This window comes from Streptomyces sp. NPDC054872 (assembly GCF_053610705.1).
Genome location: NZ_JBSGYY010000001.1, coordinates 57,003 through 113,883 on the forward strand (window position 1 = coordinate 57,003; position 56,881 = coordinate 113,883).

Genomic DNA, 56,881 nt, shown 5'->3' on the forward strand with positions numbered 1-56,881 from the left:
CGGGAACAGCGGGTCGCCGACGCCGTCCGCGCCCGGGGACGGGTCGAAGGGCGCCGCGTGTGCGGGGAGGGCGAGCGCGAGAGTGGCGGCCGCTGCCGCGGTCGCCGTCGCGGCACGGAGGGTCCGGGTGGTACTGCGAGCACGTACGGTTCGGGTCCAGTTCTCAGCCATGGGGCCGCAACGTAGTAATCGCTTACTGTTGCCGTCAACACTCCAGAGCCCCTTCACTCTTGGACTTTTCGCCGTCCGCTCTGGCGCCACGCGCTGATCTCAGTACACGCTTACCATCTACGCCGGGTGAGGCGGGCTCCGTGGAAGGAGCGTGGGGAACCGCGCGACAGACCACGACGATCCGGCACGAGAAGAGGGGCGAGCACATGGCAGAGGCGGCAGCGGCAGCGCATGGCCCGGAGCGGCGACGGGCGACAGTCATCGACGTCGCGGCACGCGCCCAGGTCTCGTCGGCCACCGTCTCCCGTGTCCTGAACGGCAACTACCCGGTGGCGCGGGCCACCCGCGAGCGCGTCGAGCAGGCCGTACGAGAACTCGGCTATGTCGTCAACGCGCACGCGCGGGCGTTGGCCGGGACGTCGAGCCGGACGGTCGGCATCATCGTGCAGGACGTCGTCGACCCGTTCTTCGCCCATATAGCGCGGGGCGTCGAACGTGCGGCCTCGGCGGCCGGACGCCTCTGCATGGTCTGCTGCACGCACGGCGATCCGCGGCGCGAGCTGGCCTTCGTCGACCTGCTGCACGAACAGCGGGCGGACGCGGTGATCCTGGTGGGCGGGGCACACTCGGATCGCGCGTACGCCCGCGAAGTCGCCCGCAGGGCACGGGATCTGCACGCGGGCGGGGCTCGCCTCGTGCTGTGCGGAAGGCCTTCGGTGGGCCGTGACGTGCCGACCCTCTCGGTGGAGTACGACAACGAAGGGGGCGCCTTCGCCCTCACCGGCCATCTCATCGCCCAAGGCCACGACCGCATCCTCTACCTGGGCGGGCCACCCGACCTCTCCACCACCCGCGACCGCCTGGCGGGGCATCGCAGGGCCCTGGAGCTGCGCGGCGTCCCGTACGCGCCGGAGCTGGTCCACACCGGTGCGTTCAGCCCCGCGTTCGGACATCGGCGGCTGACCGAACTCCTCACGTCGGGGCTGACGTTCAGCGCGGTGTTCGCCGCCAACGACATGGTGGCGATCGGGGCGCTGCAGGCCCTGGAGGAGGCCGGGCTGCGGGTCCCCGACGACATCTCCCTGGTCGGCTACGACGACGTACCCATGGCCCAGGCGCTGCGGCCCCGCCTGACCACGGTGCACGTGCCGCTGGAGGAGATGGGCCGGCAGGCGGTGCGGCTCGCGGTCCCGGACACGGAGGCCGAAGCCGGGGCCGACGCGTGGCAGCAGTCGGCCGAGGGCGGCCTGACGCTGGGCACGCACATCGTGGTGCGGGACTCGGTCGCGCGGCGGCGCGCGCAGTAACCGGTTAACCCCCGGGCGGGTTGGACGCAGACCCGGGCCAGGACAGAAAGAACATAGAAAGATGCCGGGCCCTCTTGCCCTTCCATAGCAACCGCTTACATGCTGTCGCGGAATCGCTCACGCGCCCAGCTCCCCCATCCCCCAGCTCCCTCATCCCTCAGCTCCCCCATCTCTCACTCCCCCGCACTCCGATGCCCCCGACGCCTCACGGGAGTTCCCCATGCGCACGCCCAGCCCCGGCTCCACCGGTCCCAGCCGCCGTACGCTCCTCGCCGCGAGCGCCGCATCCGCCCTGGTGGCACCGTCGCTCGGCGGCACGGCGTGGGCCGCCGCCCCGGACGCCGATCCGTACGAGACCCTGCTCGCACGCGCCGCGGCGCAGCTCACCGGCGGCGCGTTCGACGCCGCCGACCCGGACTTCGCGGCGGCGCTGAAGGTCCTGGACACCCAGGCGTCCGGCTGGTGGCGTGACCTTGACCGGTCCGCGGGCCGCACCGCCCTGTGGGCCGACCTCTCCCCCGCGAAGGACGCGGGCAACTTCGGCCAGAGCTACACCCGCCTGCGCACGATCGCCACGGCCTGGGCCACGCCCGGCACGTCCCTCAGCGGCAGCGCCGAAGCGGCGGACGCCCTGCTCGCAGCCCTGCGGTTCCTGCACGACGACGCCTACAACACCACTCGCCCCGAGTCCGGCAACTGGTGGTTCTGGGAGATCGGCGCGCCCCGCGCCCTGATGGACACCTGCGTCCTGCTGCGGGAGAAGGTCGCAGCGGCCGACCTGACGGCGTACGTCTCCACGGTGGCCAAGTTCGTCCCGGACCCGGAACGCCGCACGAACATTCCGACGCTGTCCGAGACGGGCGCCAACCGCGCCGACAAGGCCGTCATCGTGGCACTGCGCGGGCTGCTCGCACGCGATCCGGACACGCTCGCCCTGGCTCGCGACGGTCTGTCCGACGTACGGGACAAGGGCAAGAACAGCCTGTTCACGTACGTCACTTCGGGCGACGGCTTCTACGAGGACGGGTCCTTCGTGCAGCACGGCTCCGTCGCCTACACGGGGACGTACGGCAGTGTCCTGCTCGGCAGCGCGGGGCAGCTGATCGCGCTGCTCGCGGACTCCGACTGGGCCGTCACCGATCCGAAGACCTCCGTGCTGTACGAGGCCGTGGACCGGACGTTCTCGCCGGTCGTCTTCGACGGGCTGATGATGGACGCGGTACGCGGCCGTGCTACATCCCGCGAGAAGGCCCCGGACCACAAGGACGGCGCGGCGGCCCTCACCAATATCCTGCAACTGGCGGACGGCGCCCCGGCCGCGTACGCCGCACGCTGGCGCGCGCTCGCCAAGGGGTGGATACGCCGCAACAAGACCCACCCCTATCTGAGCCTGGTCGGCGTCCCCGCGATCGCCCGCGCCAAGGCCGTCCTCGACGACGCCGCCATACCGGCCGCCGACCGGCTCACCGGCCACTTCGCGTTGGCTGACATGGACCGGGTGGTGCACCGGCGCCCCGGCTGGGCGCTCACTCTCTCGCTCTCCTCGAAGCGCATCGCCGCGTACGAGGCGGGCAACGGCGAGAACCTGCACGGCTGGTACACGGGCGACGGCATGACCTACCTGTACGACGGCGGCGACCTGGGGCAGTTCGGGGACGGCTTCTGGGCGACGGTCGATCCGTACCGCCTGCCGGGAACCACCGTGGACACCCGCGAGCGCGCCGACATCGGCTCGGGCGCGGGGACCGGGACCTACCGGCCGAAGAACGCCGTCGCGGGCGGCGCGGTGCTCGACGCGAGATTCGGCGCCGCCGCCATGGAACTCCTCGCCGACGGCAGCACGCTGCGTGCCAGGAAGGCGTGGTTCTTCCTGGACAACGCGGTCGTCGCCCTGGGCGCGGACATCACCGCGAGCGACGGCCGCGCCATCGAGACGGTCGTCGAGAACCGGAATCTGTACGAGGACGGGGCGCCACGGCTCACGGTCGACGGCCGGCGTCAGCCCTCGCGCACCGGCTGGTCGGCGCCCCTGCCCGACGCCCGCTGGGCCCACCTGGACGGCACCGGCGGCTATGTCTTCCCCGACGACCCAGGACAGCCTTCGCACGGCCGGGGCGGCGCCCGCCTGAACGCCCTGCGCGAGGAGCGGACCGGCACCTGGCGCGCGATCAACACCGGCGCGGACACCGGAGGCAGCACCACCCCGCTCACCCGCCGCTATCTGACCCTGTGGCTCGACCACGGCGTCTCCCCCACCTCGTCCTCGTACGCCTACGTCCTCCTCCCCGGCGCGAGCGCCGCCGCGACCGCTGTCTGGGCCCACTCACGGCCGGTCCGCGTCGTCGCCAACAACGCCACAGCCCAGGCCGTCGAGGCCCGCCGTCACGGACTGCTCGCCGCGCATTTCTGGGGTCCTGGCAGCGCGGCCGGGATCTCGGCGTCGGGCCCCTGCACCGTGATCGTCCGACGCGGCGCGGCCGGCCTGTCGCTGGCCGTTGCCGACCCGGGCCGCACCGGCACGACCGTCACCCTGGAACTGCCCTTCCCCGTACGGAAGGTGGTCAGCGCCGATGACACGGTCACCGTCACCCCTGGGCGCCGCCCCGTCGTCACCGTCCGCGTCGACGGTTCACGAGGCCACACGCACACCGCACACCTGAGGTGACCGGCACGCCCTCGCCCAGTCGACCCCACCGCCAGGAAGCACGGACCCGCCATGCCCGCACCGCACCTGACCCTGCCGCCCACCGACCGGGTCCTCTCCCCGCTCACCGGCTGGACCCGCGCTCACTGGGAGGCGCTCGCCGACCGACAGTTGGAGGCGCTCGTCCCGTACGCGACGCCCCACTTCGCGCAGTACCGACTGCCAGGCAGGGGCAGTTGGTCGGGGGTCGTGTCGGACGGCCTCGAAGGGTACGCGCGGTCGTTCCTCCTGGCCTCCTTCCGGATCGCGGGAGCGGGCGGCGAGGTGGACCCTCACCTGATCGAACGCTACGCGCAGGGTCTGACAACGGGCACGGACCGTGCCGCCGCGGGCGGTGAGGCCTGGCCTGAACTCAGCGACTGCTCACAGCAGATGGTCGAGGCGGCGTCGATCGCGATCGGTCTGTACGAGACCCGCCCCTGGATCTGGGACAAGCTCGACACCCGGGTCCAGGAGCGGGTCGTCGACTGGTTCTCCGGCTTCGTCGGCGGCAGGACGTGGGACAACAACTGGCGCCTCTTCCAGGTGGTGTCCGAGCAGTTCCTGGCGTCCGTCGGCGCCCCGTACAGCAAGGGGGACATCGACGGCGGGCTGGACCGCATCGAGGACTGGTACCGCGGGGACGGCTGGTACAGCGACGGGGACGGCCGCAACTTCGACTACTACATCGGCTGGGCGATGCATCTGTACCCACTGCTCTGGGCCCGCATGGCGGGTCCGGACGACGGTGGGCGCGCCGAGGTCTACCGGGAGCGGCTGGCCCAATTCCTCGGCACCTACCCGCACTTCTTCGGCGCCGACGGCGCCCCCGTCCACCAGGGCCGCTCCCTGACGTACCGCTTCGCGGCGACCGCCCCCGTATGGATGGGCGCTCTCGCGGATTGCACGCCTCTGGCCCCCGGCCTCACCCGGCGGCTCGCGTCCGGCACGGCACGGCACTTCGTGGAGCGCGGCGTCCCTGACGAGCGCGGGCTGCTTCCGCTCGGCTGGTACGGGACGTTCCTGCCGTCCACCCAGGCCTACTCGGGCCCGGCGTCCCCGTACTGGGCGAGCAAGGGGTTCCTCGGCCTGCTCCTGCCCGCCGGCCACCCGGTGTGGACGGAACGCGAACTCCCGCTCCCCGTCGAGGAGTCCGACCAGTACACGGCGCTCCCCCAACCGGGCTGGCTCCTGCACGGCACGCGCCACGACGGCATCGTCCGCCTGATCAACCATGGAAGCGACCACAACCCCCTCGAAGGCCCCGCGGTCGACGACCCGCACTACGCGAAGTTCGGCTACTCCACGGCCACCGCCCCCGAGAGCGCCCCGAGCGCGTGGGAACGCACCGTGGACAACCACCTCGCGCTCCTCGCGCCGGACGGCACCCCCTCACGCCGCCGCCGGATCCACCCGGTGCGCTGCGAGGGACGCATGGCCGCCTCCCGCCACGACGCCCAACTGCCGGGCTTCGAAGGCGAGTTCCCCGTCGAGACGACCAGCGTGCTGCACGGCCCCTGGGAGATCCGCGTCCACCGCGTACAGGCCCCGGCAGGCGTGAGCGTACGCGAGGGCGGATACGCGGTGGCCGACGCGGTCCAGCCGTACGCCGAGCGGGGGCCCGGCTGGGCCCTCACCCGCACGGAAGCCGGGCTGACCAGCGCCGTCGTCGCCCTCCACGGGTGGGACGAGGAGGCGGGCATCGCCCGCGAGGTGGCCGCCAACGCCTACGGCCCGCACTCGGCGACGCCCTACCTGACCTCCGCCGGGCACGCCGACGACACCGGGGTCCACGTGACGCTGGTCGCCCTGTCGCAAGATGCCGTGCAGCCCGCGGCGTTGCGGGAATCCATCGCATGCACCGTGGAGGACGACCTGGTCCGACTCCGCTTCCCCGACGGCACCAGCCTGGAGGTGTGAGCGTGCGGGGTGTGGACGTGTGAGGTGTGTGAGCGTCAGATCCCGCCGTCCTCCCGGCGGTGGATCTGCTCGATCAGCTCGGCCGCCATGGCCTTGATCGTCTCCAGCCCCGCCCTCCCCCAGGGGCGGGGCTCGACGTCCACGACGCAGATGGTGCCGAGCGCGATGCCCGTGCGGTCGATGAGCGGAGCGCCCAGATACGAGCGGATGCCGATCTCGTCGACCACCGGGTTGCCCGCGAACCGCGGATAGTCGCAGACGTCCTCCAGGACGAGGGCCTTGCGCCGCACGATGACATGCGGGCAGTACCCGTGATCGCGCGCCATGTAGCGGAACGCCGTGTTGTCCGCGGCCGCCGTGGACGTCAGCTCGCAGCCGTCCCCCGTGTCGTCGGGAGTGTGCAGCCCCGCGAAGAACTGCCGGTTCTCGTCGATGAAGTTGACCATGGAGTACGGCGCCCCCGTGATCTCCGCGAGCCGGTCCGCGAAGGCGTCGAAGGCGAGCTCCGGACGCAGGCCTATGCCGAGTCTGCGCAGCCTCCGCACCCGGCTGGGCGCCTCCTTGTCGACAGGAGTGAGCAGCAGGGGCGCGGTCGAGTCGTACATCAGGTGTGGGCTCCGTAGCTCGGGGCGGCCGGGGCGTGGGCGAGGAGGTGTTTGACGAGGGTGAGGAGGGTCGCGATGCCCGAGCTGGAGATCCGCGCGTCGCACCGCACGACGGGCACCTGCGGATCGAGGTCGATGGCGGACCGCACCTCTTCGGGTTCGTAGCGGTGGGCGCCGTCGAATTCGTTGATCGCGACGATGAAGCCCATGCCGCGCTGTTCGAAGAAGTCCACCGCCGCGAAGCAGTCCTCCAGGCGGCGGGTGTCGGCGAGGACCACGGCGCCGAGCGCGCCTTCGGAGAGTTCGTCCCACATGAACCAGAAGCGTTCCTGGCCGGGCGTGCCGAAGAGGTAGAGCACGTGCTCCGGGTCGAGGGTGATGCGCCCGAAGTCCATGGCCACGGTCGTCGTGGTCTTGTTCTCGACGCCGGAGAGATCGTCGGTGCCTTCACTGACCGTGGTGAGGAGCTCCTCGGTGCTGAGCGGCGCGATCTCGCTCACCGCGCCCGTGAAGGTCGTCTTGCCGACCCCGAAACCTCCCGCGACAAGGATCTTCAGTGCGGTGGGGAAGGGGTCAGAGCTGTCGTCGTAGTCCATCGAGCACTGCCTCCAACAGGGACCGGTCGGTGGGGTTGTGGTGGAAGTCCGGGGCTCTCAGGGTGAGCGCCCCGCAGTCGACGAGATCGGAGAGCAGCACCTTGGTGACGACCGCGGGCAGCTTCAGCTGCGCCGCGATCTCCGCGACCGATGTGGGTGCCGTGCAGAGCCCGAGTGCCTGGGTGTGTTCGGGCCCCAGGTAGGTGGTGACCAGGCCTCCGGTGGCCAGCACCTGGGTCAGGAGGTCCAGTTGGGCGGTCGGCCGGGTCCGCCCGCCGCTGACCGTGTACGGCCGGACGAGCCGTCCGGCGGATTCGTCGAGCCAGGGCCCGTCGTGCGGGGCCGCCACGCTCAATGCCTCATCGGGGCGGGTTCGCCGACGGGTTGCCGGGGTGCGGTGAGGAGGTAGGGGCGCACGCTCTTGACCAGCATCGTCATCTCGTAGCCGAGGACCGCCGCGTCCGCGTCGCGCCCGGCGAGCACCGCGAGGCAGGTGCCGGAGCCCGCCGTGGAGACGAACAGGAGGGTGGAGTCGAGTTCCACGACGACCTGGCGCACGTCGCCGCCGTCCCCGAACCGGATGCCCGCGCTGCGCCCCAGTGAGTAGAGCCCGGAGGCGAGGGCCGCCATGTGATCGGCACTGTCCGGGTCGAGGCCGTGGACCGACTTCACGAGTCCGTCGGAGGAGAGCAGGACCGCGCTGTGGGTGTGCGGCACGCGCTGCACGAGCCCGCTCATCAGCCAGTCGAGGTCGGATACCTGCCCGGTCGGCGCATCGCTCGCCATGGTGGATCGACTCCTTGGGGTACGAAGGTCTGCCGGGGCAGACATGGTGCTGGTGGGGAGGTGCGGTTCAGCCACCCTGGTCGCCCCCGTCGCGGGGGGCGTTGAGCTCGGGTCCGGGCACCGGGTCGCGCATCTCCTGGGCGGCGGCGAGTCCGATGCCGCGCTGGAAGGCGGCCATCAGGCCCGGGTCGTGGCCGATGTGGTGCTCGCTCTCCGGGCGGGGCGTGGGCGCGTCCCGCAGTTGGGGCGCGATGTGTTCCTGGGCGCGCCGCTTGGGCAGTTGGGGCTTTCCCACCCGGCCGCGTACGGCGCTGCCGTTGAGCGGGGTCGGCAGCGTCCCGGTGTTCTCGGCGGCGGCCTGCCGGTCCTCCGGCCGGATGCCCGGCACGGCATCGGCCGGCGTCGGCCTGCCCTCCCTGCCCCGCACGGGCAGCGGGGCGGGTCCGGAGCCGTGCGTGAGGGGCGCGGTCGGCGGGCTCTGCGGCACGTCCCGCTGCGGCTGCTGCGGGACGGCCACCGGCTCCGGGTGGTGGGCGGCGGCGGGTGCCTGCACCGGTTCGCGTACGGCGCCGGGGGCTGCCGGGGGCGCGGTCTCCGGGGCTCGCTGTGGGCGGCCGGCGGCGACGGGCTCGGCCTGGGGCTCGGTGCCGAGGAGGCCCTGCGGCAGGATCAGTACGGCCTGGACGCCTCCGTAGATGTTGGTCTGGAGGCGGACCGCGATGCCGTGGCGCCGGGCCAGCGCGGAGACCACGTAGAGGCCGATCCGCCCGTCCTGGAGGAGGCTCGCGACGTTGACCTGGTCCGGGTCGGCGAGCAGGTGGTTCATCTTGTTCTGCTCGGTCAGCGGCATGCCCAGGCCGCGGTCCTCGACCTCGACGGCGAGCCCGGCCGTCACCAGGTTGGCGCGCAGCAGGACCTGGGTGTGCGGGGCGGAGAACACGGTGGCGTTCTCGACGAGTTCGGCGAGGAGGTGGATGACGTCGGCGACGGCGTGGCCGCGCAGGGTGCCCGCGATCGGCGGCACCAGCTTGACCCGCGAGTACTGCTCGACCTCCGCGATGGCCGAGCGGAGCACCTCGGTCATCGAGACCGGGTTGCTCCACTGTCGGCGCGAGATGGCGCCGCCGAGCACGGCGAGGTTCTCGGCGTGCCGGCGGATGCGGGTGGCCAGGTGGTCGACGTGGAAGAGGCCCTTGAGCAGCTCCGGGTCCTCGACCTCGTTCTCCAGTTCGTCGAGGATCGAGATCTCGCGGTGCACGAGGGACTGCAGCCGCCGGGCCAGATTGACGAAGACCTCGACCTTCTGTTCGCTGCCCGCGTGGCTGGAGAGCTGGGAGGCCTGCACCACGGCGGTGACGGCGACGTCCTGGGCCCGGGACAGCTCGGCGGCGAGCAGCCCGAATTCGTCGCCGTCCGGCGCGGGTGTGGCGGGAGCCTTGCGCGGGGGCGGGCCGTCGCCGCGGCGCAGCCTCTCGACGACCTCGCGCAGTTCGGCCTGTCCGCGCGCGGTGGTGCGGCGCAGGGTGCCGACGCGGTCGCGTACGGAGGTGGCGGTGCGGTCGGCGGCGACGGCGGCGATCACGACGCTGGCCAGGCTGATGGCACCGGCGGCGGCGAGGATGACGAGCAGCGCGGGTTCGAGGGGGCCGGGGGACGAGCGGACGATGAACAGCACGGCGGCAGCGGCGCAGAGCACCACCGCGACGGCGGGCAGTACGGCGATGCGCAGGAGCTGGGGCCGTATCCGGGCCTCGGGCAGCGCCGTGCCGGGTCGGCTCCCGGGCCTGCCGTGCCGCCCGCCCTCTCGGCGGTCTGCGCGGGCGGCCGGTGCACGGAGGTGAGACATCAGCGTCCTCGGTCGGGGAACGGGCTCCGGCGGGCGCGACGTGGGGGTTCGCGGCATCGCCGTACCGGTCGGGAGGGCACAGGCGAGATCGCTGCCATGATCCCTGCGTCGACCGGCGGACACTCACGGTAGTCATCAACGCTTCATGTGCGGGGGGCAGTTGACAAAGTCCGGCACCCTGCGTCCCGCTCTGGTATGACACGTCGCACGGCCGTCCGATTAACCGCCGAGTAAGTGTTCGACGGCCGTCGGCGGCGGGGGCGGACGCCTCACGAACGTCCCAATGTGGCACCCGACCCACCCGGACTTCGCAGAGAAAGGACAAGTCCGCATCCGTATCGGTGAAATACAGGGAGAACCCTGAGAGCCGCGCCTGTCGTACTGCAATATCCGTCAACACGAGAGTGATGGGCGACGTGGACGTGCACAGGTGTGGGAGAGATGCCTCTCTCCGCCCGGATGCGGGCGCGTCAGGTGAAGCGAGGCATCAGCGATGTCCATCGAAAGGCTGCGGGACGCCGGGAGTCAGCCGGGGTTCTTCCGTGAGTTGGTCGAATCCTCACAGGACGCGATCCTCATGAAGACCCTGGACGGGGAGATCACCTTCTGGAACGCGGCAGCGCAACGGCTGTACGGATACACACCCGAAGAGGCCGTCGGCAGGCATGTCGGCATGATCGTGCCCCCGGACCTCAAGGACGAGGAAGCGGGTCTGCTCGCGCAGATCGCCCGGGGCGTGCGGATCGAGCACTACGAGACCCGCCGGACGGCCGTCGGCGGCCGAGTCCTGGACATCGACGTGACCCTGTGGCCGATCCGCGCCCACGACGGTTCCATCACGGCCGCCTGCTCGATCATGCGCGACATCACCGCCCGCAAGAGAGGCGAGGCGGAGCTGACCGAGCTGCACGCGCAGCAGCGCCAGGTCGCGCTGGCCCTCAACCTCATGGGCAACGCCAAGCAGATTCCCGGCGCGTTGGCGGCCAGCCGCTATCTGCCCTCGACGCAGGGCCAGGGGGTCGGCGGGGACTGGTTCGACCTGATCGACCTGGGCGCCGGCCGGGTCGGGGTCTTCGTCGGCGACGTGATGGGACGCGGCCTGGACGCGGCCGTGGTCATGGGGCAGTTGCGCTCCGCGGGCCGCGCCCTGGCCCTGGCGGGGCTCCCGCCGTGCGAGCTGATGCGGACGCTGGACGCGTTCGCGCGTGATCTGCCCGAGCCGTTCGTCACCTGCGTCTATCTGGAGGCCGATCCGGCCCAGGGCGAGGTGACCGTGTGCTCGGCCGGTCATCTGCCGGTGCTCCTCATCGAGCCGGACGCGACCGTGCGCGAGCTGCCGGTGCCGACCGGGATCCCCCTGGGAGTGGGTGGCGTGCCGCACCAGCAGGTCCGGCTGCCGTTGCGGGCCGGCACCACGCTGACCCTCTACACCGACGGTCTGGTGGAGACGTCGAGCAGCGACATCGACCTGCGGCTGAAGCTGGTGACCAGCATGCTGGAGGACGTCTTCGCCACTGCCGCCGACCTGGAGAGCGCCGCCGACCGTGTGCTGCACGCGCTGCTGCCGGACACCGAGGCGTACGCCGACGACGTGACCCTGCTGCTCGTCAGCTTTCCCACGGCACCGCTGGACACCGCCGAGACGGACCTCGCGCACGAGACGGCCTCGATCCCTGCCGGGCGGCGGTTCCTGGGGGCGAGGCTGGCGGACTGGGGGCTCACGGCACACAGCGACACCGCTCTCCTGCTGGCCTCCGAACTGCTGACCAACGCCTACCGCCACGCGCGCGGGCCCATCAATCTCCGGGTGTGGCACAGCGTCCGCGAGCTGGGCGTCGAGATCACCGACCACACCACGCCCCGGCCGCGGGCCCGGCTCGCGGAGACCACCGAGGAGGACGGCCGCGGACTGCTCCTGGTCGAGGCCCTCGCCGACGCCTGGGCACCCGGCCCACCACCAGCGGCAAGACCGTCTGGTTCACCCTGCTCGTCGCCCCCGCCGGCCAGGGAGCTTCCCCTGCGGCGGCCCTGGCACCCACACCCGGCTGACACGGCTGCGGGGCGGCGCGACGTGCGCTGCCGCCCCGGCTCCCCGGGAGATGGGCGAACACGCGCCCTCCCGGCCTGCTGCTGGTTTCCTCCAGTCAACGCGGAGAGCTAGGCGGCCGCGGCGGGGCAACGTCGGCAGCGACCAACGGCTGCGGGGCGCCGCGTCATGCGCCCCCGCCCCGGCGCCCCGGAAGATGAGCGAACACGCGCCGTCCCTCCCGGCTGCTGCGGGTTTCCGTCAGCCGACACGCGCCGCCTCAGGCTCCCCGGTGGCCTCCCTGGGCCCGGTGGGGGCGGAGAGCTAGGCGGCCACGGCGGGGCAACGTCGGCTGCGACCAGCGGCTGCGCGGCGGCACGACGTGCACTGCCGCCCCGGCGCCCCGGAAGATGAGCGAACACGCACCGCCCCTCCCGGCCCGCCGCTTCTTCCCGTCAGCCGACGCGCGCCGCCTCCGGCTCCCCGGTGCCCTCCGTGGGCTCCGTGGGGGCGGAGAGTTCCGCGGCCGCGGCGGCGACGTTCGGCAGCGACCAGCCTCCCTCCGGCTCGATCGCGACGCTGCGCCACCACGGCTCCGCCGGGGTCGAGTCCGACGCGGGCTCGAACGGCTCACCCGGCACGGGCAGCGCGATCCTCGCCCCCACGCGGGCCGCCTCGGCGAGGGTGCCCTCGCCCGGCGCGGACCACGGGTGCGGCGCGAGGTTGAACGTGCCCCAGTGGATGGGCAGCATCACGCCGTCGGGACGCCCGCCCTGGAGGTCCAGGTGCGCGCGCACCCCCTCCCCGGGCGTCATGTGGATGTCGGGCCAGAACTCGCTGTACGCCCCGATCTGGATCATCGTGACGTCGAACGGTCCGTGCTCCGCGCCGATCTCCCGGAATCCGCCGAAGTAGCCGGTGTCGCCGCTGTGGAAGACGCTGTGCTCGGGTCCCGCGACGGCCCAGGACGCCCAGAGCGTGTGCTGCTGGTTGCGCACGCCGCGGCCGCAGAAGTGGCGCGCGGGCGTCGCCGTGAGCGTCAGGCCGCCCACCTTCGTGGCCTCGTTCCAGTCGAGCTCGCGCAGCCGGTCGGCGGGGACGCCCCAGCGCTCCAGGTGGGCGCCGACGCCCAGCGGCACCGCGAAGACGGTGTCCGTGCCCGCCAGGGCCCGGATGGTGGGCATGTCCAGGTGGTCGTAGTGATCGTGCGAGATCACCACGACGTCCACCGGGCCGAGCGCCGCGAGCGGCACCGGCACGGGGTGCAGGCGCTTGGGTCCGACCCAGGAGAAGGGAGAGCACCGCTCTCCCCAGACCGGGTCGAAGAGCACCCGCTGCCCGTCGATCTCGGCGAGCACACTGGAGTGCCCCATCCAGGTGATGCGCAATCCGCCGGCCGGGGGCACGGCGAGATCGGCGAGGGTGGTGGCGTGCACGGGGACGGTGCCCTTGGGCCCGCGCCGGATCCGCTCCTCCTTGCGGAAGTAGATCTTCGCGAACTCGAGCGTCGAACCGGTGGGCCGGGTCCGCGCCCCCTCGGGGTTCTGGAAGGACCCGTCGGCGAAGTTCGGCGATCTGTGGATCCTCGCGAGCCGCTCACCGGCCGGATCCGCGCCGAAGGCGGCGGTCCTGAGCGAGCGGAGCCCAGAGCTCAGCGAACGGGACACAGCACCTCCTGGAAGGGGTAGGTCAGATCTCCATTATGTGCACCGCCTCCGACAGCGGCTGCCCGGAGGGGCCCGCATCGGCCACGTGCGGGCAGCCGCGTGATGTACTCCTACTGATCCACCATTCAGTAGGAGGACGCTCCATGCCCCCAGTTCCGGCGCCGCCCGCCGTCCCCGCCACCGCCTCCGCGCCCCGCACGCCCCTCCTCTCCCTCACCTGGACCGACCACATCACCGGCCACCGGGGCTTCCTGGTCATCGACCGCCTCGTACGCGGTGTCTGCAGCGGCGGCCTGCGGATGCGCCCCGGCTGCACGCTCGACGAGGTCACGGGCCTTGCCCGCGGGATGACGATGAAGGAGGCCCTGCACTACGACCCCAGCGCCCGCTACATCCCGCTCGGCGGAGCCAAGGGCGGCATCGACTGCGATCCGCGCGCCCCGGAGGCGTACGGCGTCCTGGTCCGCTATCTGCGGGCGATGCGCCCGTACGTCGAGAGCTCCTGGACGACGGGCGAGGACCTGGGGCTGACCCAGGACCTGGTCGACGAGGCCGCGGCGGAAGCAGGCCTGATCTCTTCCGTCCAGGCCGTCTATCCCCTCCTGGACGACGAGACGGCGGCCCGGGAGCGCCTGGCGGACGCGTTCGCCGTGGAGGTCGACGGGATCGGCCTCGCCGAGCTGGTCGGCGGCCACGGCGTCGCCGAAGCGGTTCTCGCGGCCCTCGACCGGGCGGGCCACGCGCACGCGGGCGCGCGCGTGGCCGTACAGGGCCTCGGCACCATGGGCGGCGCGACCGCACGGTTCCTCACGCGCGCGGGCCTGACGCTCGTGGCCGTCGCCGACATCAAGGGCACGATCGCCAACCCGGCGGGGCTCGACGTGGAGGCACTGCTCGCCGCAAGGGACGCGCACGGCACGGTGGATCGCTCCGCCCTGCGGCCCGGCGACCGCGAACTCCCGGGCGAGGCCTGGCTGTCCACGGAGGCGGAGATCCTGGTCCCCGCGGCGGTGTCGTACGCCATCGACCGGACCAACCAGGCGCGGATCACGGCCCGTTGGGTGGCCGAGGCGGCCAACATGCCGGTGCTGCCGGAGGCGGAGCGTCTTCTCGCCCAGCGGGGCATCACCGTCCTGCCGGACGTCGTCGTCAACTCCGGTACCAACGCCTGGTGGTGGTGGACGCTCTTCGGTGACATCGGCCCCGACGCCGACGAGGCCTTCGCGTACACGCGCCGCTCGATGCGGGCCCTCGTCGAAGTGATGCTGCGGCGCGCCGAAGCGGACGGCACGACGCCGCGCGCGGCCGCCCACGCGCTGGTCGCCGACCGGCTGCCGGTGATCGGGGAGCGCTTCGGCTGGTACGCGAACGCGTAGCCGGAGGTGGGTAGGCTGCCCGGCGTGGCGAGAGTGCGGTTGAGCGTGGCGGACCGGCGGGCGGAGCTGCTCGCCGCCACCGTCGAACAGATCGAGGTGCGCGGTGTGGCGGCCGTACGCATCGCGGACGTGGCCGCTGCGCTCGGGGTGAGCAACGCGCTGGTCCTGTACCACTTCTCCACGAAGGAGAAGCTGCTGGCTGCGGCCTTCGCGCACGCCGCGGAGGCCGATCTGGCGCATCTGCGCGCCCTCCTGGGCCGCCGCACCACGGCCCTGCGCCGCCTCCGTGCCGCCGTCCGGTGGTACGCCCCCACCAGCCGGGCCAAGGGCTGGCGCCTCTGGATCGAGGGCTGGTCCGCCGCACTGCGCGAGCCCGCCCTGCGCACGGTGACGCGCGACCTGGACCAGCGGTGGAAGGCCGCCCTCGCGGAGGTCATCGGAGAGGGCGTCGCAGCGGGCGAGTTCACCTGCGCGGACCCCCGGGCCACGGCCCTGCGCCTGACGGCCCTGCTCGACGGCCTCGCGGTGCAGATGACGGCCTACGAGGGCGCGCTGCCCCGCGCCCGCATGCTGGCGTGGGTGGACGAGGCCCTGGTCCGTGAACTGGGCCTGTCCCCGGCCGAGTCGCCCTCCGCGGCCGCCCCCTTCAGGACGCCGACTTGATGTGCATCCTGACGGTGTAGGGGTCCACGCTCCCCTTGGCCTCCACATGGTCCCCCGACGACTCCCCGCGCAGCCGCCGCCCGAACCACGGAACCAGGTACTCGCGCGCCCAGTTGATGTCGTCGCGCCGCACCTCCAGCGTGCCGCGCGGCGGCTCCGGCGGCCACGGCTGGTCCGGATCCGCGGGGACCTCGAGGCCCAGGACCTGGGCCGCGCGCAGCGCCACACGGGTGTGGCCCTCGGCGGAGAGGTGCAGGCGGTCGCCGTCCCAGGCACGGCGGTCCTGGATGGTCTTGAGGGACCACAGGTCGAGGACCGGGCAGCCGTAACGGTCGGCGATCGCGCGGACATGGCCGTTGTACGTGGCGATCTTGCCGCGCAGGTGCTTGAGGACCGGTACCCCGCGGGTGTCGAACCCGGTGGTCACCATGACCGTGCCGACCGACGACGTGAGGTCGACGACGGCCCGCTCGAACCGCTCGGCGACCTCGTCCGGGTCGGTGCCGGGCCGGATGATGTCGTTGCCGCCCGCGCAGAACGTCAGGAAGTCGGGGCCCAGCTCCTTGGCCAGGGGCACCTGGTCCGCGACGACCTGGTCGAGCAGCTTGCCGCGCACGGCGAGGTTGGCGTACCGGAAGGTGTGCTCCGGCTGCCGGTCGTCGAGCAGCACCGCAAGGCGGTCGGCCCAGCCGACGAACGCGCCGTCGGGACCGGGGTCCCCCACGCCTTCGGTGAAGCTGTCGCCGACCGCTGCGTAGGAGGTGAATGTGTCAGGAATGAAGGTTGTCGACTCTGCTCTCACGTCGTCACATCTTTCACCTCACCAAGTGACCTACGCCACCGTAGGGAGGGGTTGACGGGGGGTGAGATAAGCCACCGGTCAAGTTTCGTCCAAGCCAGGAATAGACGGACAACGCGTCGCCGTCATGAGGGCGTTCACCTGTGAGGCAACGCTCACGCACCGGCAGTGATTGCCTCAGGTACCCGTGTCGTATGGTCGAAGTCCCACCCCGACCGGCGAGTCGCGCCGGCGCCCGGACCGGAGGAGCCCCCGTGACGCAGCAGGTCCCGCCGACAGAGCTGACGACGACCGAGCAGGCGGAGCCCGAGCTGGCCGGAGTCCGCAACTTCCGTGACGTGGGCGGGCTTCCGACCGTGGACGGCCGCCGGGTCCGCCACGGCCGGCTCTTCCGCAGCGGTCACCTCGCGCATGCCACCGCGTCCGACGCCGCCTTCCTCTCCACCCTGGGCCTGCACACGATCTACGACTTCCGCAACGCGGCCGACCAGCGGCTTGAAGGCCCTGACGTCGAGCTGCCCGGCGTACGCAACGTGAACCTGCCGCTGACCGACCCGGCCCACGGCGCCGAGTTCTGGACGATGGTCCGCGACGGCGACCTGGACCAGCTGCGCGCGGCGCTCTCCGAAGGGCAGGCCGCGGGGCGCCTCTCCGACACGTACCGCGAGATCATCAGGGACCGCACCGCCGAGCACAGCCGGGTGCTGCACGAGATGGCCGCGGACAGCGTGCCCGCCCTGATGCACTGCGCGGCGGGCAAGGACCGCGCGGGCCTCTCGATAGCCGTCACGCTTCTTGCCGTCGGCGTCGAGCGCGACGCCATCGAGGCGGACTACCTGGAGTCGAACGCCACCCACCGCCGCTACAAGGTGCGCCGCAGCGACAGCTCCCCGGGCGCGATGTCCCCCGAGGTCATGCAGCTGCTCAGCCCGCTCTTCGAGGCCCGTGCCGAATATCTGGCCGCGGCCTTCGACACGATCGAGCAGACCTGGGGCGACACGGAGACCTACCTCGCCGAGGGGCTCGAGCTGGCCCCCGCGACCCGTGAGCGGCTGCGCGAACACCTCCTGGACTGACGCTCCCCGCCGGCCTCACCGTCACTGGTTCTGCGCGCCCAGCGTGAACAGCAGGTAGATGAAGGCCGCGAACACGTGGCCCACGGCCACGTAGACGATCAGCCGGATCCAGAGCCCGCGGGGGAACTTCTCCTCCATGGACATGGCCTTCTTGGCGGGGGCGGCCTGCTCGGGCTGCCGCTCTTCGGGTTCCGTCATCGCGTGTCTCCCGGGGTGGGGCTGTGCGGGGCCCCGCCGAGGCACAGCGCGGTGGCGGGGCTCTGCAGCAGGGTGTGGACGAAGAGAAGGTCAGTGCCGAGGTGGTCGGCTGCGGCGATCCGGTGCGGGGTCAGCGAGTCGAAGTGCGCGCTGTCCCCCGGTTCGAGCGTGTACGTGGTGTCGCCGAGCCGCAGCCGAAGGCGCCCCTGAAGGACGTACAGCCACTCCTCGCCGGGGTGGACGCGCACGATGTCGCCCTGCGCCCCGTGCGGCACGTGCACCCGCAGTGCCTGCATGCCCCGGGCCTGCGCGCCCGCCTGCCAGTAGGTCCAGCCGCCCGCCCGCGTCGGTTCCATGTCCGAGGCGCGGACGATCGCGTCCCGGTCGGCGGGCTTCTCGCCGAGGAGCTCCGAGACCGTCGTACCGTAGGTTCGGGCGAGGGCGAGCAGCATCGGCAGCGACGGCTGGCGCTGCCCGGTCTCCAGGCGGGAGAGATGGGCGGGCGAGAGCCCGGCGGTGCGGGCCGCGGCCTCCAGCGTCAGCGCGGCACGGCGTCGCAGCTCACGCAGTTGCGGGGCGACGGCGGGCAGAGCCTCGGCGGCCTCCGGGTCGAGCGGTTCTGGCTCGGCATTGCTCATACCTTGATTGAGCCAGGCTCTTGCCCCCGAGGCAACTTTCTTGCCTCAGAGGCAAAGCCCTGGAGCCCCGGGTTCAGCGGTTCGCGACCGCCTGTTTCACCAGTGTCCTGCCGAAGTCCCACATCAGCCCGCCCCCGCTGTGCGCCTCGTCCATCACGGCGGTGAAGGCCTCCACGAACCGGTCGACCTCACGCTCCCCGACGGTCAACGGCGGGATCAGTTTGATGACCTCCAGATGGTCGCCGGAGACCTGGGTGAGGATGCGGTGCTTCTGCAGCAGCGGCACGACGACCATCTGCGCGAAGAGCCCCTTCCGCGCCGCCTGCAGCATGGTCCAACGGCCGCGCAGCTTCAGTGACTTGGGGCGCCCGAACTCGATGCCGACCATCAGGCCCCGGCCGCGTACCTCGCTCAGGAGCTCGTAGCGGTCGACGAGTGCGCCGAGCCGCGTCTTCAGGAGTTCACCGGTCACGCGCGCGTTCTCGACGATCTTCTCGTCCTCCATGACGGCCAGGACCGCGAGCCCCGCCGCCATGGCCTGCGCGTTGGACCCGAAGCTCGCCGAGTGCACGAGCACCCGGTCCATCGACGAGTAGACCTTCTTGAAGATCCAGTCCTTGCCCAGGGTCGCGCCCACCGGCACATAGCCGCCGGACAGCGCCTTCGCGACGCACACCAGGTCGGGCTCGACGCCTTCCTCGTGCTGGTAGGCGTAGAAGTCACCCGTCCTGCCGAGGCCCGTCTGCACCTCGTCGGCGATGAGCAGCGCCTTGTGCCTGCGCAGCAGCTCCTGGGCGGCGAGCAGATAGCCGGGCGGCGTCTCGTGCACGCCCTTGCCCTGGATGGGCTCCACGATGAGCCCGGCCACGTCCCCCTTGGCCAGCTCCGCGCGCAGGGCGTCCAGGTCGCCGAGCGGGACGGCGGTGTCGGGCAGCAGGGGCGCGAACCCGTCCCGGAAGCCCGACTCGCCGTTGACCGAGAGCGAGCCGGTGGTCAGGCCGTGGAAGGCGTGCGTGCAGTAGAGCACCCTCGGCCTGCCCGTCGCGTACCGCGCGAACTTCAGCGCCGTCTCGACGGCCTCCGTGCCGCTGTTGCCGAAGAAGACCCGGTCCAGGTGCGGGCTGTGGGTGAGCAGCTTCTCGGCGAGCAGGCCGGGCAGCGGCTGGCAGTCGAAGCGCGTCAGGTCGGCGAGCGAGGCGTCCAGGACGTCGTGCAGCGCCTTGCGTACGACGGGGTGGTGGCGGCCCAGGCCCATCACCCCGAAGCCCGCGAGCATGTCGAGGTAGTCGTTGCCTTCCGCGTCCCAGAAGTACGCGCCCTCGGCCCGTTCGTAGACCTTGTCGAAGCCGATGGTGTGCAGCATGCGCGGCAGCTGATGGTTCAGATGCCGCGCATGCAGTTCGTAGCGCTCGGCGCCCCGCTCGGCGAGGAGTCTGCCGAGGTCGAACTCCTTGGTCATGCTCCGTGCTCCTTGGCTGCCAGTGTGGCACTGATCCGCCCCGCGATCTCGACGGGGGTGAGCCCGATGTCCGCGAGTACCTCGGCCCGTTTCGCGTGCGCGAGGAACTGCTCGGGGATGCCGAACCGCCTTATGGGGACGTCGACTTCGGCATCGCCAAGGGCGAGGGCGATCGCCGCGCCGACCCCGGATGCCCGGCTGTTGTCCTCCACGACCCCCACGACCCGGTGCCGCGCGGCGAGTGCGGGCAGCTCGGCGTCGACCGGCTTGACCCAGCGCGGGTCGACCACGGTGCAGGTCAGGCCCCGCTCGCGCAGCAGCTCCGCCGCCTGCAGGCAGACGGGCGCCATCACGCCGATCGCCACCAACAGCACGTCCGCGCCGGCGACTTGGCTTCCTTGATTGCCTTGGGGGTCCTGGCTCAGTACGTCCATGCCGCCGATCCGGTCCACCGCGGGAATGGCGGGCCCCACCGACTCCTTGGGGAAGCGAAGCAGCGTCGGCGCGTCGTCCACTGCCACCGCCTCTCGCAGCTGCGCGCGCAGTTGGTCGGCGTCGCGCGGCGCTGCGATCCGCAGGCCCGGCACGACCTGGAGGATCGACATGTCCCACATGCCGTTGTGCGAGGCCCCGTCGACACCTGTGACGCCGGCCCGGTCCAGGACGAAGGTGACACCGCACTCGTGCAGCGCGACGTCCATCAGAAGCTGGTCGAAGGCCCGGTTGAGGAAGGTGGCGTAGACGGCGACGACGGGGTGCAGGCCTCCTGTCGCGAGTCCGGCGGCCGACACGGTGGCGTGCTGTTCCGCGATGCCGACGTCCCACACCCGGTCGGGGTAGGACTGGGCGAACTTCGTCAGGCCGACCGGGCCCAGCATGGCCGCGGTGATCGCGACCACGTCTTCCCGCTCGGCACCGATGCGGACGATCTCGTCGCCGAACACCGAGGTCCAGGAGGGGCCGTTGGAGGGGGCGAGCGGCTCGCAGGTCAGCGGGTTCATCACCCCGACCGTGTGGAAGCGGTCGGCCTCGTCGGCGAGCGCGGGTTCGTAGCCGCGGCCCTTCTCGGTGAGGCAGTGGACGATCACGGGGCCGTGGAAGCGTTTCGCACGTCGCAGTGCCGACTCCACGGCACCGGTGTCGTGCCCGTCGATCGGCCCGACGTACTTCAGGCCCAGGTCCTCGAACATGCCCTGCGGCGCGAAGGCGTCCTTGAACCCCTTCTTGGCGCCGTGCAGCGACTCGTACAGCGTGTGCCCGACGACGGGTGTGCGCTGGAGTATGTCCTTGCCCCAGGCCAGGACCTGTTCGTAGCTGTCGGTCGTGCGGAGCGTGGCGAGGTGGTCGGCGAGTCCGCCGATGGTGGGGGCGTACGAACGCTCGTTGTCGTTGACGACGATGATCAACGGCCGGTCCTTCGCGGCCGCGATGTTGTTGAGCGCCTCCCATGCCATGCCGCCGGTCAGCGCGCCGTCGCCGATGACGCCGACGACATGGCCCCGCTCCCCCAGGACCTGGCGCGCCTTGGCCAGGCCGTCGGCCCAGCCGAGCGCCGTCGACGCGTGGCTGTTCTCGACGATGTCGTGCTCGGACTCCGCCCGCGAGGGGTAGCCGGACAGGCCGCCTTTGCCGCGCAGCTTGGAGAAGTCCTGTCGGCCGGTCAGGAGTTTGTGCACGTAGCTCTGGTGACCGGTGTCCCACACGATGCGGTCGACCGGCGACTCGAAGACCCGGTGAAGGGCGATGGAGAGTTCCACCACCCCCAGATTGGGGCCGAGGTGACCCCCGGTTCTGGCGACCGCGTGCACCAGGAACTCCCGGATCTCCTCGGCCAGTTCGTCGAGCTCTTCCTCGGTCAGCGCCTTCAGGTCACGCGGCCCCCGGATGGATTCCAGAATGGTCATGCTCGGCCCCCTCTCTGGTTGAACTCAGCTCACGGTGACGTCCGGCACCCCTGAGGTGACGCCGTCGTCCTGCATCTGTTCGGCGATCTTCATCGCCTCTTCGATGAGGGTCTCCACGATCTTCGACTCGGGGACGGTCTTGACGACCTCGCCCTTGACGAAGATCTGCCCCTTGCCGTTGCCGGACGCGACGCCCAGATCCGCCTCACGGGCCTCCCCCGGCCCGTTCACGACGCACCCCATGACGGCGACACGCAGCGGCACTTCCATGCCGTCCAGGCCCGCGGTGACCTCTTCGGCCAGCTTGTAGACGTCGACCTGGGCCCGCCCGCAGGACGGGCAGGAGACGATCTCCAGGCGGCGTTGGCGCAGGTTCAGCGACTCCAGGATCTGGATGCCGACCTTGATCTCCTCCACCGGCGGAGCCGAGAGCGAGACGCGGATGGTGTCGCCGATGCCCTCGGAGAGCAGCGCGCCGAACGCGACCGCCGACTTGATCGTGCCCTGGAAGGCGGGGCCGGCCTCGGTCACGCCGAGGTGCAGCGGATAGTCGCAGGCCGCGGCCAACTGCCGGTAGGCGTTGACCATGACCACCGGGTCGTTGTGCTTGACCGAGATCTTGATGTCCCGGAAGCCGTGCTCCTCGAAGAGCGACGCCTCCCACAGGGCCGACTCGACCAGCGCCTCCGGGGTCGCCTTGCCGTACTTCTTGAGGAGACGCACATCCAGGGAACCCGCGTTCACACCGATCCGGATCGGCGTGCCCGCGGCCGACGCGGCTCGGGCGATCTCGCGCACCTTGTCGTCGAACTGCTTGATGTTGCCCGGATTCACCCGCACCGCCGCGCAACCGGCATCGATCGCCGCGAACACGTACTTCGGCTGGAAGTGAATGTCCGCGATCACCGGGATCTGCGACTTGCGTGCGATCGTCGCGAGGGCATCCGCGTCGTCCTGCGTCGGACACGCCACCCGCACGATCTGGCAGCCGGAAGCGGTGAGTTCGGCGATCTGCTGCAGCGTCGCACCGATGTCGGACGTACGCGTCGTCGTCATCGACTGCACCGACACCGGCGCGCCACCCCCCACGGCCACCGGACCGACCTCGATGCGCCGCGAGAGGCGGCGCTCCGCGACCGGCCGGACCGGCAGCTCAGGAAGGCCCAGTGCGACAGGCGTTCCAGGGGTCATGACGTCACCCCGCGCGGTTTGCGGAGACCGTCTCGCGGGCGGCACGGATGGACTCCTTGAGGGAGCCCATGGTGGCCAGGACGGCGGTCGGCTCGTAGCCGCAGTGCGCCATGCAGTTGGCGCACCGCGGGTCCTTGCCGCGGCCGTACTTGCTCCAGTCGGTCTCCTCGATGAGCTCCTTGTACGTCGGGACGTACCCGTCGCTCATCAGGTAGCAGGGGCGCTGCCAGCCGAAGAGCGAGTAGTTGGGGATCGCCCACGCGGTGCACGGGAAGTCCGCCTTGCCCTCCAGGAAGTCGAGGAACAGCGGCGAGTGGTTCAGGCGCCAGCGCCGCCTGTTGCCGCCCGCGAACGCCTTCCTGAAGAGTTCGCGGGTCTGCTCGACGCCCAGGAAGTGCTCCTGATCCGGCGCCTTCTCGTAGGCGTACGCGGGCGACAGCATCATCTCGTCGACCTGCAGCTCGTCGTTGAGGTAGTTGAGTACCTCGATGATGTTCTGCGGTGTGTCGTTGCTGAAGAAGGTGGAGTTGGTGGTGACCCGGAAGCCGCGCCTCTTGGCTTCCTTGATGGCCTCCACGGCCTCGTCGAACACACCCTCCTTCGCGACGGATTCGTCGTGCCGCTCCCGCATTCCGTCGATGTGCACGGCGAACGCGAAGTACGGGGAAGGCGTGAACTTCTCCAGCTTCTTGCGCAGCAGCATGGCGTTGGTGCAGAGGAAGACGTACTTCTTCTTCGCCACCAACTGGCGGACGATCTCGTCGATGTGAGGGTGCATCAGGGGTTCGCCACCGGCGATGGACACCATCGGCGCACCGGATTCGAGGACGGCGCCCACGGCCTGGGCCACCGGCATGCGTTGTTTGAGCACTCCGGCCGGGTGCTGGATCTTTCCGCATCCCTCGCACGCGAGGTTGCACGCGAAGAGCGGCTCCAACTCGACGATCAGCGGAAACTTCTCACGCTTGCGGAGCTTCTGTTCAAAGAGATACGTCGCGACCTTGATGGTCTGGCGCAGCGGCATGGCCATCTGGCTCACCTCCGAGGGAGCAAAGAAGAACGGTGCCATTCGAAAAATGCGGGAAGCACAGCACGAAGAACACGGAAGGCCGATATTCCACCGCGTACCGTGCCGATGCGGACGAGTTCGTGCTCCGGGGCGTCCACGACCACCCGGACGGCGGCAACAGGGCGGTCTCCCGCCCGCAGCGCGCTGTGCAGGGTCGCGGCGGACTCCATGTCCACCGCGATCGCTCCCGTGGCGAGCAGGCCGGCACGTTCGTGTCCACGGACGACGTGGTCGGATCCGGTGAGCGGGCCGGTGTGCACGGTGCGGCCGGGAACAGCCCGCTCCAGCTCCTTGACCAGCAGATCGGTGCCGACGCAGGGCGTGTGGCCGTGTGCGCCGCGGGTCTGGTCGGCGACGATCAGGTCGCCGGGGTGCATACCGGGGGCGAGCCCGGCGCAGAAACCGGTGGCCACGACGGCGGCGTGGCGCAGCGGTTCCTTGCCGAGGGCGCCGGTGACGGCGCGCTCGGCGTTCTTGGGGCCCATGCCCGTACGGAGCACGGTGACCCGCCCGTACGCGCCCCCGCGGTCGCCCGTGCGCAGGGCGAGGCGCTCGATGCCGAGCGCGCAAGCGATCAGCAGCGGTGCGGGGCTCGGCGCGGACGGGGTCCTCTCCATCAACCCCCCTTGGCGGAGAGGCCGGCGAACGGCTCCCCGTTGACGTACCGGCCGAGGGCGGTGAGCGGGAACACCTGCCGGTAGAGGTGGTAGTTGATGGAGAAGTCCCAGGGGAAGCCGGTGCCGGTGAAGTACGGCTCGTCCCAGGAGCCGTCAGCCCGCTGTGTCTCGGCGAGCCAGGAGACGCCACGCTCCACGGCCTTGGAGTCCCGCTCCCCGGCGGCGAGCAGCGCGAGCAGCGCCCAGGCGGTCTGCGAGGCGGTGGAGACGCCGTGGCCCCGCCACTCCTCGTAGCGGTAGGAGCGCAGGTCCTCGCCCCAGCCTCCGTCGTCGTTCTGCACCGACTCCACCCACGTGACGGCGCGGCGCAGCGCGGGGTGCGAGCCCGGCAGGCCCGCCGCGGCGAGCGCGGGCACCACGGACCCTGTCCCGTATACGTAGTTGACGCCCCACCGGCCGAGCCAGGAGCCGTCCGGTTCCTGTTCGGCGAGCAGCCACTCGATGCCGCGCCGGGTGCGCGGGTCGTGTGCCTTGCCCTCGATGGCGAGCATCTCGACGACGTGCCCGGTGACGTCGGCCGACGGCGGGTCGATGACCTCCCCGAAGTCACAGAACGGCAGCCGGTTGGGGAAGGGGCTCGTGTTGTCGGCGTCGAAGGCGGCCCAGGCGTTGTTCTTGGACTGCATGCCCAGGGTCCACCGCACCCCGCGGCTGATCGCGTTCTCCATGCGCGCGCGGTCCGGGTGGTCGACGCGGCGCAGGGCCAGGATGACCTCGGCGGTGTCGTCGATGTCGGGGTAGTTGTCGTTGTGGAACTCGAACGCCCACCCGCCGGGGGCCAGTTGGGGCCTGCGGACGGCCCAGTCGCCGGGCCGCGCGATCTCCTCGGCGAGCATCCAGTCCGCGGCCTTGACGAGCTGCGGATGGTCGGCGGGCACGCCCGCGTCGGCGAGGGCGATGGTCGCCAGGCAGGTGTCCCAGACCGGCGACTGACACGCCTCGATCATCCGGGCGCCGTCCTCACGCCACACCGCGAACCGGTCGAGGGACGCAAGTCCCGCCTTGAGGACCGGGTGTTCCAGGTCGTAGCCGAGCAGATGCAGCGCGATCACGGAGTAGACGGCGGGCGGCTGGATGCCGCCCCAGCAGCCGTCGTTCTCCTGGCGTTCGATGATCCAGCGGGCGGCACTGTTCATCGCGGCCTTGCGCACCTTGCGCGGGGCGACCTTGTGGTAGAGGTGCAGCGCCTTGTCGAGGCGCTGGAAGATGCCGTCCCAACTCCCCAGGGGAGCAAGGGGCTTGTCCGGATTCGGGACACGCACGTCGCTGTGCAGCTCGTCCAGCGGGAAGGGCGCGGGACGGACGGGACGCTTGGCGGAGACGACGGTGAGCGGCACGATCGTCTGCCGGGCCCAGCACCCGAAGTCGTAGATGTTGAGGGGCAGCCACTTGGGGAAGTAGAGGAGCTCCGGCGGGAGTTCGGGCAGGTCGTCCCATTTCCACCAGCCGAAAAGGGCGAGCCAGATGCGGGTGAAGACACGGCTCTCGGCGATGCCGCCCTGGTCGCGGATCCAGGCGGAGGCCTTCGCCATGTGCGGGTCGTCAGGGGCGTCGCCCGCAAGGCGCAGCGCGACGTACGCCTCGATGGTGGTGGAGAGTTCGCCGGGACCGCCGAAGAAGGTGGCCCAGGTGCCGTCCTCGCGCTGCTCCCCGCGGATGAAGAGCGCGGCGGCGCGGGTGGTCCTCTCGTCCCGGATCCCCAGGAACTGACGGAGCAGCAGATCCTCGGCGTCCATCGTCACGTTGGTCTCGAGGTCGCCCTTCCACCAGCCCTGGGCGTCCTGCTGCCCGAGCAGGAACTCGGTGGAGCGTCGTATGGCACGCGCGGCGGCGTCGCGTGGCGGCCCTGCCGTCGCGACGGCCTGGTCAAGTGGCTGGCTGGCCGAGGTTGCGCGGGGCGTCACCGCTCCGGTGCTTCCGTCGGTCGTCGCTGTCATGGCTTCCCCTTCGTGCAGTCGTCTTCTCTGCTGTGGGTCCGCCGTCGGCCGACGCGCTGGGCGCCGGCCGGCGACTGCGAGTCCTATATCTGCTCGATAGTGATCATCTCTTCCGTACGACGACGAAGTCGGCGAGCGCGACGAGCTGCGCCCGTACCCGGACCGGCATCTGGACGGTGTCCAGGGCCTCGATGGCGATGGTGTGCTGGCGCCGGGCCTCCTCGGCGGTCCACTCGCGCCCGCCCGCCTGCTCGATCAGGGCGGCACGCGCGGCGAACTCCTCCTCGGAGAAGCTGTCGAAGTCGTTGCTCTTGGCGTCGGCCGCGAGCAGCTCGCCGAGCTGCTCGGACGCGGGACCGCCCGCGGCGAGAGCGGCCACGACCGGCAGGGACTTCTTGCGCTGACGAAGGTCGCTCCAGGTCTGCTTGCCGGTGGACTCCGGGTCGCCCCAGATGCCGAGCAGATCGTCCACGGCCTGGAAGGCGAGGCCGAGGTGGTAGCCGTACTTCTCCAGGACGTCGGCGGTGTGGTCGTCGGCGCCGCCGAGGACCGCGCCGATGGAGACCGCGCAGGCGAGCAGGGCGCCGGTCTTGTTGCCCTCCATCTCCAGGCACTCCTCGACGGTGACCCGCTCGCGGTGCTCGTAGGAGATGTCCTGCGCCTGGCCGTCGATCAGGGCACGGGTCGCGGTGGTCAGGCGGCGCGTGGCGCGGCCCGCCTCGACGGTGCCGATCTCCAGGAGGATCTCGTTGGCGAGCGCGAAGAGGGCGTCGCCGACGAGGATGGCCTGGGCCGGGCCGTGCACCTTCCACACCGTGTCGCGGTGCCTGCGCTGCTCGTCGCCGTCCATCAGGTCGTCGTGCAGCAGCGAGAAGTTGTGCACCAGTTCGACGGCGACAGCTCCGGGTACACCGACTTCCGGTGCGGCGCCCGCCGCCTCCGCGGAGAGCAGGGCGAGCGCGGGGCGGACGGCCTTGCCGCCGTCGCCGTCCGACGGGTTGCCCTCGGCGTCGATCCAGCCGAAGTGGTAGGCGGCGACGGTGTCCATGGGCGGTGCGAGGCGGTCCACGGCGGACCGCAGCACCGGGGTTGCCAGCGTCCTTCCGCGCTCGAGCAGTGAGGTCACGTCCACCGTGTCGGCAGCCGATTCGGCCGAGGGCACAGTCGGCACAGTCTCTCCTCTTGTTCCGGTGCTGGGTTCCTGGGGACCTGACCCTAGAAGGGCTGGCTTCACGCGGCCTCCTCGACGTCGAAGAGGTGATCGCGTGGGCGGTCGAGAGCGGAGAGAGCGGCCCCGGCGGCACTGATGCCGCTGCGCACGGCGCTCTCCATGGTCGCGGGCCACCCCGTGGCGGTCCACGCCCCGGCCAGATACAGGCCGGGAGCCTTGGTGCGCGCACCGGGCCGCAGCCGGCCCACACCGGGAGTCGGCGCGAAGGTCGCCGTGCGCTCCCGGGTCACGAAGAAGTCCCGTACCTCCGCGCCGTGCGCGGCGGGCAGCAGCCGCTCCAGCTCCGGCAGATAGCGCTCGCGCAGCGCGGCGACGGGTGCGTCGATCTCGTCCTGGGCGGCGGACTGGGACAGCGCGACGTACTGGCCCTCGGTGAGCCCGGAGGCGTCGGTCCGGTCGAAGACCCACTGCACGGGCGAGCCGATGGCCGCGAAGAACGGCCGCTTGAGCACCTTGCGGTCGTACACGACGTGGATGTTGAGGATCGGCGCGGTGTCGATGTCGAGCAGCCGGTCGGGCTCGTCGAGGGCGCCGTCCGGGAGCAGATCGTGGGCCTCGTGCTGCGGCACCGCGAGCACGACGGTCTCCGCCGCGATCATCTCGCCGGGAACTTCGACCTGCCAACCTCCGTTATCCGTACGGGAGATGGAGGTGACTCGTGTCCTCAGTTCGGTTCGCACGCCCGCGGAGTCGAGCGCCTTGCGGGCGAGCGTGTCATGGAGATCACCGAGGGGCACATGTGCCCAGCCGATGTCGGCGGCGCCCGGCTGCGAGAGCAGCCCGGTCTTGAAGACCATCGCCGCGAGCCCCAGCGAGGAGTCCCCCGCGACGGCGTTCAGCGTGGCCACGCCGACCAGGTCCCACAGCGCCTCGATGGCGCGCGCCGACTGGCCGTGCTCGGCGAGCCAGCTGCCGAAGTCCTTGCCGTCCAGCTTGGGGTCGGTTGGGTCGAGTCCCTTGAGGGCGAGCGCGGCGCGCCCCACGTTGGCGCGCTCCGCGAGCGACAGATGCGGGTACGTGGCGAGGCTCGCCGCCAGGTGCAGCGGCACGGGCAGCGCGGTGCGGCGCAGACGTCCGAGCCGGTTCCGGTCGGCGTCGAGTACGGGCACGTCGAGACGTTCCTGCAGGGGCGCGAGGTCCGCGCCGTCGACGCGGTCGAGGAACCAGCGGTAGGCGGTGCAGCAGCGCAGGTAGACGTGCTGGCCGTTGTCGACGGTCAGGTCGCCGCGCTTGAAGGAGAAGGCGAGCCCGCCGAGGCGCGGCCGTCCTTCGAGCAGCGTCACACGCAGGCCCGCGTCGGCGAGGGACAGCGCCGCGGTGATGCCGGCGAGACCGCCGCCGACCACCACGGCGGCCCCGCGGCCCACGTTGCCGTCGGCCTCCGTGGCCGACCGCGTGTCGTCGTCGCTCATGCGCTTTCTCCCTCGGCGGTTGCAGTCTGGGACGCCAGGGCCCGGCGGAGGGTTGCCCGCCGGTTGCAGGGGGATGCCCTACGTTCGCCGCATTCGCCGCGGATGCCCATCAAGTACGCCTCCTGACGGTCTGTCGGGAGATGGTGCGCGCATCGAGACCGGAGAGACCGCGCACGGCGACGTACGCCTTTTCGCGGCCGGGCAGCGAGACGCGGCCGCGCAGGACCGCCTCGGGCTCCCGCTCGATACGGTCGAGGAGGCGCCGGTAGATGCCCGCCATGGCGGCGACGCAGGCCCCGCTGCGCCGGTCGAGCATGGGAAGGAGCCGATACCCCTCGGCGAACAGCGCCCGCGCCCTGCGCACCTCGAAGTGCACGAGCCCGGCGAAGTCGGAACCGGCGGGCGGCTCGGAACCCGAGAACCCGGCGGAGCAGCCGAACTTGGCGAGGTCGTCGGCGGGCAGATACGTACGGCCGCCCTCCGCGTCCTCGCGTACGTCACGCAGGATGTTGGTCAATTGGAGCGCGAGGCCGAGCGTGTCGGCATACTCCGGCGCGCGCTCGGCATTGAGCGCCCCCCGCTCGGTGCCGAACACGCCCAGCGAGAGCCGGCCGATGGCTCCCGCCACGCAGCGGCAGTAGACCTTGAGGTCCTCCCACGTCTCGTACGTCTCACCGCGGACGTCCATCAGGACGCCGTCGATCAGTTCGTCGAGCCCGCCGAGCGGGATGGGGAAGTGGTTCGCGGCGTGCGCGAGCGCCACCGCCACGGGGTCGGTGTCGTCCTCGTCCACGTTCCCCGCGCGGATCCGGGCGAGGAGGGCCCGGGTCTCGTCGAGGCGCTCGGCCTTGACGTCAGGGGCGAGCGCGCCGTCGCCGATGTCGTCCACGCGCCGCGAGAGGGCGTAGAGCGCCGACATGGCGCGGCGCTTGGGCATCGGCAGCAGCCTGATGCCGTACGCGAAATTGCGTGCCTGCTGTCCTGTGACGGCCTCGCAGTAGCTGTATGCGGCGAGTACCGGCGCGGACACGTTCGGGCCTGACTCCACGGTCCGGCTCACCCCTCTCCTCGCAGAACCGCCCCCACCTCGCGCAGCAATCGCGCTTTGGTGGGTTTCGGCGGTCCAGGAAGTACGTCGTATCCGGCGGCGGCGATCGCGGAGACCGCCGCCCTCCCCCCAGCCACGAAACCTGCAAGCAGCACCTTCAGCCTGCCGTGGACGCTACCCACCAGGGGGGTGCCTTCATTCAGGAGGCAGCGGGCGCGTTCTGCTTCATATGCAACCAGTGCGCGCACCGATGCGCCTGCTGTCGGCGCGGCGAGATCCCGCTCCTGGACATGGAATCGCCTCATGTCCTCGGCAGGCAGGTAGATGCGGCCTTGTCCCAGGTCCTCGGCCACGTCCTGCAGATGCTCGACGATCTGGAGGCCGGTGCACACCGCGTCCGAGCGGCGAATCCGCTCCGGCGTCGTGGTGCCGGTGATGCCGAGCACGAGCCGCCCCACGGGATTCGCGGACAGCTCGCAGTAGGCGAGGAGGTCGTCGAACGTCTCGTAGCGAGTGACGAGCTGGTCCTGGCGGTTGGCCTCGATCAGGCCGAGGAAGGGTTCGGGGGTGAGGTGACAGCGCCGCACGGTGGGCTGGAGGGCGCGCATCAGCGGATGCCGGGGCCGGCCGGACGCCGAGTCGAAGACCCGGTGCAGGTCGGCCTCGAAGGCGTCCAGGAGGGCGAGCCGGTCGTCGGCGGCCCCGGGGTCCACACCGAGGTGGCGGGCGTCGGCGCCGCCGGGGGCCAGGTCGCCGTCGCCGATGTCGTCGACGAGGCGGGCGTATCCGTACACGGCCATGAGGTCGTCGCGCCAGGCGCGGGGCAGGAAGAAGGGCGCCACCGGGAAGTTCTCGTCCGCGGCCTTCGCGAGGACGGCGGATGCGTCGCGCAGCTGGAGATCATCCGTAGCCATTGCCGTCACATCTCCCGTTCTACACTGCCGACCCAATACATCCTATTTCGGACACGCCGCCCGGCCCTCCGCGAGGCGGACCGTGCCATGAGCCGGGGCGCCGCGCGATATCGCCCCACTTGCCGCGAATCAGCACCGGTACAGCTTACGTTGTACAACGCAGCCTGCATCGTCGGGGTGTTCCGCGCATCACAACAACACACCGATTGCCGTCAAGCTTCCCTGGACGCAAGGGACTTGAGGTAACCACCGGGGCAGTCGGGACTCAGGACGCGACAGGGCCCCGCCGGGTTGACTCCGGCGGGGCCCTGGTGCATTCGGGCGTACGGCTGGGGCTATTTGCCCGTGAACTTCTCGTATTCCTTTATGACCTCGTCGGTCGGCCCGTCCATGCGCAGCTCACCGCGTTCCAGCCACAGCACGCGGTCGCAGGTGTCGCGGATGGACTTGTTGTTGTGACTGACGAGGAAGACCGTGCCGGCCTCCTTGCGGAGCTCGCGGATGCGGGCCTCGGAGCGCTTCTGGAACTTGCGGTCGCCCGTCGCGAGGGCCTCGTCGATCATCAGTACGTCGTGGTCCTTGGCGGCCGCGATGGAGAACCGCAGGCGGGCCGCCATGCCCGACGAGTACGTACGCATCGGCAGGGTGATGAAGTCGCCCTTCTCGTTGATGCCCGAGAAGTCGACGATCTCCTGGTAGCGCTCCTTGATCTGCTCGCGTGTCATGCCCATCGCAAGCCCACCGAGTATGACGTTGCGCTCGCCCGTGAGGTCGTTCATCAGGGCCGCGTTCACGCCGAGCAGCGAGGGCTGGCCGTCGGTGTAGACCTTGCCCTTCTCGGCGGGCAGCAGGCCCGCGATGGCGCGGAGCAGGGTCGACTTGCCGGAGCCGTTCGAGCCGATCAGGCCGATGGCCTCGCCGCGGTAGGAGGTGAAGCTGACGCCGCGCACGGCGTGCACCTTGCGTACGCCACGCTCCTCGCCGCGCCTGAGGATGCGGCTCAGGGCGGAGGTGGCGCTGCCCTTGCCCGTCTTGGCGCCATTCACGCGGTAGACGATGTGCAGCTCGTCGGCGATGACGGTGGGGATGTGCGTCCTGTCGACCTTGTCGATCTTGTCGATCTTGTCGAGGGGGTTCTCGTCAGCCACGGCCGTAACGCTCCTCAGCCTTCCAGAAGTACACGAAGCCGCCGACCGCGATCAGCACGGCCCAGCCTGCCGCGACCGCCCAGACGTGCGGCGGCAGGTTCTCCGAGCCGTAGCCGTCGATCAGCGCGAAACGCATCAGGTCCATGTAGATGGCCGCCGGGTTCCACTGCAGGATGTCGGCGATCCACTCCGGCCTGCCCTTGAGCATGACCGGGATGGAGAACATCACGCCGGACGCGTACATCCACGTACGCATCACGAACGGCATCAGCTGCGCGAGGTCGGGGGTCTTGCTCCCCAGCCGCGCCATGATCATCGCGAGGCCGGTGTTGAACAGGAACTGCAGCGCCAGCACCGGGAAGATCAGCAGCCACGACAGCTTGGGGTAGCTGCCGAAGCCGATCATGATGATGAACAGCACGATCATCGAGAAGAGCAGCTGCTGGAGCTGCTGCAGCGAGAACGAGATCGGCAGCGAGGCCCGCGGGAAGTGCAGCGCGCGGACCAGGCCGAGGTTGCCCGCGATCGCCCGGACACCCGCCATCACCGAGGACTGCGTGAAGGTGAAGACGAAGACACCCGTGACCAGGAACGGGACATAGACCTCGCGGGGCATGCCGCGGTCGGCACCGAGGATGAGACCGAAGATCAAGAAGTAGACGAGCGCGTTCAGGAGCGGCGTCGCCACCTGCCACAGCTGGCCGAGCTTGGCCTGGCTGTACTGGGCGGTCAGCTTCGCCTGCGAGAAGGCGAGGATGAAGTGACGCCGTCCCCAGAGCTGGTTGACGTACTCGAAAAGTCCGGGCCGTGCGCCGCTGACGGTCAGACCGTACTTGGCGGCGAGATCGGCCCGGGAGAGCCCGTCATCGGGCGACGGAGTCGACGGGGATGCTGTCACCGCGACTCCGCCGTCATGCGTTGTCTCACTCACGAGTGGAAACTTTCGTCTTCAGATGCGCAGCCGGTCGGGCGTAGGCGTGGGCCAGGGACCGGGGTATGGCCCAGATGTTCTCAGACCCGAGCTTCTCAGATGACAGGAGGTCGGCCCAGTCGGGTCAGGCGCCACACCGTACGCCACCTCATCGGCTTACGAGGTCCGCAGGGCGTCGTCCAGCCCTCCTTGAAGCCGCCGAACCAGGCCTTGAGCGCGGGGCCCGAAGGCTTCCTGGCCAGGGTCAGGAGCATCCACACGCCGAGGTAGACCGGGACCAGGAGCGCGGGCAGATTGCGACGGGCCAGCCAGACACGGTTGCGCGCGACCATCCGGTGGTAGACCGCGTGCCGCGAGGGGGCGGTCGTCGGGTGGAGGAGCACCATGTCGGCGCGGTAGTCGATCATCCAGCCCGCGTTCAGGGCACGCCAGGCGAGGTCGGTCTCCTCGTGGGCGTAGAAGAACTCGTCGGGCAGCCCGCCGACCTCGGCGATGACCTGCGTACGGACGGCGTTGGCGCCGCCCAGGAAGGTCGTCACGCGCGAGGAGTGCATCGGGTCGGAGGCACGCAGGCGCGGCACATGGCGGCGCTGGGTCTCCCCCGTGTCCGGGTCGGCGATGCGGAAGCTGATGATGCCGAGCTTCGGGTCGGCGTCGAAGGCCTCGCGGCACAGCTGGGCCGTGTCCGTGTTGGCAAGGAGGCCGTCGTCGTCGAGGAAGAGGAGGACGTCGACGTCGGTGCCGCCGGGGCCGAAGGCCTCGATGCCGACGTTGCGGCCGCCCGGGATGCCGAGGTTCTCGGGCAGCTCGACGGTGCGCACGCCCTCGGGGACGTCGGGCACGGGGGCGCCGTTGCCGACGATCACCACCTCGACCGGGTCGCCGTCCTGCTTGGCGACCGAGTCGAGCAGGGCGCGCAGCTCCTGCGGCCGGTTGCCCATGGTGATGATGACCGCGCCGACCTTCAGGGGCCGGCTCCCTGCCGCCGTACTCACTTGAGCCTGCTCGAAGCGAGGATGGACACGAGGTGCAGCAGGGTCTGCAGCATCGCGATACCGGCGAGCACGGCGACACCGATCCGCGAGAAGAGCAGGTCGCCCCGGACCGAGTCCACGATCGCGAGGACCAGGATGAGCAGGGACGCCTCGATGCCGAGCACGAGCCGGTGGAACTTCAGCGCGCCCGCGGCCCTGCGCGCCAGGGCCATGCCGGAGGAGCGCGGCTCGGAGGCCGACTCCTTGACCGGCGCGAGGCCCTGCTGGTGGCGGGCGACACCGACGAGGTCGGTCTCCGCCTTGATCAGGATGGCGCCGAGCGCGGCGAGCGTGCCGAGGAAGGCCCACAGCCAGTCGATGCGGCCCGAGCCCCACAGGTCCGCGGCCCGCAGACCGAAGCCGACGAGCACCGCGGCGTCGCACAGATATGCGGCGACCCGGTCCAGGTAGACCCCGGCCATGGAGTACTGCTTGCGCCAGCGGGCGATCTCGCCGTCGACGCAGTCGAGCAGGAGATACAGCTGGACCATGATCACGCCGAGCACGGCGCCCGTGATCCCCGGCACCAGAAGTGCCGGGGCGGCCAGGGCGCCGGCCACGGTCATCAGATACGTGAGCTGGTTGGGCGTGATCCTGGTGTTCACCAGGTAGCGGTCGCAGCGCAGCGAGATCTCTCGCATGTACAGGCGTCCCGCCCAGTGCTCACCGCTGCGCCGGTCCTTCACCCCTGCGGGGTGAACGACGGGGCGGAGTTCAGCTACCGATGGCCTTGGCATAGTCGGCGTATGCGTCCTTGATCTGGTCGGAATTCAGATTGAGGTGCTCGAGGATCGTGTAGCGCCCGGGGCGCGTCTGCGGGGCGTACTCCACGACCTGGACGAACTCGTCCACGGTGAAGCCGATCTCCTCCGGCGTCACGGGGAGGCCGTGCCTGCGCAGCACCTCCACCATGTACAGCGACTCCTCGCGCGCTCCACGCAGGAACATCGCGAAGGCCGCGCCCAGGCCGCACTGCTCGCCGTGGCTGGCCGCGCGCTTGGGGAAGAGGAGGTCGAAGGCGTGGTTGATCTCGTGGCAGGCGCCGGACGCCGGGCGGGAGTCGCCCGACACGGACATCGCGATGCCGGTGAGGACCAGCCCCTCGGCGAGGACCTGCAGGAAGGCGTCGTCGCCGACGCCACCGGGGTGCCGCAGGACCGCTTCGCCCGCCTGGCGCGCCATCGCGGCCGCGAGGCCGTCGATGTCCTCGCCGCGCTCACGCGCCGCGAGCTCCCAGTCCGCGATCGCGGAGATGTTGGACAGGGCGTCGCCGATGCCGGAGCGCACGAACCGTACGGGAGCCTCACGGATCACGTCGAGGTCGATGACGACCGCGATGGGGTTCGGCACTCCGTACGAGCCGCGGCCCGCGTCGTTGTCGAGCGTGGCGACCGGCGAGCACAGGCCGTCGTGCGACAGGTTCGTCGCGACGGCGACCAGCGGCGCGCCGACGCGCGCGGCGGCGAACTTGGCACAGTCGATGATCTTGCCGCCGCCGAGGCCCACGACCGCGTCGTAGCGGCCCTTCTTGATGGCGTCGGCGAGCTTGATGGCGTCATCGAGCGTGCCGCCGCCGACCTCGAACCACTCGGCGGTGGGCAGCGACGGTTCGAGCCGCCGGCGGAGCACCGCGCCGGAGCCGCCGCTGATGGCGATGGCGAGCTTGCCGGTTGACGAGCAGATCCGCTGGTCGGCCAGGACACCGGCCAGGTCGTTGAGCGCCCCCGGCCGGATGTCCACGACGACCGGCGAGGGGATGAGCCTCGTCAGTACTGGCACGCGATCTCCCGGCCCTTGGCGAGGTCGTCGTGGTTGTCGATCTCGACCCACTTGACGTCGCCGATCGGCTCCACGTCGACCTTGAAGCCGCGGTTGACGAGCTCCTGGTAGCCGTCCTCGTAGTAGAGGTCGGGGTCGCGCTCGAAGGTGGTCTTCAGGGCGTCGGCCAACTGCTCGGCGGCGTCGCCCTCGATGAGCGTGACACCGATGTACTCACCGGTGGCGGTCGCCGGGTCCATCAGCTTGGTGATCTTCTGGACGCCCTTCTCGGGGTCCACGATGACCTTCATCTCCTCGTCGGCGAGGTTCTTCACCGTGTCGAGGGCGAGGATGATCTTCTTGCCGTCGCCGCGGGCGGCGAGCAGCGTCTTCTCGACGGAGACGGGGTGCACGGTGTCGCCGTTGGCGAGGATCACCGTGTGCTTGATCGCGTCACGACCGCACCAGAGGGAGTAGGCGTTGTTCCACTCCTCGGCCTTGTCGTTGTCGATCAGCGTGAGCTTGAGGCCGTACTTCTCCTCGAGCGCCGCCTTGCGGTCGTAGACCGCCTCCTTGCGGTAGCCGACGATGATCGCTACCTCGGTGAGACCGATCTCCGCGAAGTTGCCGAGGGTCAGGTCGAGGATGGTGGTGTCACCGTCGACCGGCACCAAGGCCTTGGGAAGCGTGTCGGTGTAGGGGCGAAGACGCCGTCCGGCGCCGGCCGCCAGCACGAGGCCGATCATGCGGGTTCTCCTTCATCGTGTACGGCGGGTGCTCCACGTTTGTGAGCGGTCACCCAGAAGCGGATGCTCTCGACGAGCACCACGAGTGCCACGGCCACGGCGAGTGCCGTGAGCGCGACGGTGAAATCTGTGTCGGTGAGCAGGGCGGCGGCGAGAGCGACCACCAGCGTCCTGCCCTCATGCCCGCCGATCGCCCGCACCAGCCAGTGCGGCGGCGCGCCTGCGTCGCCGCGAATGCGGTACACCGTGTCGTAGTGATGGTAGGCGACGGCGGACACCAGTCCGAAAGCCGCGGGCAAGGCGCCGTTCACGTCCGCCTTGGCGGCGAGCAGCAGGATCGTGCCGTACTCGGCCGCGCGGAAGAACGGCGGGACCAGCCAGTCAAGGGGGCCCTTGAGGGGGCGGGCGACGGCGAGCCCCGAGGTGACGACGTAGATCACCGCGGCGACGATCACCCACGGGCTGCCGTACGACGTGAGCCCCGCCACGCAGGCCAGCACGGCGCCGCCGATGAAGGCGAGGACCGGCGCGGGCAGCGAGAGGCCGCCGAGCCTGAGTGCGGCGAAGGACGACGCGAGCGGCCCGGTGTCGGCGAGGTCCGCGAGTGCCTGTGCGGCGCGGTCGGTGCGGGTCGCCTTGCGGGTGAGCGAGCGCAGGACACGGCCCGCCGTGGTGTAGCAGGCGGCGAGGCCACAGCCGATGAGCAGCACGATCAGGGTGATGCGCGGGGTGGTCACCGCGGTGAGCACGGCGATCAGCGCCCAGCGCTCGCCGATCGGCAGCACGATCATGCGGCGCAGCCAGACGGTCCAGCCGACGCTGTCGAGCTTGTCGGAGAGGGCCGCGGTGGGGCTGGTGTTGGCGGTGGCGTCGTGGTTCGCCTCGTTGAAGGAGAAGTCCACGACGTGCCGGGCGGTCTGCAGGACCATCGCGCCGAGCGCGAGCGCCCATACGTCGTCGTCGCCTCGGGCCGCGCCGAGCGCGAGGCCCGCGTAGTAGGCGTACTCCTTCGCGCGGTCGAAGGTGGCGTCGAGCCAGGCGCCCAGCGTCGAGTACTGCAGGGAGTAGCGGGCGAGCTGCCCGTCCGTGCAGTCCAGGACGAAGGAGAAGAGCAGCAGGAGGCCGGCCGCGACGAAGCCGCCGCGGGTGCCGGTGGCCGCGCAGCCCGCCGCGATCAGCGCGACGAGCAGCGATGCGGTGGTGACCTGGTTCGGGGTCAGGCCGCGGCGCGCGCACCAGCGGGCGATGTGGCGCGAGTACGGAGAGATGCAGTACGTCGTGAAGAAGCCGTCCCGCGACTTGACGGCCGTGCGCAGGCGTACGGCCTCGTCGTCCACGGCGGCGACGGCCTGGCGCGCCTCGTTCCGCGTCTGCGGGTCGCTGGGCACGGTGGCGACGAGGGTGCCGAGGTCGGGGCGGTGCAGTGCGCGGCCGCCGGCCTCGATCGCCTCGGCCACGTGGTCGGCGATCGCGTCGACCGCGAGGGCGGAGCCGCCGCCGTTGCCGGAGCCGGTGGTGGTGGCGAGGGCGCGGGTCAGGTCCGCCCGGGCCTCGGGCTGAGCGGTGACGGCGCCGGGGACGGCCGACGCGGCGAAGCGCGGGTCCGTCAGGCCGAGGCGGAGCGCGTGGACGTGGCCCACGAAGCGCGCGTCGACGATCGCGACCCGCTGCCCGGCAGGGACGGCGGCGAGCAGCGTCTCGGTGTCCGCCGCGTCGGAGGCGACCCGGACGTCAAACCCCAGGGACCGCAGATCGCCTTCGAGCGGCGACCCGGGGACCGGCTGACCGGTCAGGATGGCGGTCGACAGACGAACTCACTCCTTGATTGCCGGCGCGGCTCGCGCCGGGCACGTGCGTGATGAGGGGCGCCCCTGGCCGGCAGCGGCCGGGCGGCACGTCGGCAGAGGCTATCGGATGATGGGAAGCGGGCGTTCACCGCCCGTTTACGGCCCCATAAGCACGACCTGCAGGGGCCTCCGCCAACTCGATCATCATGGTCGATCGAGGGCGGCACCCACAAACCGCGCTTCATGCGACGGGCACAAACGACATAAAGTCGACGCCCATGACATGGATGATCACAGGTGGAGCGGGATATATCGGGGCACATGTGGTGCGGGCTCTGGCCGGCGCCGGGGAGCGGGTCGTCGTCCTCGACGACGTCTCGGCCGGGGTGCCCGAGCGGCTCCCCGCGGACATCCCTCTCATTAGGGGCTCATCGCTCGACGGCGAGCTGCTGCGGCGGGTCTTCGCCGAGCACGAGGTGACGGGTGTGGTGCATCTCGCGGCCCGCAAGCAGGTCGGCGAGTCCGTGGAGCAGCCGCTGCGCTACTACCGGGAGAACGTGGGCGGCCTGGTGACCCTGCTCGACGCGGTGGCCGAGGCCGGCGTCAAGCGCTTCGTCTTCTCCTCGTCGGCCGCGGTGTACGGCAACCCGCCCGACGTGGACCTGGTGACGGAGGCCACCCCTTGCGAGCCGATCAACCCCTACGGCGAGACGAAGCTCGCCGGGGAGTGGCTGGTGCGGGCCGCCGGGCGGGCGCACGGCATCGCGACCGTGTGCTTGCGCTACTTCAACGTGGCCGGCGCCGCGACCCCCGAGCTCGCGGACACCGGGGTCTACAACGTGATCCCGATGGTCTTCGACCGGCTCACCCGCGACGAGTCGCCGCGGATCTTCGGCGCCGACCACCCGACCCCGGACGGCACCTGCGTGCGTGACTACATCCACGTCGCCGATCTGGCCGACGCCCACCTCGCGGCGGCCCGCCGTGTGGAGGCGCACCCCGAGGGCGATCTGACGGTGAACATCGGCCGCGGCGAGGGCGTTTCCGTACGCGAACTCGTCACGCTCATCGGGGAGATCTCCGGCGACACCCGCCCGGCGCTCGTCGAGCCGCGCCGCGAGGGCGACGCGCCGCGCGCCGTGGCGGACGCGCGCCTGGCCGCCGAGAAGCTGGGCTGGAAGGCGCGGCGGACGGTACGCGAGATGGTCGAATCCGCATGGGCGGGCTGGTGCCTCCACCACCCCGAGGCGCAGCGCTCCTGATCACGTCAGCGCTCTGACCTGCGGTCATTTCCGCAGGTCAGAGCATATGACAACGGTGTTCAGTGCCGTGTTGCCGGATACCCCCCACCAGTAGTTCACTGTGATCGCGACAGACGCGCGACCAGGGAACAGAAGACCGATACCGAGCACACGGAGGCGGCTTCCATGGGGGCTGGGCACGATCACGGACACACACACGGGGGGACGGCGACAGCGGCGTACCGGGGGCGGCTGCGCATCGCCCTCTCGATCACGCTCACCGTCATGGTGGTCGAGATCGTCGGCGGCATCATGGCGGATTCGCTCGCGCTCATCGCGGACGCGACGCACATGGCGACCGACGCGCTCGGCCTGGGCATGGCGCTGCTCGCGATCCAGTTCGCCAACCGCCCGGCCACGGAGAACCGCACCTTCGGCTATGCCCGCGCCGAGATCCTCGCCGCGCTCGCCAACTGTCTGCTGCTGCTCGGCGTCGGCGGCTACGTCCTGTTCGAGGCGATCCAGCGGTTCATCACGCCCGCCGACACCGAGGGCGGACTGACCATCGTCTTCGGCGTCATCGGCCTGGTGGCGAACATGATCTCCCTCTCGCTCCTGATGCGCGGCCAGAAGGACAGCCTGAACGTGCGCGGCGCCTTCCTGGAGGTCATGGCCGACGCGCTGGGCTCCCTGGCCGTGATCGTCGCCGCGGTGCTCATCCTGACGACCGGCTGGCAGGCGGCGGACCCGATCGCCTCCCTCGTCATCGGTCTCATGATCGTCCCGCGTACGGTGAAGCTCCTCAGGGAGACCCTGAACGTCCTCCTGGAGTCCGCGCCGAAGGGCGTCGACATGGCCGAGGTCCGCTCGCACATACTGGACCTGCCGGGCGTCGAGGACGTCCACGACCTGCACGCCTGGACCATCACTTCGGGGATGCCGGTCCTCTCCGCGCACGTGGTCGTCAGCACCGAGACGCTGAACGCGATCGGCCACGAGAAGATGCTGCACGAGCTGCAGGGCTGCCTGGGCGACCACTTCGACGTCGAGCACTGCACCTTCCAGCTGGAGCCGGTCGGCCACGCGGAGCACGAGGCGAAGCTCTGCCACTGACGCCCCCTGAGAGTGGCTTCCGGTGGTTCCTTGCGAGCAGCACCGGTTCCGTGCGGCAGACTTGAGGCTCGTAGACCGAAGCGAAGGATGGGTATGCCGACCACACCTGCCACCGCGGCGAACAGCTCGTCGAACGGCACCGGAGAAGCGATCTTGCTGGAACTCGTCGACGAGGACGGCAGGACGATCGGCACAGCGGAGAAACTCTCCGCGCATCAGGCGCCAGGGCAGCTGCACCGGGCGTTCTCCGTCTTCCTCTTCGACGAGCAGGGGCGGCTGTTGCTGCAGCAGCGCGCCCTGGGCAAGTACCACTCCCCCGGCGTCTGGTCGAACACCTGCTGCGGCCACCCGTACCCCGGCGAGGCGCCGTTCGCGGCCGCCGCGCGCCGGACCTACGAGGAGCTGGGCGTCTCGCCCTCGCTGCTCGCGGAGGCGGGCACGGTGCGCTACAACCACCCGGACCCCGACTCGGGTCTGGTGGAGCAGGAGTTCAACCACCTCTTCGTCGGGATGGTCCAGTCGCCGCTGCGGCCCGACGCGTCCGAGGTCGGCGAGACCGCGTTCGTGACGGCCGCCGAGCTGGCGGAGCGGCACGCCGAGGGGTCGTTCTCCGCGTGGTTCATGACCGTCCTGGACTCGGCGCGGCCCGCGATCCGGGAGCTGACGGGGCCTTCCGCCGGCTGGTGAATCAACTCCCGTGCGGGTCGGATCCGTTGGGCTTCAGGGGCAGGGCCGCCCAGATGACCTTGCCCCCGCTCGCGGTGTGCTCGACGTCGCAGGCGCCGCCCGCCTCCTGGGTGATCTCGCGGACCAGGAGAAGGCCGCGGCCGCCGGTCTGGCCGTGGTCGGCCACCAGGGCGGTCGGGCGGTAGGGGTGGTCGTCCTCCACGGAGACCCGCACCCACTCGGCGCCGACCGCCACCTCCACCGCCAGCATCGGTGAGAGCAGGGCCGCGTGCCGTACGGCGTTGGTGACCAGTTCGGAGACGATCAGGAGCAGGCCCTGCACGAGGTCGTCCGAAACGGGCACGCCCTGCCGCGCGAGCAGGTCACGCACCGCGTGCCGCGCCTGGGGCACCGAGGCGTCCACGGCGGCGGCGGTGAACCGCCACACGCCTTCGTACGGCACTTTCGCGGGCTCCCGAGGGAGTGGGCCGGGCCCCCTCCCGCCGTCGTCCATCGTCCGGTCGCCGCCCTCACGCTCGATTGTCACCACGTGTCGAGTGTTGGCAATACGTTGGTCCGGACCGTGCGACTGAACAGAAGTCAGCGACTATCGACGGCATTTGATCACTGTCGCCCGAGCGCGTCGGCCGAGTGACTATTTCTGTCCCTCCGGCTTCGCTTTGAAGTTTTCTTCCGCTTGTACGGGTTGTTCGTGTTTTCCCGTTTCCGGGCCCTCGCTGACCATGCTCACGATTCGGCGCCCGCCCAGACCCGTGGCGAGCAGGCCGAGACCGTCGAAGAGCAGCGCGAGCGAGAAGAAGCAGCCGATCACGTACTGGCTGCTGCTGGGCCAGTTGGCGAGCACCAGGATGCCGAGAAGCAGACCGAAGGCACCCTGCACGAGCGTCCAGCCGAATTGCGGACCCCGCACCACCAGGCTGCCGACGAGCCGGAAGACACCACCGGTCAGGAAGAGAAGCGCGGCGAACATCGTCAGCGCCTCCGCCGCCACATCCGGCCTGCGGATGATCACGACACCGGCGGCGAGGTTCAGGGCGGCCACGACCACGCCCAGCCAGAAGAAGTTCGTGCCGCGCGACTGCACGGCGTGCAGCAGACCGACGCAGCCGCCGATCAGGAGCAGCCAGCCGAAGAGGAGCATGGAGGTGAGGGTGGCGATGCCCGTGTAGACGAGGCCCACGAGCCCGGCGATCGCCAGGATCGCGCCCAGCAGGGCCAGCCAGCCGAGACTGCGGTTGAGCTGCTTGGCGCCCTGGGCCTGCGGTGCGGCGGCCTCGGCGCTCTTGGATCGGACCATCAGCGTCTCCGTCCTGCTTCCCCCGCTGCACAGAGTTCTCAGGGCCGCCCCTTCTTGATCGTACGTTCGAGCAGGGCGGATAGCATCCTGCGCATGGAGCCGCAGCTGAGGCAGGCCGTCACCCACGGCGTCGCCACCGTCGTCATCGACCATCCGGCGAAACGCAACGCCATGACGGCGGACATGTGGCGCCGGGTGCCGCCGCTGCTCGCCGGGCTCGCCGCCGATCCGGCCGTGCGGGCGCTCGTGCTGACCGGTGAGGGCGGGACCTTCTGCGCGGGGGCCGACATCTCCTCGCTCCGGGAGTCGCCGGGTGAGGCGCAGGACCTGGCGGTGCGGGCCGAGCAAGCGCTCGCGGTCTTCCCCAAGCCGACGCTGGCCGCGGTGCGCGGCTACTGCGTGGGCGGCGGGAGCCAGCTCGCGGCGGCCTGCGATCTGCGGTTCGCGGACCAGGGCGCCCTGTTCGGGATCACTCCCGCGAAGCTGGGGATCGTCTATCCGTCGTCGTCGACGCGGCGCCTAGTGTCGCTCGTGGGGCCCGCGTCCGCCAAGTACCTCCTGTTCTCGGGCGAGTTGATCGACGCGGGGCGTGCGCTGCGCACCGGCCTGGTGGACGAGGTGCTGCCCGCGGGCGAACTGGACAAGCGGGTCGCGGAGTTCACCGCCGTCCTCGCCTCGCGCTCGCAGCTGACGCAGGCAGCGGCCAAGGAGTTCGCGGACGGGCTTGTCGACCGCGACGCCCACTGGAGCGAGCAGGCGCGTACGGGCGGCGACACCGCCGAGGGCGTCGCCGCCTTCCTGGAGCGCCGGGAGCCGCGCTTCACCTGGACTCCCGGCGGCACGGGCGACCGCGCTACTGGCTGAAGCGGCTGCCCGCGCGGAACTTCTCGACGAGGTGCGCGGGCGCCTTCCGCGGGGAACCGGCGTCGTACGGCGGCTGGGGGTCGTACTCCGTGAGGAGCTGCACCGTCTGGGCGCGCTCCTCTCCCGCGATACGGCCGATCAGGGCGAGCCCCATGTCGATGCCGGAGGAGACCCCGGCCGCCGTGACGTACTTGCCGTCGAACACCACGCGTTCCTCCGTCGGCTCCACGCCGAACCTCGCCAGCTCCGCCAGGGCGAGCCAGTGCGAGGTGGCGCGGCGCCCCTTGAGCAGCCCCGCCGCCGCGAGCAGGAGGGACCCGGTGCACACGGACGTCGTCCAGGTGCTGGTGGCGTCCGCGGACCGCAGCCAGCCCAGGAGCGCCTCGTCCGCCATGTGGTCGCTCTGGCCCGGGCCGCCGGGGACGACCAGGACGTCCGGCTCGGGTACGTCGGCGAAGGAGCGGTCGGCGACGAGCGTGAGGGAGCCGCTGTCGTTGCGCACGGGGCCGGGACGCTCGGCCACGAAGACGGTCTCGGCGCCGGGCATGCGGCTGAGCGTCTCGTACGGACCGACCGCGTCCAGGGCCGTGAAGCGTTCGAAGAGGGCGATGGCGATCTGCATGGAATGCCTATCCGTCGAGGGCGGGTGCCTGCTGAGGGGGGAGAGGGGCGTGGAAGCGCCGCCGGTACTCGGCGGGCGCCGCGCCGAGGGTCTTGACGAAGGCCCGGCGCATCGCCTCCGGGGTGCCGTATCCGCAGGCGCGCGAGACCTCCCCGATCCCGTGCGACGTGTCCTCCAGGAGGCGACGCGCGTGCTCGACGCGCACGCGCTCGACGTACTTGCCCGGCGTCGTCCCCGTCTCCGTCTGGAACGCGCGGGCGAAGTGCCGGGGCGAGAGCCGGGCGCGGGCGGCGAGGGACTCGACGCAGAGGTTCTCGTCCGGGTGCTCGGTGATCCACTGCTGTACCTCGCGCAAGGGCTCGCGCAGTGCCGTCTGTGCGGCGAGCTGTGCGCTGAACTGTGCCTGGTTGCCCGGCCGCCGCAGGAAGACGACCAGGTAGCGCGCGACCATCAGCGCCTCGTCCCGGCTCAGGTCCTCCTCCACCAGGGCCAGGGCCAGGTCGATGCCCGCGGTGACGCCCGCGGAGGTCGCGACGTGACCGTCACGGACGAAGATCGGGTCCGGGTCGACCTCGATGGCGGGGTGATCACGCGCGAGCTTGTCGCAGTACGCCCAGTGGGTCGTCGCCCGGCGGCCGTCCAGGAGCCCGGCCTCGGCGAAGAGGATGGCGCCGGTGCAGACCGAGACCAGGCGCCGTGCGCGGGGGGCGTTCGTCCGGAGCCAGTCGATCAGGCGGGGGTCGGCCTCGCGGCTGCCGACGCCGCCCGGGGCGAGGAGGGTGTGCGGCGCGGGGGCGTCGGCGAGGGAGGAGTCCGGTACGAGCGTGAGGCCGCTCGACGTGCGGACGGGGCCGCCGTCCAGGGACGCGGTGCGGACGCGGTACGCGGGCCGGTCACCGCCGTGGCAGGCGGCGGCGCCCGCGAAGACCTCCACCGGTCCCGTGACGTCGAGGCTCTGGACGCCGTCGTAGAGGACGACCAGGACAGTTCGCTGCTCCATGCCCTGATTCTTGGGCTCGCGCCGGATGGCCGCAATGACGAATGGCCCACGTTTCCTGCCATCGGCGGCGGCGACGCGAGGGCGGCCCGGTCTGCCGGCGCCCCGGGCTTCACGTCATACCAACCAGTCGGTAGCGTGCGGTCATGACTTCTCTCAAGCCCCCCTCCCCGGCCGCGGCACTGCACCCGCGCGCGGGACGTCGGTGTCACACCGTGCTCAATTCGCTGCACTCGACGCACTACTTCTCGCCCGACACGGGGCGCGAGCTCGCCGAGGTCGGCATCACCCACCCCAGGGCCGTCAATTTCGCCGTGCGCACCGCGGCGATGGGGCCGGTCGGCGCCGGAGCGGTCACGGCGGCGTTCTACAACTACAAGCACGAGACCGTCGCCCGGCACGTGCCCGGGATCTGGCGCACCGCGTCCCCCGAGGACGTCCTCGCGGCACGCGCGCGTGCCGTCGACTCGACGCTGCGGCGGCTCCTCGGCGAGGAGGCCCTCGCATCGCCGGAGATGGCGGAGGCCGCCGAGCTCGCGCTGCGCGCCACCGAGGCCTGCTCCCGCTCGGCCCGGCCGCTCTACGCCGCCCACGCGGACCTGCCCGTACCCGAGCAGCCGCACCTCGCGCTCTGGCACGCCGCGACGCTGCTGCGCGAGCACCGGGGCGACGGGCACCTCACGGCCCTCCAGTACGCCGAACTCGACGGTCTCGAGGCTCTGGTGAGCCACACGGCGACCGGCAAGGGCATGCGCCCGAAGTGGAACTTCAACACGCGCGGCTGGACCCAGGAGGACTGGGACGCGGCCGTCGAGCGGCTCCGCGCCCGCGGACTGCACGACGGGGTGGCCGAGTTGACCGAGGCGGGCGTCGCGTTGCGCAAGGACGTCGAGGAGGCCACGGACCGGCTCGACCGGGCCCCGTACGAGCACCTGGGCGCGGCCGGCGTCGAGCGTCTGACGCAGCTGGGGACCGTGTTCGCGGGCGCGGCGCTCCAGGCGGGCGCGTTCCCCGCGGACCTGCTCGGCAAGGAGTAGGGGCACCCACGGTCCGGTCGGCGCCACGGCGCAGGCATGAGCGGCGCCGTGCGAGGTACCCGTTCGTCTCCGCTCCGGTGCGCCTGGCGCCGGACCGGGCGACGAAAGGGGAAAACCGTGTTCCGAGCGATCGCAGATGTCCTGCGTCAGATCGGCGCGGCACTCGCCACCGTGGTGACGCTGCCGTTCCGCGCCGTTGCCCGGCTCTTCGGCGGCGCCTCCAGCTCCACGCGGCGAGGCGGGCGCCGGTCGGGACGCCGCCCCGGGCGGGCACACCGGGTCTGATCCCCCCGCTGTCGGTGCCACCTGCCACAATTGCCCCGCAACCCCAGTGAGAAGGCGGGAAACGTGGCACCTCTGCAGACGTCCACTCCAGCATCGATCGAAGGCAGGATCGCCGAAGAACTCGGCGTACGGGAGCGGCAGGTGAAGGCCGCCGTCGACCTGCTCGACGGCGGCTCGACGGTGCCCTTCATCGCTCGCTACCGCAAGGAAGCGACCGAGATGCTCGACGACGCGCAGCTGCGCACGCTCGAGGAGCGGCTGCGTTATCTGCGGGAGCTCGAGGAGCGGCGCGCCGCGATCCTCGAATCGGTCCGCGAGCAGGGCAAGCTCACGGACGATCTTGAAGCGCGGATCCGCGCGGCGGACACCAAGGCCCGGCTCGAGGACATCTACCTCCCGTTCAAGCCGAAGCGCCGCACGAAGGCGCAGATCGCCCGCGAGGCAGGCCTCGAACCGCTGGCCGACGGCCTGCTCGGCGACCCGTCGGTGGACCCGCTCGCCGCGGCCACGGCCTTCGTGGACGCCGACAAGGGCGTCGCGGACCCGCAGGCCGCCCTGGACGGGGCCCGCGCCATTCTCGCCGAGCGGTTCTCCGAGGACGCCGACCTGATCGGCGAGCTGCGTGAGCGCATGTGGGTGCGCGGCCGCCTCGTCGCGAAGGTCCGCGACGGCAAGGAGGAGGCCGGCGCCAAGTTCGCCGACTACTTCGACTTCGCCGAACCCTTCAAGGAGCTCCCCTCGCACCGCGTCCTCGCGATGCTGCGCGGCGAGAAGGAGGACGTGCTCGACCTCGTCCTCGAACCGGAGGAGGCCACGGAGGGCCCGTCCTCGTACGAGGGAATGGTCGCCCACCGTTTCGGTGTCCAGGACCGCGGGCGCCCCGGCGACAAGTGGCTGCAGGACACCGTGCGTTGGTCCTGGCGGACCCGCATCCTGGTGCACCTGGGCATCGACCTGCGCCTGCGGCTGCGCACGGCCGCCGAGGACGAGGCCGTGCGGGTCTTCGCGTCGAACCTGCGCGACCTGCTGCTCGCCGCACCGGCGGGCACGCGCGCGACGCTGGGGCTCGACCCCGGTTTTCGTACGGGCGTGAAGGTCGCCGTGGTCGACGCGACCGGCAAGGTCGTCGCGACGGACGTCATCAACCCGCACGTCCCGGCGAACAAGTGGGACCAGTCCCTGGCCACGCTCGCGAAGCTCGCCAAGGAACACGCGGTCGATCTGATCGCGATCGGGAACGGCACGGCGTCCCGCGAGACGGACAAGCTCGCCGGTGAACTCATCACGAAGCACCCGGAGTTGAACCTCACGAAGGTGATGGTCTCCGAGGCGGGCGCCTCGGTGTACTCCGCGTCGGCCTTCGCCTCGCAGGAGCTGCCCGACATGGACGTGTCGCTGCGCGGCGCCGTGTCCATCGCCCGGCGCCTGCAGGACCCGCTCGCCGAGCTGGTGAAGATCGACCCGAAGTCCATCGGCGTCGGTCAGTACCAGCACGACCTCTCCGAGGTGAAGCTGTCCCGCTCCCTCGACGCGGTCGTCGAGGACTGTGTGAACGGCGTCGGCGTGGACGTGAACACCGCGTCCGCCCCGCTGCTCTCCCGGGTCTCCGGCATCGGCGCCGGCCTCGCCGAGAACATCGTGGCGCACCGCGACACGAACGGCCCCTTCTCCTCCCGCAAGGGCCTCAAGGACGTGGCACGGCTCGGCCCCAAGGCGTACGAGCAGTGCGCGGGCTTCCTGCGCATCCGCGGCGGCGACCCGCTCGACGCCTCCAGCGTGCACCCCGAGGCGTATCCGGTGGTGCGCAAGATGGCGAAGAAGACGGGCGGCGAGGTCGCCTCGCTGATCGGCGACACGGCGACGCTGCGCTCGCTCCGGGCGGACGAGTTCGTGGACGAGTCCTTCGGTCTTCCCACGGTGACCGACATCCTCAAGGAGCTGGAGAAGCCCGGACGCGACCCGCGTCCGGCGTTCAAGACGGCGACCTTCAAGGACGGCGTCGAGAAGATCTCCGACCTCGCCTCCGGGATGGTCCTCGAGGGGGTCGTCACGAACGTGGCGGCGTTCGGTGCCTTCGTGGACATCGGCGTCCACCAGGACGGACTCGTCCATGTCTCCGCGATGTCCAGGACGTTCGTCAAGGACCCGCGGGACGTGGTGAAGCCGGGCGACATCGTCAAGGTGAAGGTGATGGACGTCGACATCCCGCGCAAGCGGATCTCGCTGACGCTGCGCCTGGACGACGAGGCCGCGGCCGACCCCACCGGTGAGCGCCCCAAGCGCGGCGGACGCCCGCCGCAGCAGCGGCAGCAGGGGGGCCAGCGCCCCCAGCGGCAGGGCGGTGGCGGCGGCGGTGGCGGTCAGCGCAAGGAGCGGCAGGGCCCGCCCCCGGCCAATGACGCGATGGCGGACGCACTGCGCCGGGCCGGTCTCCTGGACCCCAAGAAGCGCTGATCCGGGGAGAGTCGGCGGAGGTCAGGGTGACAGCTCGGTCACCTTGCCCTCCGTCACCTCCAGACGGCGCGTGACGCGGACGGCGTCCAGCATCCTGCGGTCGTGCGTGACCAGGAGCAGCGTGCCCTCGTACGCCTCGAGGGCGGACTCCAGCTGCTCGATGGCCGGCAGGTCGAGGTGGTTCGTCGGCTCGTCGAGGACCAGGAGGTTGACTCCCCGGCCCTGGAGCAGCGCGAGGCCCGCCCGGGTGCGTTCGCCCGGGGAGAGGGTGGCCGCGGGGCGCAGGACGTGTGCGGCCTTCAGGCCGAACTTGGCGAGCAGCGTGCGGACGTCGGCCGGTTCGGTGTCGGGCACGGCCGCGCAGAACGCGTCCAGGAGCGACTCCGGACCGTGGAACAGCGCACGTGCCTGGTCCACCTCGCCGACGAGCACTCCGGAGCCGAGTGCCGCGTGGCCCGCGTCCGTGGGGATGCGGGTGAGCAGGGTGCCGAGCAGGGTCGACTTGCCCGAGCCGTTCGCGCCGGTGATCGCCACCCGGTCCGCCCAGTCGATCTGCAGCGTCACGGGACCGAGCGTGAACTCGCCGCGGTGCACCTCGGCGTCGCGAAGGGTGGCGACGACGCTGCCGGAGCGCGGCGCGGACGCGATCTCCATCTGCAGCTCCCACTCCTTGCGGGGCTCCTCGACGACGTCGAGCCGTTCGATCATGCGCTGCGTCTGGCGTGCCTTCGCGGCCTGCTTCTCGCTGGAGTCGCTGCGGAAGTTCCGGCCGATCTTGTCGTTGTCCCCCGCCTTGCGCCGGGCGTTCTTGACGCCCTTGTCCATCCAGGACCGCTGCATCTGGGCGCGGCCCTCGAGGGCGGACTTCTTGTCGGCGTACTCGTCGAACTCGTCGCGGGCGTGCCGCCGTGCGACGTCACGTTCCTCCAGGTACGCCTCGTAGCCGCCGCCGTAGAGGTTGACCTGCTGCTGGGCGAGGTCGAGTTCGAGGATTTTGGTGACGGTGCGGGTGAGGAACTCGCGGTCGTGGCTGACGACCACCGTGCCGGCCCGCAGTCCGCGGACGAAGCTCTCCAGGCGTTCGAGGCCCGCGAGGTCGAGGTCGTTGGTCGGCTCGTCCAGGAGGAAGACGTCGTAGCGGGACAGGAGCAGCGAGGCGAGGCCTGCCCGGGCGGCCTGGCCGCCGGAGAGCGAGGTCATGGCCTTGTCGAGGCTGACGTCGAGGCCGAGGGAGGCGGCGACCTCCTCCGCCCGCTCGTCCAGGTCCGCGCCGCCGAGCGCCAGCCAGCGCTCCAGGCTGGACGCGTACGCGTCGTCGGCGCCCGGGGTCCCGTCGACCAGGCCCTGGGTGGCCTCGTCCATGGTCCGCTGGGCCTCGTCGACGCCGGTGCGGCGGGCCAGGAAGGCGCGGATGGTCTCGCCGGGGCGGCGGTCGGGCTCCTGCGGCAGGTGGCCCACGGCCGCACTGGCCGGGGCGAGGCGCAGTTCGCCGGTCTCCGGGGTGTCCAGGCCCGCGAGGAGACGCAGGAGGGTCGACTTGCCGGCGCCGTTGGCGCCGACCAGGCCGATGACGTCGCCGGGCGCGACGACCAGCTCCAGTGCGGAGAAGAGGGAGCGGTCGCCGTGGCCTGCGGCGAGATTCTTGGCGACGAGGGTTGCGGTCATCAGGGGGTCGAGTTTAGGCGAGGCGCAGGTCGGCCCGCGCGGCAGTATCGGTGTGGCCGCCGCCGTGCTCCCGTACGGCGGCGGGGTGTACCCGGCCCGCCGCTACCGCACCATCGGCGCCGTCAAAACACTGTCCGTCGTCCGTGCCACCACGAAGGACTCCCCCTTCGTCGCCTTGGCGTCGAGCTGGACGCGGTGCTCGCCCGGCTCCAGGACGCCGTCGAAGACCTCGTGGACCTGGGTGCGGGAGAGCCGGTCCAGGCGGTACGCGACGAGCTGCACCCGGCACGTCGAGGTGATCTCCACGTCCGCCGAGCCGTCGGTCGCCGCGAGCCGCGTAAGGCGCCGCAGTTCCAGGGGGCTGCGGTCCAGGGCGTGTTCTATCTGCGCGACCAGGAGCGGGATGATCGGGGCCAGGCCGTCGACGTACGCGACCCGGAGTCCCGCCCCCTCGAACGCCGCACGCACTCCGTCGCGTGTCGCCGCCGGGACGGAGCGGCCGAAGGCCACCGCCCCGTAGGTCCGCAGCTCGTCCGGCGGCACGCCCGCCGCGTCCGCCGCGATCTCGGCGCCGACACCGATCGTGCGCAGCGCCGCCGCGAGCTTGGCCAGTACGGCGACGCGGGCGCCGATCAGGAGCACCCTGCGGCGCGGTGTCGGCTCGCCCCGGGTCAGCAACTGCCCCAGTGCCTCCCGGTATTCGGCGCCCTGGAACCGGAAGGGCCCTATGCCGTGGTAGCCGTTGAGCTCCAGGTCGGGGCGGTCGGCCGTTTGCCAGGCGAAGTCGCGCCATATGTAGGTGTCGGTGCCGTCCGCTGCCCGCTCGATGACCGCGGTGACCGCGCCGCAGTCCAGGCCCTCGCACTCGGGGCAGCCGTAGATGACGTGCCGGTCGTCGAGCAGGGGTGCCCGGGTCTCCAGGAGGAGTCCGCGCACATGGTGGGTGAAGATCGCGGGTGGTACGTCGGAGGCGAGCGGGGAGACGGCGTCGAGGTCGGAGAGCTGGAACAGCAGTGGGCGCCCGTTCACGATGAAGTCGACGAAATCCCGGTGGACTTGGAAGTCACCGTTGGCGAGAACCCCACCGGCGCGGATGGCCGGTGCCAGACCGAAGGTCGCGTACTCGGCAGACATGGTGTGAGTATCCCCATCTGGGCGGTGATGTGAGCACGGCATGACGTATTCCGCCTCGTTCCCGGTACGGAGGGGGCGCCGGTCAGTGAGCCGGGCGGCACGGGCAAGCCGTACGCGTGGTCGATGGCGTACGCGGCGAGACGCGACTGGACATTCCGCGGCCGGTGCCGGGGTGCGCGGACGCACAGGAGGCGGCGCGCCTCGCGAACGAAGCGGCCGCCTCCGGAAGATGGTGCGAAACGTGGTGCTATGTCAGACCGGCTTGGCCGGACTTTCCTCCTCGTCTCCGTTGTCGGTCGGGCCGATGCGGATCTCGAAATCGCCGTCGTACTGCTCGTGGCCCGCGATCACGGCCTTCTCGACGGCCTCCGTGCCGTGCTCACCGCGGACGATCAGCGGGTCGTGGCGCAGGTCCCGCATCAGGGCCACGCACATCCCGATCATCACCAGGGTGAAGGGCGCGGCGACCAGGATCGTCAGGTTCTGCAGGCCCGTGAGTGCGTTGTCGGACCCGTCGCCGATGAGCAGCATGATCGCCGCCACGGCTCCCGTCACGACGCCCCAGAACACCACCACGAGCTTGCCGGGTTCGAGCGCGCCCTTCTGCGAGAGCGTGCCCATCACGATGGACGCCGCGTCGGCACCCGACACGAAGAAGATGCCCACGAGGATCATCACGAGCAGGCTCGTCACCGTGGCGATCGGGTACTCGTGCAGCAGGCCGAAGAGCTGGCCCTCGGGGGTCGACTCGCCGCCGAGACCGCCGCTTTCCTTGACCTTCATCGCCGATCCGCCGAAGACGGCGAACCAGATGAGGCTGACGGTGCTCGGCACCAGGATGACGCCACCGACGAACTGCCGGATCGTGCGGCCGCGGCTGATCCTGGCGATGAACATGCCCACGAAGGGCGTCCAGGAGATCCACCAGGCCCAGTAGAAGACCGTCCAGCTGCCCAGCCAGTCCGAGACGCCCTTGCCGCTCGACGCCTCGGTGCGCCCGATGAGCTGGGGCAGGTCGCCGAGGTAGGAGCCGATCGAGGTCGGCAGCAGGTCGAGGACGATGACGGTCGGGCCGGCGATGAAGACGAACACGACGAGCAGCAGCGCGAGCACCATGTTGATGTTCGACAGCCACTGCACGCCCTTCTCCACACCGGAGATGGCGGACGCCACGAAGGCCACCGTGAGGACGGCGATGATGGCGACGAGCAGGCCGGTGCCCGCGTTCTCCATCCAGTCGAGCACCTCGAAGCCACTGCCGATCTGCAGGGCGCCGAGGCCGAGCGACGCGGCGGAGCCGAAGAGCGTCGCGAAGATGGCGATGATGTCGATGACCCTGCCCCAGGCGCCGTTCGCGTGCTTCTCGCCGATGAGCGGCGTGAAGACGGCGCTGATGGTCTGCCTGCGCTTGCGCCGGAAGGTGCTGTACGCGATGGCCAGACCCACGACCGCGTAGATCGCCCACGGGTGGAGCGTCCAGTGGAAGAGGGTGGTGGACATCGCCGTTTCCATCTTCGCCGCCGAGTCGGCGGGATCGGTGCCCGGCGGGGGCGTGGTGAAGTGGGCGAGCGGCTCGCTCACGCCGTAGAACATCAGGCCGATGCCCATGCCGGCGCTGAACATCATCGCGACCCAGGAGATGGTGCGGAACTCCGGCTCCTCACCCTCCTCACCGAGGGTGATCTTTCCGTACCGGCTGCAGGCGAGCCAGAGCGCGAAGACCACGAACCCGGTGGCCGCCAGCATGAAGGCCCAGCCACCGTTGTGGATGAGGCCGTTGAGCATCTTCGTGGAGGCACTCTCGAGCGAGTCCGTCGCCACGGCACCCCAGACCACGAAGGCCAGGGTGAGCACGGCGGTCACGCCGAACACGATGCGGTCGGTCTGGGGATGGCTGCCGCCATGGGCGGCGTGCATCAGATGTCCGTCCCCTCCCCCGCCGTCCGCTTTCTGTTGGTCTTGCGTCACAAGTACACCTCTCACGGTTTCGCATTCGTACAAACTCTGTGGTCCGCTACCCAGTACCACATGTGACGCACCTAACAACCACTCAACAATTGGTGTCGGGCGAACCTGTGACGAGGTGGTAGGCAGCGCGCTCGTCGAGAAGCAACGGTACGAGAGAACGCGCTGACTGCCGCATCGGCACGTAGGCTCCCTTGCCGTCCTTCCTGACCTTTACTCCGTGCAGAGCGAGTTCGTCCTTGATGTCGGCGAACTGGTCCGCGTCGAGCCGATAGCCGCACGGCGGGTCCTGGATCACTTCGGCCGGCTCGGCGGGGTCGTTGTCGGCGCCGCCGACGTAGACGGGCCCGCGGTCACGGAAGCCTTCGAGACGGGCCGCGCCGGTGGCCGCCTCCAACTGTCCGCGCCGCTCGTCGGCATAGGTGAACAGGCCTCCGAGCGCCGCGCGTTGAGATGCGACGCGGCGCCGGTTGTTCAGCGCCTCGTCCTTCTTCTCGGCCTCGGTGAGCGGATCGACGCGGCTCTCGATGAGCAGACCCGCCGCGTGCTTGATGCCGGAGACGTTGCGCAGGATGCGTTCCTGACCGTCGCCCGCCGTCTGTTTGATGGGCTCACCGGTCACCGGATCGGTCCAGATTCCGTACGTCCCCGTCGTATGCCCCGCCTTGCCCGCGGCGGGCCTGACGTACGCCTTGGACAGGGTCTGCGCCTCCTTGTGCACCGCGTCGTCGGTGTTGAGGTTGCGCGGCCACAGGTCGAACAGGTCTTTGTCGTAGTACTTGGGGGTAGCGCCGTACTCGTGGAGGTCGTAGATGGAGTCGGGCTTTTTGTCGCGGATGACGGCGGCCATGGCGCGGGCCTCCGCGGTCTGCAGGGAGATGTGGTCGCGGTTGATGTCGACCCCGTCGGAGTTGCCGCGGGTGTTGGCGGCGCGGCCGTCCGGATTGGCGGTGGGGATGACGAGGAGTGTGGTGCGCGAGAGGAACTTCTGGGTCTTCTTGTCCTTCGCGTACGCCAGATCGCGGATGGTCGAGAGACAGGCGTCGCGGCCCGACGGCTCGTCGCCGTGCTGGCTGCAGATCAGCAACACCGTGCTCTTGGTGGGACGTTCACCGATGCGGACCAGCTGGACGGGCCGGTCCTGCTTGGTGGTGCCGATGCGGGACACCGAGACCCGGTCGGTCGCCTTGTCGACGGTGGCGAGCAGCTTCTGCTCCTCGGGCTGACTGGTCCAGCGCGCGCCGTCGGTCTCCTCGAATCCGGTGCGGGGCGGGGTCGGCGTCGCCTGCGCGGGCACCGTCAGGAGCGGTGCGGTGAGCGCGGCGGTGGCGCAGGCGAGCGCCAGGGTGCGGACGCGGGGCGTGCGGCCGGTGCGGGGGCTCATGAGGTGCTGCCTCCAGGTACGGGGCGGAACGAACGCGGCGGGGCCACGCCGTCGAGACGGGAGTCGCGGTCGGTGACGGTCCCAGTGGCACGGAACGCGTCGGCGCCGCCCACCAGCGGGACCTTCGCCGACGTGCGGGACAGGTCGATGGCGAGCGTCGGGGTGTCGGCGGGGGGATCGATGAGGCCCTTGTCCGTGCCCGCGATGATCAGCGCGAGGCGGTGGCCCTTGGGTACGACGTGGTCGCTCGCGGCCAGGTCGAGGGTGATGGTGTGCTTCTTGCCCGGGGTGAGGGGGCGGCCCTCGTGCTCGTCGGCCCAGTTGCCGAGGTCGGCCCAGCCACGGCTGAAGATCGTGTGGTCGACGTCGGCGGTCTTCGCCGCCGTCTCCTTGAAGCAGGAGCTGTCGCCGCCGGTGCTCGGGCCCCAGCAGGTGCGTTCGGGAAGCGTGGTGATGCCCTCGCCGGCGCTCGCGTAGTCACGGATGGTGGCGGGGCCGAGGTCGACGAGGACCGCGGAGAGGTGGGCGGTGCGGGTCGTCGGGGTCGCGGTGACGGTGACCTCGGAGGAGCCGGAGAGGCGCAGGTCGCTGCCGAGGGGGCGGCTGACGAACCCGGCCTTCGACGGGGTGGAGGTGTCGATCTGCGCGGCCCAGTCGGTCTCGCCCAGATCCGGGTCGTCGGTGAAGGTCTCGCTGCCGGAGCCGGGACGCGTCCCGAGGGTGCCGACGCCGGGGGAAGTCCCCTTGCCGGGGCGGAGCTTGACGGTGTCGGTGGCGCGCGGGGGCCAGACGCGGTCGGTGGTCCACTTTCCGGGTGCGCGCTCGATGTCGGCCATCGGCTCGCGGTCGATGCCGTTGTCGTAGCCGAGGAGTTCGTGGTCGAACCAGCGGTGCAGGGTGCGCACCCAGTCGGCGCGGCGGAAGTCGAAGGGGTCGACGTGGCCGGTCTGGCTGAGCCACACCTTGCGGTCGACGCCCTCGTCGGCGAGCGCGTCCCACCACTGGCCGAAGTGCTTCATCCGGACGTTCAGGTCCTGCATGCCGTGTACGGCGAAGACGCTGGCCCGCACCTTGTCGGCGTCCGGGGTGTGGTCGCGTTCGCTCCACAGCCGGGTCCAGTCGCCGGTGCGGGGCGCCTCGTCGACGAGGCGTTTCTGTACGGCGGCGCAGCGGGCCCGGGCCTCCGGGCTCTCCACGTAGTCCGAGAGCCACTCGGGGCCGCTGTCGTAGAGCGGGGCGCCCTTGGCGAAGTAGTAGTCGTACCAGGAGGAGATCGCGCCGATCGGCACGATGGTCTTGAGACCTCGCACTCCAGTGGCGGCCACGCCCTGCGCGATGGTCCCGTCGTAACTCTTGCCGATCATGCCGGTGGCGCCGTTCGACCAGGACGCCTTGGCGCTCTTGCCGCCGGTGCGGGTGGTGTAGCCGCGGGCCCGGCCGTTCAGCCAGTCGACGACCGCCTTGGCGGACTGGACGTCGGAGCGGCCGCCCACGTCCACGCAGCCGTCGGAGCGGTTCGTTCCCGCGAGGTCG

At 71.0% G+C, this 56,881-nt stretch carries 50 protein-coding genes (2 of these 50 only partly in view); 14 read left to right on the plus strand and 36 right to left on the minus strand.

The features are described 5' to 3' along the window. Positions 1-171: the 5' portion of a M1 family metallopeptidase gene (locus ACWGIH_RS00245; RefSeq protein ID WP_453447404.1), read on the minus strand. It extends 1,323 nt beyond the left edge of the window; only the first 171 of its 1,494 coding nucleotides appear in the window; the start codon lies at positions 169-171; the stop codon falls past the left edge of the window. Positions 172-377: 206 nt separating this feature from the next. On the opposite strand from ACWGIH_RS00245, the gene ACWGIH_RS00250 reads away from it, so the two are divergent. The 3 genes from ACWGIH_RS00250 to ACWGIH_RS00260 all read left to right on the plus strand — a co-directional run bounded on the left by ACWGIH_RS00250 (position 378) and on the right by ACWGIH_RS00260 (position 6,081). Further along, positions 378-1,478 (plus strand): LacI family DNA-binding transcriptional regulator, encoded by a 1,101-nt coding sequence (locus ACWGIH_RS00250; protein WP_453447402.1) that lies wholly within the window; start codon positions 378-380, stop codon positions 1,476-1,478. Between the two features lie 220 nt (positions 1,479-1,698). Then, positions 1,699-4,143, plus strand: coding sequence for a polysaccharide lyase 8 family protein (locus tag ACWGIH_RS00255; RefSeq protein ID WP_453447400.1), 2,445 nt, complete (start codon positions 1,699-1,701; stop codon positions 4,141-4,143). Positions 4,144-4,194: 51 nt separating this feature from the next. Beyond that, positions 4,195-6,081: a DUF2264 domain-containing protein gene (locus tag ACWGIH_RS00260; RefSeq protein WP_453447399.1), complete on the plus strand. Its 1,887-nt coding sequence runs from the start codon at positions 4,195-4,197 to the stop codon at positions 6,079-6,081. Between the two features lie 35 nt (positions 6,082-6,116). Here ACWGIH_RS00260 and ACWGIH_RS00265 read toward each other — a convergent pair whose 3' ends face one another. From ACWGIH_RS00265 to ACWGIH_RS00285, 5 genes are all read right to left on the minus strand, one after another. Further along, complete coding sequence (locus ACWGIH_RS00265) at positions 6,117-6,689, minus strand: GAF domain-containing protein (RefSeq protein ID WP_453447484.1); 573 nt, start codon at positions 6,687-6,689, stop codon at positions 6,117-6,119. Continuing rightward, the gene (locus ACWGIH_RS00270) at positions 6,686-7,282 is read right to left on the minus strand and encodes a GTP-binding protein (protein WP_363207541.1); all 597 of its coding nucleotides are present in this window, start codon (positions 7,280-7,282) and stop codon (positions 6,686-6,688) included. The genes ACWGIH_RS00265 and ACWGIH_RS00270 overlap by 4 nt, the downstream gene beginning before the upstream one ends. After that, a complete protein-coding gene (locus ACWGIH_RS00275; protein WP_453447398.1) occupies positions 7,260-7,631 on the minus strand; it encodes a DUF742 domain-containing protein in 372 nt (123 codons plus the stop codon). The genes ACWGIH_RS00270 and ACWGIH_RS00275 overlap by 23 nt, the downstream gene beginning before the upstream one ends. Before the next feature lie 2 nt (positions 7,632-7,633). Continuing rightward, positions 7,634-8,068 carry a roadblock/LC7 domain-containing protein gene (locus ACWGIH_RS00280; RefSeq protein ID WP_344524647.1) on the minus strand — a complete coding sequence of 145 codons (435 nt, stop codon included), beginning with the start codon at positions 8,066-8,068 and terminating at the stop codon, positions 7,634-7,636. Between the two features lie 67 nt (positions 8,069-8,135). Further along, on the minus strand, positions 8,136-9,914 hold the full coding sequence (locus ACWGIH_RS00285) for an ATP-binding protein (RefSeq protein WP_453447396.1): 1,779 nt from the start codon (positions 9,912-9,914) through the stop codon (positions 8,136-8,138). Between the two features lie 493 nt (positions 9,915-10,407). Between ACWGIH_RS00285 and ACWGIH_RS00290 the strand changes: the two genes are divergently transcribed. Further along, positions 10,408-12,075, plus strand: a complete 1,668-nt coding sequence (locus tag ACWGIH_RS00290; protein WP_453447394.1) for a SpoIIE family protein phosphatase — start codon at positions 10,408-10,410, stop codon at positions 12,073-12,075. Positions 12,076-12,395: 320 nt separating this feature from the next. Here the strand turns inward: ACWGIH_RS00290 and ACWGIH_RS00295 are convergent, their stop codons facing one another. After that, on the minus strand, positions 12,396-13,607 hold the full coding sequence (locus ACWGIH_RS00295; protein WP_453447393.1) for an MBL fold metallo-hydrolase: 1,212 nt from the start codon (positions 13,605-13,607) through the stop codon (positions 12,396-12,398). Between the two features lie 143 nt (positions 13,608-13,750). Between ACWGIH_RS00295 and ACWGIH_RS00300 the strand changes: the two genes are divergently transcribed. Further along, positions 13,751-14,983 (plus strand): Glu/Leu/Phe/Val dehydrogenase dimerization domain-containing protein, encoded by a 1,233-nt coding sequence (locus tag ACWGIH_RS00300; protein WP_453447391.1) that lies wholly within the window; start codon positions 13,751-13,753, stop codon positions 14,981-14,983. Positions 14,984-15,007: 24 nt separating this feature from the next. Further along, positions 15,008-15,646 carry a TetR/AcrR family transcriptional regulator gene (locus ACWGIH_RS00305; RefSeq protein ID WP_453447389.1) on the plus strand — a complete coding sequence of 213 codons (639 nt, stop codon included), beginning with the start codon at positions 15,008-15,010 and terminating at the stop codon, positions 15,644-15,646. Here ACWGIH_RS00305 and ACWGIH_RS00310 read toward each other — a convergent pair. After that, a complete protein-coding gene (locus ACWGIH_RS00310) occupies positions 15,630-16,448 on the minus strand; it encodes an SGNH/GDSL hydrolase family protein (protein ID WP_453447387.1) in 819 nt (272 codons plus the stop codon). The two genes, ACWGIH_RS00305 and ACWGIH_RS00310, sit on opposite strands and share 17 nt — an antisense overlap. A gap of 251 nt (positions 16,449-16,699) precedes the next feature. Here ACWGIH_RS00310 and ACWGIH_RS00315 point away from each other — a divergent pair, with 251 nt between their 5' ends. Next, on the plus strand, positions 16,700-17,521 hold the full coding sequence (locus ACWGIH_RS00315; RefSeq protein WP_453447386.1) for a tyrosine-protein phosphatase: 822 nt from the start codon (positions 16,700-16,702) through the stop codon (positions 17,519-17,521). Positions 17,522-17,542: 21 nt separating this feature from the next. On the opposite strand, the gene ACWGIH_RS00320 is transcribed toward ACWGIH_RS00315, so the two are convergent. The 19 genes from ACWGIH_RS00320 to ACWGIH_RS00410 form a co-directional block, all read right to left on the minus strand. Next, the gene (locus ACWGIH_RS00320) at positions 17,543-17,659 is read right to left on the minus strand and encodes a DUF6126 family protein (RefSeq protein WP_453447482.1); all 117 of its coding nucleotides are present in this window, start codon (positions 17,657-17,659) and stop codon (positions 17,543-17,545) included. Positions 17,660-17,715: 56 nt separating this feature from the next. Further along, entirely contained in the window at positions 17,716-18,357 is a 642-nt protein-coding gene (locus ACWGIH_RS00325; protein WP_453447384.1) for a helix-turn-helix domain-containing protein, read from the minus strand. A 73-nt stretch (positions 18,358-18,430) separates the two neighbouring features. Beyond that, on the minus strand, positions 18,431-19,816 hold the full coding sequence (locus ACWGIH_RS00330; RefSeq protein WP_453447382.1) for an aspartate aminotransferase family protein: 1,386 nt from the start codon (positions 19,814-19,816) through the stop codon (positions 18,431-18,433). Then, on the minus strand, positions 19,813-21,720 hold the full coding sequence (dxs, locus tag ACWGIH_RS00335; protein ID WP_453447380.1) for a 1-deoxy-D-xylulose-5-phosphate synthase: 1,908 nt from the start codon (positions 21,718-21,720) through the stop codon (positions 19,813-19,815). The genes ACWGIH_RS00330 and dxs overlap by 4 nt, the downstream gene beginning before the upstream one ends. A 24-nt stretch (positions 21,721-21,744) precedes the next feature. After that, on the minus strand, positions 21,745-22,911 hold the full coding sequence (gene ispG / locus ACWGIH_RS00340) for a flavodoxin-dependent (E)-4-hydroxy-3-methylbut-2-enyl-diphosphate synthase (RefSeq protein WP_453447378.1): 1,167 nt from the start codon (positions 22,909-22,911) through the stop codon (positions 21,745-21,747). Positions 22,912-22,915: 4 nt separating this feature from the next. Then, positions 22,916-23,941 carry an adenosyl-hopene transferase HpnH gene (gene hpnH / locus ACWGIH_RS00345; protein WP_453447377.1) on the minus strand — a complete coding sequence of 342 codons (1,026 nt, stop codon included), beginning with the start codon at positions 23,939-23,941 and terminating at the stop codon, positions 22,916-22,918. Between the two features lie 5 nt (positions 23,942-23,946). Next, a complete protein-coding gene (locus ACWGIH_RS00350) occupies positions 23,947-24,597 on the minus strand; it encodes a phosphorylase family protein (RefSeq protein ID WP_453447376.1) in 651 nt (216 codons plus the stop codon). Further along, positions 24,597-26,594, minus strand: coding sequence for a squalene--hopene cyclase (gene shc / locus ACWGIH_RS00355; RefSeq protein WP_453447374.1), 1,998 nt, complete (start codon positions 26,592-26,594; stop codon positions 24,597-24,599). The genes ACWGIH_RS00350 and shc overlap by 1 nt, the downstream gene beginning before the upstream one ends. Before the next feature lie 103 nt (positions 26,595-26,697). Beyond that, a complete protein-coding gene (locus ACWGIH_RS00360) occupies positions 26,698-27,828 on the minus strand; it encodes a polyprenyl synthetase family protein (RefSeq protein WP_453447373.1) in 1,131 nt (376 codons plus the stop codon). Continuing rightward, complete coding sequence (gene hpnE, locus ACWGIH_RS00365; protein WP_453447372.1) at positions 27,825-29,237, minus strand: hydroxysqualene dehydroxylase HpnE; 1,413 nt, start codon at positions 29,235-29,237, stop codon at positions 27,825-27,827. Before hpnE ends, ACWGIH_RS00360 begins: the two co-directional genes overlap by 4 nt. 109 nt (positions 29,238-29,346) lie before the next feature. Continuing rightward, positions 29,347-30,297 carry a presqualene diphosphate synthase HpnD gene (hpnD, locus tag ACWGIH_RS00370; protein WP_451212863.1) on the minus strand — a complete coding sequence of 317 codons (951 nt, stop codon included), beginning with the start codon at positions 30,295-30,297 and terminating at the stop codon, positions 29,347-29,349. Next, complete coding sequence (hpnC, locus tag ACWGIH_RS00375) at positions 30,294-31,199, minus strand: squalene synthase HpnC (protein WP_453447371.1); 906 nt, start codon at positions 31,197-31,199, stop codon at positions 30,294-30,296. The genes hpnD and hpnC overlap by 4 nt, the downstream gene beginning before the upstream one ends. A gap of 335 nt (positions 31,200-31,534) precedes the next feature. Then, positions 31,535-32,311: an ABC transporter ATP-binding protein gene (locus tag ACWGIH_RS00380; protein WP_453447481.1), complete on the minus strand. Its 777-nt coding sequence runs from the start codon at positions 32,309-32,311 to the stop codon at positions 31,535-31,537. A gap of 28 nt (positions 32,312-32,339) precedes the next feature. Beyond that, on the minus strand, positions 32,340-33,278 hold the full coding sequence (locus tag ACWGIH_RS00385) for an ABC transporter permease (RefSeq protein ID WP_453447370.1): 939 nt from the start codon (positions 33,276-33,278) through the stop codon (positions 32,340-32,342). A 95-nt stretch (positions 33,279-33,373) separates the two neighbouring features. Next, the gene (locus ACWGIH_RS00390) at positions 33,374-34,246 is read right to left on the minus strand and encodes a glycosyltransferase family 2 protein (RefSeq protein WP_453447479.1); all 873 of its coding nucleotides are present in this window, start codon (positions 34,244-34,246) and stop codon (positions 33,374-33,376) included. Positions 34,247-34,269: 23 nt separating this feature from the next. After that, positions 34,270-35,049 carry a CDP-alcohol phosphatidyltransferase family protein gene (locus tag ACWGIH_RS00395; protein WP_249586469.1) on the minus strand — a complete coding sequence of 260 codons (780 nt, stop codon included), beginning with the start codon at positions 35,047-35,049 and terminating at the stop codon, positions 34,270-34,272. After that, the gene (locus ACWGIH_RS00400) at positions 35,027-36,091 is read right to left on the minus strand and encodes an iron-containing alcohol dehydrogenase family protein (protein WP_453447367.1); all 1,065 of its coding nucleotides are present in this window, start codon (positions 36,089-36,091) and stop codon (positions 35,027-35,029) included. The genes ACWGIH_RS00395 and ACWGIH_RS00400 overlap by 23 nt, the downstream gene beginning before the upstream one ends. Continuing rightward, entirely contained in the window at positions 36,079-36,816 is a 738-nt protein-coding gene (locus tag ACWGIH_RS00405) for a phosphocholine cytidylyltransferase family protein (RefSeq protein ID WP_363207563.1), read from the minus strand. The genes ACWGIH_RS00400 and ACWGIH_RS00405 overlap by 13 nt, the downstream gene beginning before the upstream one ends. Then, complete coding sequence (locus ACWGIH_RS00410) at positions 36,813-38,624, minus strand: DUF5941 domain-containing protein (protein ID WP_453447478.1); 1,812 nt, start codon at positions 38,622-38,624, stop codon at positions 36,813-36,815. The genes ACWGIH_RS00405 and ACWGIH_RS00410 overlap by 4 nt, the downstream gene beginning before the upstream one ends. A 257-nt stretch (positions 38,625-38,881) precedes the next feature. On the opposite strand from ACWGIH_RS00410, the gene galE reads away from it, so the two are divergent. From galE to idi, 3 genes are all read left to right on the plus strand, one after another. Next, positions 38,882-39,865 (plus strand): UDP-glucose 4-epimerase GalE, encoded by a 984-nt coding sequence (galE, locus tag ACWGIH_RS00415; RefSeq protein WP_453447366.1) that lies wholly within the window; start codon positions 38,882-38,884, stop codon positions 39,863-39,865. A 165-nt stretch (positions 39,866-40,030) separates the two neighbouring features. Further along, positions 40,031-40,957, plus strand: a complete 927-nt coding sequence (locus ACWGIH_RS00420; protein ID WP_453447364.1) for a cation diffusion facilitator family transporter — start codon at positions 40,031-40,033, stop codon at positions 40,955-40,957. 93 nt (positions 40,958-41,050) lie between these two features. After that, on the plus strand, positions 41,051-41,644 hold the full coding sequence (idi, locus tag ACWGIH_RS00425; RefSeq protein WP_453447362.1) for an isopentenyl-diphosphate Delta-isomerase: 594 nt from the start codon (positions 41,051-41,053) through the stop codon (positions 41,642-41,644). 1 nt (position 41,645) lies between these two features. Here idi and ACWGIH_RS00430 read toward each other — a convergent pair whose 3' ends face one another. Continuing rightward, positions 41,646-42,137: an ATP-binding protein gene (locus ACWGIH_RS00430; protein WP_453447477.1), complete on the minus strand. Its 492-nt coding sequence runs from the start codon at positions 42,135-42,137 to the stop codon at positions 41,646-41,648. A 141-nt stretch (positions 42,138-42,278) separates the two neighbouring features. Next, positions 42,279-42,941 carry an HdeD family acid-resistance protein gene (locus ACWGIH_RS00435; RefSeq protein WP_453447360.1) on the minus strand — a complete coding sequence of 221 codons (663 nt, stop codon included), beginning with the start codon at positions 42,939-42,941 and terminating at the stop codon, positions 42,279-42,281. Between the two features lie 93 nt (positions 42,942-43,034). Between ACWGIH_RS00435 and ACWGIH_RS00440 the strand changes: the two genes are divergently transcribed. After that, positions 43,035-43,805, plus strand: a complete 771-nt coding sequence (locus ACWGIH_RS00440; protein WP_453447358.1) for an enoyl-CoA hydratase/isomerase family protein — start codon at positions 43,035-43,037, stop codon at positions 43,803-43,805. On the opposite strand, the gene ACWGIH_RS00445 is transcribed toward ACWGIH_RS00440, so the two are convergent. Further along, positions 43,795-44,427 carry a DJ-1/PfpI family protein gene (locus ACWGIH_RS00445; RefSeq protein ID WP_453447357.1) on the minus strand — a complete coding sequence of 211 codons (633 nt, stop codon included), beginning with the start codon at positions 44,425-44,427 and terminating at the stop codon, positions 43,795-43,797. The genes ACWGIH_RS00440 and ACWGIH_RS00445 overlap by 11 nt on opposite strands. Before the next feature lie 7 nt (positions 44,428-44,434). Next, complete coding sequence (locus ACWGIH_RS00450) at positions 44,435-45,427, minus strand: GlxA family transcriptional regulator (RefSeq protein WP_453447356.1); 993 nt, start codon at positions 45,425-45,427, stop codon at positions 44,435-44,437. Between the two features lie 143 nt (positions 45,428-45,570). Between ACWGIH_RS00450 and ACWGIH_RS00455 the strand changes: the two genes are divergently transcribed. The 3 genes from ACWGIH_RS00455 to ACWGIH_RS00465 all read left to right on the plus strand — a co-directional run bounded on the left by ACWGIH_RS00455 (position 45,571) and on the right by ACWGIH_RS00465 (position 49,200). Beyond that, positions 45,571-46,461: an SCO6745 family protein gene (locus ACWGIH_RS00455; protein WP_453447354.1), complete on the plus strand. Its 891-nt coding sequence runs from the start codon at positions 45,571-45,573 to the stop codon at positions 46,459-46,461. Between the two features lie 117 nt (positions 46,462-46,578). Next, positions 46,579-46,746, plus strand: a complete 168-nt coding sequence (locus tag ACWGIH_RS00460; protein WP_453447352.1) for an LPFR motif small protein — start codon at positions 46,579-46,581, stop codon at positions 46,744-46,746. A 63-nt stretch (positions 46,747-46,809) separates the two neighbouring features. Beyond that, positions 46,810-49,200, plus strand: a complete 2,391-nt coding sequence (locus ACWGIH_RS00465) for a Tex family protein (RefSeq protein ID WP_453447351.1) — start codon at positions 46,810-46,812, stop codon at positions 49,198-49,200. A 21-nt stretch (positions 49,201-49,221) separates the two neighbouring features. On the opposite strand, the gene ACWGIH_RS00470 is transcribed toward ACWGIH_RS00465, so the two are convergent. The 5 genes from ACWGIH_RS00470 to ACWGIH_RS00490 all read right to left on the minus strand — a co-directional run. Next, complete coding sequence (locus tag ACWGIH_RS00470) at positions 49,222-50,865, minus strand: ABC-F family ATP-binding cassette domain-containing protein (RefSeq protein WP_453447350.1); 1,644 nt, start codon at positions 50,863-50,865, stop codon at positions 49,222-49,224. A 102-nt stretch (positions 50,866-50,967) separates the two neighbouring features. Continuing rightward, a complete protein-coding gene (locus ACWGIH_RS00475; RefSeq protein ID WP_453447348.1) occupies positions 50,968-51,999 on the minus strand; it encodes an oxidoreductase in 1,032 nt (343 codons plus the stop codon). Positions 52,000-52,251: 252 nt separating this feature from the next. Continuing rightward, entirely contained in the window at positions 52,252-53,916 is a 1,665-nt protein-coding gene (locus ACWGIH_RS00480; protein WP_453447475.1) for a BCCT family transporter, read from the minus strand. Between the two features lie 133 nt (positions 53,917-54,049). Continuing rightward, positions 54,050-55,348, minus strand: a complete 1,299-nt coding sequence (locus ACWGIH_RS00485; RefSeq protein WP_453447347.1) for a M14 family metallopeptidase — start codon at positions 55,346-55,348, stop codon at positions 54,050-54,052. Continuing rightward, positions 55,345-56,881 carry the 3' portion of a Xaa-Pro dipeptidyl-peptidase gene (locus ACWGIH_RS00490; protein WP_453447346.1) on the minus strand. 425 nt of this gene lie beyond the right edge of the window, so the window shows 1,537 of its 1,962 coding nt (coding positions 426-1,962); its start codon lies off the right edge, out of view — the gene reads right to left on this strand; it ends in the stop codon at positions 55,345-55,347. Before ACWGIH_RS00490 ends, ACWGIH_RS00485 begins: the two co-directional genes overlap by 4 nt.

Excerpts from the sequence above, each read along its gene's own strand:
- ACWGIH_RS00250 (WP_453447402.1), top strand. The coding sequence starts at position 378 with ATGGCAGAGGCGGCAGCGGCAGCGCATGGCCCGGAGCGGCGACGGGCG.
- ACWGIH_RS00255 (WP_453447400.1), top strand. The coding sequence starts at position 1,699 with ATGCGCACGCCCAGCCCCGGCTCCACCGGTCCCAGCCGCCGTACGCTC.
- ACWGIH_RS00260 (WP_453447399.1), top strand. The coding sequence starts at position 4,195 with ATGCCCGCACCGCACCTGACCCTGCCGCCCACCGACCGGGTCCTCTCC.
- ACWGIH_RS00270 (WP_363207541.1), bottom strand. The coding sequence starts at position 7,282 with ATGGACTACGACGACAGCTCTGACCCCTTCCCCACCGCACTGAAGATC.
- ACWGIH_RS00280 (WP_344524647.1), bottom strand. The coding sequence starts at position 8,068 with ATGGCGAGCGATGCGCCGACCGGGCAGGTATCCGACCTCGACTGGCTG.
- ACWGIH_RS00285 (WP_453447396.1), bottom strand. The coding sequence starts at position 9,914 with ATGTCTCACCTCCGTGCACCGGCCGCCCGCGCAGACCGCCGAGAGGGC.
- ACWGIH_RS00290 (WP_453447394.1), top strand. The coding sequence starts at position 10,408 with ATGTCCATCGAAAGGCTGCGGGACGCCGGGAGTCAGCCGGGGTTCTTC.
- ACWGIH_RS00300 (WP_453447391.1), top strand. The coding sequence starts at position 13,751 with ATGCCCCCAGTTCCGGCGCCGCCCGCCGTCCCCGCCACCGCCTCCGCG.
- ACWGIH_RS00320 (WP_453447482.1), bottom strand. The coding sequence starts at position 17,659 with ATGGAGGAGAAGTTCCCCCGCGGGCTCTGGATCCGGCTGATCGTCTAC.
- ACWGIH_RS00325 (WP_453447384.1), bottom strand. The coding sequence starts at position 18,357 with ATGAGCAATGCCGAGCCAGAACCGCTCGACCCGGAGGCCGCCGAGGCT.
- ACWGIH_RS00330 (WP_453447382.1), bottom strand. The coding sequence starts at position 19,816 with ATGACCAAGGAGTTCGACCTCGGCAGACTCCTCGCCGAGCGGGGCGCC.
- dxs (WP_453447380.1), bottom strand. The coding sequence starts at position 21,720 with ATGACCATTCTGGAATCCATCCGGGGGCCGCGTGACCTGAAGGCGCTG.
- ispG (WP_453447378.1), bottom strand. The coding sequence starts at position 22,911 with ATGACCCCTGGAACGCCTGTCGCACTGGGCCTTCCTGAGCTGCCGGTC.
- hpnH (WP_453447377.1), bottom strand. The coding sequence starts at position 23,941 with ATGGCCATGCCGCTGCGCCAGACCATCAAGGTCGCGACGTATCTCTTT.
- ACWGIH_RS00350 (WP_453447376.1), bottom strand. The coding sequence starts at position 24,597 with ATGGAGAGGACCCCGTCCGCGCCGAGCCCCGCACCGCTGCTGATCGCT.
- shc (WP_453447374.1), bottom strand. The coding sequence starts at position 26,594 with ATGACAGCGACGACCGACGGAAGCACCGGAGCGGTGACGCCCCGCGCA.
- hpnE (WP_453447372.1), bottom strand. The coding sequence starts at position 29,237 with ATGAGCGACGACGACACGCGGTCGGCCACGGAGGCCGACGGCAACGTG.
- hpnC (WP_453447371.1), bottom strand. The coding sequence starts at position 31,199 with ATGGCTACGGATGATCTCCAGCTGCGCGACGCATCCGCCGTCCTCGCG.
- ACWGIH_RS00395 (WP_249586469.1), bottom strand. The coding sequence starts at position 35,049 with ATGCCAAGGCCATCGGTAGCTGAACTCCGCCCCGTCGTTCACCCCGCA.
- ACWGIH_RS00405 (WP_363207563.1), bottom strand. The coding sequence starts at position 36,816 with ATGATCGGCCTCGTGCTGGCGGCCGGCGCCGGACGGCGTCTTCGCCCC.
- galE (WP_453447366.1), top strand. The coding sequence starts at position 38,882 with ATGACATGGATGATCACAGGTGGAGCGGGATATATCGGGGCACATGTG.
- ACWGIH_RS00420 (WP_453447364.1), top strand. The coding sequence starts at position 40,031 with ATGGGGGCTGGGCACGATCACGGACACACACACGGGGGGACGGCGACA.
- idi (WP_453447362.1), top strand. The coding sequence starts at position 41,051 with ATGCCGACCACACCTGCCACCGCGGCGAACAGCTCGTCGAACGGCACC.
- ACWGIH_RS00430 (WP_453447477.1), bottom strand. The coding sequence starts at position 42,137 with ATGGACGACGGCGGGAGGGGGCCCGGCCCACTCCCTCGGGAGCCCGCG.
- ACWGIH_RS00435 (WP_453447360.1), bottom strand. The coding sequence starts at position 42,941 with ATGGTCCGATCCAAGAGCGCCGAGGCCGCCGCACCGCAGGCCCAGGGC.
- ACWGIH_RS00440 (WP_453447358.1), top strand. The coding sequence starts at position 43,035 with ATGGAGCCGCAGCTGAGGCAGGCCGTCACCCACGGCGTCGCCACCGTC.
- ACWGIH_RS00445 (WP_453447357.1), bottom strand. The coding sequence starts at position 44,427 with ATGCAGATCGCCATCGCCCTCTTCGAACGCTTCACGGCCCTGGACGCG.
- ACWGIH_RS00450 (WP_453447356.1), bottom strand. The coding sequence starts at position 45,427 with ATGGAGCAGCGAACTGTCCTGGTCGTCCTCTACGACGGCGTCCAGAGC.
- ACWGIH_RS00455 (WP_453447354.1), top strand. The coding sequence starts at position 45,571 with ATGACTTCTCTCAAGCCCCCCTCCCCGGCCGCGGCACTGCACCCGCGC.
- ACWGIH_RS00470 (WP_453447350.1), bottom strand. The coding sequence starts at position 50,865 with ATGACCGCAACCCTCGTCGCCAAGAATCTCGCCGCAGGCCACGGCGAC.
- ACWGIH_RS00475 (WP_453447348.1), bottom strand. The coding sequence starts at position 51,999 with ATGTCTGCCGAGTACGCGACCTTCGGTCTGGCACCGGCCATCCGCGCC.
- ACWGIH_RS00480 (WP_453447475.1), bottom strand. The coding sequence starts at position 53,916 with ATGCACGCCGCCCATGGCGGCAGCCATCCCCAGACCGACCGCATCGTG.
- ACWGIH_RS00485 (WP_453447347.1), bottom strand. The coding sequence starts at position 55,348 with ATGAGCCCCCGCACCGGCCGCACGCCCCGCGTCCGCACCCTGGCGCTC.